Below are 57,671 nucleotides of genomic sequence, written 5' to 3' on the forward strand. Positions count from 1 at the left end.
GTCGGTTTATCTCCGACCAACGCCAAAACCCTACAGCTCTGCTATCAATAATTCGCTATCCTGCATTTTCAGTAATGAACAATCTCGTGGGTCAGTCGATAAACGCGGGGAAAATAAAAGCAAACAATCCCTCGCTTTTGATCAAGGGATTGTGTAACAAAATAGCTACTGAGCCGGGCTGAATCGTGTCGCCTCGAAGCTGTTCAGTAAACGGTGGATCAGGTATGTCACCAGTAAGGTGGCAACTATGGCGAAGAAGATACTGCTGACCCGGTAAAGCGCGCTGAACACCAGATCATTACCCGGAGTCAGGTATTGCCCGTATAAAATGCCAAGGGTTGTCAGTCCGCCAAAGCCGGCGCCTGAGCCGCTGGATTCCTTAACATGCATATAGCTGAACAACATAGCGCCTATCCACAGCAATGGAATGATCAATACCAGCATTCCGGACCAGTCGTACAATAACAACTGCCCTGCCATACCAAAGGCGACCCCCATGATAGTGCCCATCGCCCGTTTACGGGCATAACCCAAAGCGCCATTCCAGTGCATAGGAAAAAGCAGTAACAAGGTGGTCGCCTGCGCTGACATCGAGTCATTCAGATCAAAGATCTGAAAAACCAGAAACGACAGTGTTGCAATACTGGCGCCCATCAGTGCTTCATGGCGCATTCGGTGAGAAGCCTTCGGTTCACTGGGACGTGCTGGTGGCCGACGAGGTTCGGCATCAGGGATCAAAAACGTCATCAGGTAAGCAATCACCACCGACAGCACATTGGCCAGCAGGTTGCTGAAGATAAGATCATTCAAATCTGAACTCGGGTAACTGGCAAAGTGCAGCATAATGCTCAGGCTGAGCACGCTGTTCGCCCCGAACAGAAAGAGTGTTCCTTTGGACATACAGGCAAATTTGTACAGAAAAAGCACGAAAGCAATCAGGGTCATCATGCCCGGATGTCCGCCAAAGAATCCGCCTAGTATCCCCACTTCCAACCCGCACACTATCGCCGCAGCCAGCAGCTGACGCGCGGCATGCGCACTCATCACAGGCACCATTCCCAGCAACAGCATGGGGGTAACAGTAAAAAAAACGCCGTAGTTCCAGCCGAAAATTTTACTGATCGTAAAGCCGAGCGTGGCACCGGTTGCAATTCTCAGGCACTGGCGGACATCGTTTTCCGACATCGGATGATCCCATAACTTCATGGCACCTCCGGCTTAGTAGATGTAGTGCAGCGCACTAAGGAACTTAATCTGAGCATGAGCCATCCAGGCGAACAGGCCACCGTCCGGAACCAGCTGTACCGTGGCACGCGCACCTGCGGGTAACTGTTGCGGCGATTCCCCATCAATGTTCAGATGAAGACGCATTCGCTGGGCATCCCGCACCCATCGGTTAGACTCTGTAGGCGTGGCAAGACGGCCATTCGCATCAAACTGTCCGGCACTGACACCCGCATCCAAACTGCTGATATGTGCACTAAAGACCTGCCCTGGCTGACTGTCGAAAGCAACCAGCGCCTGACTGTCGTTACTGAAATGTCGCAGGCTCTTTTCCCGGAAATCGGCAATGATATCGACATCCGTTGATACCAGTGCCACCAGCGGATTACCGGCTGCCGCGTAAGCGCCTTGCTCCAGCTGGAGATTGGTAATTACGCCGTCACGTTTGGCTTCTACACGGGTATAAGACAGATTCAGTTCTGCCTGTTGTAGCTGATTTTTCGCCACACGAATGCTCAGGTTTTTATCGCTGATTTCGCCCCGGCTGACTTCCAGCTCTTTTAAGCGCGCTTTCGAGGCAGACAAATTCGCTTTGGCTGCGATGGCAGCACTCTGAGCATCATCACGCAGTTGTTGTGATGTCCCGTTGCGATGAAACAGTGTGCTCAGTCGCTGCGCTTCGCGTGTTTTTTGTTGCAAAATGGCTTCATTCGCCGCGACTTCTGCCTTTGCGGCCAGGATAGAGGCATCCAGCTGACTGTTATTCTGGATCACTTTTTCCAGATTCAGACGCGCTTGTTCGACGGCCAGCTTATACGGGGCCGGATCGATAACAAACAACACGTCGCCCTGATGGACGGCCTGATTATTATGCACATGTATTTCGGTGATCGGGCCATTCACTCTGGGAGCGACTTTGGTAACAACCCGTGTCGCCATCGCTTGTGGGGTCAAAGGCATAGCCAAGTCGGCCATCAAAAAATAGGCAAAGACCAACACAAATGCGAAACAGGCGTATTTAATCCAGCGGGCAAACTTTTGATCAGGTGTCATAGAAGTTTATGTCTCCTTAGAATCGTTATTGTGTTCTTTATTCAGAGAATCCAGCGCATTGTGGGCAATCTGCTCCAGAATTAAGCCCAGCTTCTGTAATTCCTGATCGTTAATATGCGATAGCAGCTGTTTGCGCACCTGCATGATGCGTGCTTCCATTTGGGTGAGCAGTTGTCGTCCTTCATCCGTCAGGCTGACAATTCGGGCGCGCTTATCACTGTCGCAGCAACGGCGTGTAATCAGCGACTGTTCTTCAAGCTGTTTCAGGGTGCGCATCAGCGAGGCCAGTTCGATCTCCAGCGCTTCTGCCAATGTTTTCTGACTGACGTGATCGCCCAACCGCTGCAGTTTCCACAAAGCCGTCCAGCGCGGATGAGTGAGGCCCAAAGGGGCCAGTTCGCGGTCTGCCACCATCTTCCACAAACGCGAAACACGGCTGAGCTGCTCAGCTAACGGCAGATCACGCAGTATATTGATATCTTGAATCATGGTGCTTCACCAAAAATACTTAGCCTGCTAAGCAATATAATATAGTTAGCAGGCTAAGTAAATGTTTCGTGATTTATCTCACACCATGCCTGTACAAGCATTTTGACGCAGCATGCGCTGTTCGAGGGGAAACTGGAGCGAAATCAGACAAGGTCGGGGGGCTCTGAAAACAATAACGCCAGAATGAGAGAGCTCACATTCTGGCGTTGTGGATCAATGATACTTACAGCAGGCGGTTAAATTCGACATCATATCTTTCATTGAGACTATCGGTTATATCGAGCGTCAGCTTCTTCCCATCTTCTGATACGGTCACAGAATGAATCATGGATTGAACTCCATTGTCATGCAGGAGAGATGGCCCTGAACCGTCAAAAATCAGGTCTAGAGTCAGATCAACGTTATTCATATGTGAATAAGTACCGTACTCAATCCCAATATCACCGTCCTCACCTTCTGGCACTTCGCTATCGGCCAGTTGAACCAAGAAAAACTTACCGTCATCACGGAAGTTGAAAATGACATGTCCTGAATTATTACCTTCTTCGGCTGGCTCTTCTTTAAGTTCCCAGCTTCCCACAATAGTATTGGAGGTTGCCACTCGAGGGAAAACTTCGTCACCGGAAGCGTCTTCATCATCAGACGGTGTTGGATCAGTCCAGGTCAGAGAAAGTGAAGCATCGCTGACGACAAAATTGGTGATGATGTCATCACTGGCCAGACCGCCATCAAAATGGTCATCTGCAATACCGTTGTTGTCGTTATCTTTAGACCAGCTGATCTTTTTCCCTACTAAATCAGTACCTTTCAGCTTAAAGCTGCCATATTGGAAACCTTGCCACAAATCTTCATCTTGGTCTTCAATTTCATATTCATATTCCACAACCAAAAAGTGGCCATTAGGGAAAATGTTCACAATACCTGCATATTCAGAATCCTCACCCACTTCCCAACCTAAGGTAAACATACCTTTTAAATCAGCCGTTGTTGTGCTCAGGCTTTCTTCAAAGTGGGCTTTTGCTTCAGTCTCATCTGGCAGATCGCTGGCAGATTTACCTGCCTGAGACAGAAGCGCTGTGACATTGGATTCATTACCAAAATCAGCGGGCGCAACATTGAAGTTAATTTGAGATGCGGTGTTTTTCACTGTTTCGTTAATAGCAATGCCATTTGAAGGATCGCCGTCAGTATCCAGAGTCATCAGCAGGCGGACAATGTTCACCACAGCGTTATTGTTGATATCATCAGTGCCAGCTAAGTCCAATGGGGTAATCACATTCCCGGCATCAACAGAGGTAAAACTGTGGCCCCCCATTTTGAAGGTGACTTTTTCACCCGGCTTATAGCTGAATTCGCCATTGGCATTGGTGGTTCCGCTCTGGGTGGCGGTAACATAGTCCATGCCTTGGACCGCAGCGTCAATCAAACGACCGGTTGATACATCACCGGATTGATTTTGATCACCACCGGATGAATTGTTGCTGGCTGTATCGTTACTAGAACTACTGCCACCGCCACAAGCACTGATCGCAAAACCCAGTGCTGCCACAATCGACAAGTTTAATAGTTTTCTTTTCATTGTTGTTGTCCCTCTGCATATGTGTTTTTTTGCTTTTATAGTATTTTGTTTTCGCGGATCCAAATACAGGCAGGAAAACTGAGACACTCAACGATTCGCTCTAATTAATATATTAAACATTCATTTCAAAAGCATTAATCCCCACAAACGCAAACTAAAATGAAGCATTCGACCATTCAGAGCTTCAACAAAGTAAATTAATATACATATCAATAATGACTCAAGATCTTTCACTATTGATATGTTAAAAATAAACCTGACAATTCTGATGACAAAAAATGTAAAAGAACGCTAATTAAGGATTGTTATCAACACAATTAAATTGACAACCCACTGACATAAAACAAAAAAAATCGAGCTACTTACTAATAGCGCCTGTTAATTGATATTATTGTGATTATTATCACACAAATTAATAATGCCAATTTGAGATAAACAAGAACTCCATGAATACCAAAATAAAAACAACAAACCACAATTATTCATAAAAGGAATACATTGGTGCTTTTACATGAATAAATAATAAGAAACTGAGTTATCTGGCAGTTAAACCCATTTATGAATAAATATTTCATCCAGCGTAATCATGTTCGTAGTCTGGTTAACCGTTAACTGAAAAGTGGCTTCGGTTAAAATAACCGGGAAGAATTACCAGCGTTGAAACACAGCTTCGAATGAATAGTTAAGATTGGATGGCTGATATATGTCGGGCGACAGAGCCAGAACAAGGTAGGGAGGGAGGTTTAAATCTCGTAACACAACTCTGAACCCAAAAGAAAAAGCCTCGTCATAACGAGGCTTTCAGAAAACAATGATTGGCAGGTTACTCAGAATGTCAGATTATTGATAATGTCATCGTCAACCTGATTCGCTAACGTCACTTTTAGCTTAGGCGTTCTTGCCATTTCACGCTGAATGGCAAAGTTCGCTTCTTTATTACGTGCCCAGCTGCGACGTGCAATACCGTTATTAACATCGAACAACAACATAGACTTCAGCCTGCGCTCGGCACTTTCACTGCCATCAAGCAACATGCCGAAACCGCCGTTGATCACTTCACCCCAGCCTACACCGCCACCGTTATGGATAGAGACCCAAGTCGCGCCGCGGAAGCCATCGCCGATCACGTTGTGAATGGCCATATCAGCTGTAAAGCGGCTGCCATCATAGATGTTCGACGTTTCACGGAATGGTGAATCCGTACCGCTGACGTCGTGGTGGTCGCGGCCCAGTACGACAGGACCGATTTCACCGCGATGGATCGCATCGTTAAACGCTTTGGCAATTTCCATACGACCTTGTGAATCAGCGTACAGAATACGCGCTTGTGAACCGACGACCAGCTTGTTTTGCTTCGCATCTTTGATCCAAGTGATGTTGTCTTGCATCTGCTGCTGAATTTCTTCTGGCGACTCGGCCATAATCTTGCTCAGCACCTCAGCGGCAATCGCATCGGTTCTGTCCAGATCTTCCGGCTTGCCTGAAGTACAGACCCAACGGAACGGGCCAAAACCGTAGTCAAAACACATAGGACCCAGAATGTCCTGTACGTATGACGGGTATTTAAAGTCGATGCCGTTTTCAGCCATCACATCGCCACCCGCACGCGACGCTTCAAGCAAGAAAGCATTACCGTAGTCAAAGAAGTAAGTGCCGCGGGCTGTATGTTTGTTTACCGCATCCGCATGACGCTTCAGTGTGTCTTGTACTTTTACCTTGAACAGCTCTGGCTCTTCACGGATAAGACGGTTCGATTCGTCATAGCTGATGTCAACCGGGTAGTAACCGCCAGACCAAGGGTTGTGCAGTGAGGTCTGATCCGAACCCAGGTGGATAAAAATGTCCTTCTCGTAGAAGGTTTCCCACACATCCACCACGTTGCCGATAAAGGCAATCGAGACGACTTCGTCGTTGGCTTGTGCTTCACGAACACGTTCGACTAACGCATCCATATTGTCGATCAGCTCATCCACCCAGCCTTGTTCGTGACGTTTAATCGCCGCTTTCGGGTTCACTTCGGCACATACCGTAATACAGTCAGCGATATTACCGGCTTTTGGTTGTGCACCGCTCATGCCGCCAAGACCCGCTGTCAGGAAGATCTTCCCTTTCGGGCTTTGACCTTTTTCAAGCACTTTGCGGAAGGCGTTCATGACAGTAATGGTGGTGCCATGTACGATGCCCTGCGGGCCGATATACATAAACGAACCCGCTGTCATCTGGCCGTATTGCGTCACACCTAATGCGTTGAACTTTTCCCAGTCATCTGGCTTTGAGTAGTTCGGGATCATCATACCGTTGGTCACCACAACGCGCGGTGCCTCTTCCGACGACGGGAACAGACCCATAGGATGACCAGAGTACAAATGGAGCGTCTGATCGCTTTCCATCTCACTTAGGTATTTCATGGTCAGCAGATATTGGGCCCAGTTCTGAAATACCGCACCGTTACCACCGTAAGTGATGAGCTCTTCAGGGTGCTGCGCTACAGCCGGATCCAGGTTGTTGTCGATCATCAGCATGATGGCGGCTGCCTGCTCGCATTTCGCCGGATAGTCTGAAATAGAGCGCGCTTTCAGATCATAGTTAGGCTTGAAGCGGTACATGTAAATGCGGCCAAAATCTTTCAGTTCCTGAGCAAACTCAGCAGCCAGTTCCTGATGCCATTCATTCGGGAAATAACGCAAGGCATTGCGAATGGCTAATTGCTTTTCTTCCGGCGTCAGGATGTCTTTGCGTTTAGGCGCACGGTTAACACCGGCCGGATACGGTTTAGCCTCCGGCAGTACGCTAGGGATCCCTTGTCGAATTTGTTCTTGAAAATTGAATACAGTGTCCATCCTTACAGGCTCCCTTCAGTTCACATTAAACGCTTGTGTTTTCACCAATGCGATCATGGCGTCAATGTCTGGCTTCAGCAGGCGGTCTTCTTCCAGCTTGGCCACTTTCTCACGAATAATTCGGTAGTTTTCTTCAATCACATCTGAACAGCGGTTCGGACGTCTGAATTCAATCGCTTGTGCCGCATACATCAGTTCGATAGCTAAGATCTTTTCCAGGTTGCCTAAAATCTGATTCAGCTTTCTGCCCGAGATACTGCCCATAGAAACATGATCTTCCTGACCCATAGAAGTCGGCACGCTGTCAGCAGACGGAGGAAAACAGAGTGATTTGTTTTCAGTGACCAGAGCCGCTGTCACGTATTGCGGGATCATCATGCCCGAGTTCAGGCCACCAGATGCCGTCAACAGACGCGGCAAACCGTGCAAGCCTTCAAGCAACAGGTAGCAGCGACGGTCTGCAATATTACCCAGTTCCGCGGCAGCAATAGAGGCATAATCCAGCACCATGGCCAGCGGTTGCCCATGGAAACTACCGCCGGAAATGGCTTCTTCGGAGCTGATAACAATCGGGTTATCAGTCACTGAGTTCATTTCAATTTCAGCCAGTTCTTTCAAGTGATTGTAGGCATTGCGCGAAGCACCATGCACCTGCGGAATACAGCGCAGGGAATAAGGGTCTTGCACGCGAACACAATCAGCATGCGAGGCCATGTTTTGTGAGCCTTTGAAGAAACGTCTCATCCGGGCGGCGACTTCAATATTGCCGGCAAAGGCACGCGTCAGGTGCAGCTCTTCTCTGAATGGCGAACCACTGCCCTGCATCCCTTCAATACTCATCGCACCGGAAAGATCTGCCAAGTCAAGCAGATAACGCATTTTCGTGAGTGCGGTAATAGCATGAGACAGAATAAACTGTGTGCCGTTGATCAGCGCCAGACCTTCTTTTGCATGCAGCTCAAGCGGCGCTAAGCCGTATTCACGCAGCGCTTGCGCGGCTGGCACTGTGTTGTCGCCTTGCCAGAATTCACCTTCGCCAATGAGGGGTAAAAACAGGTGAGAAAGCGGTGCTAGGTCACCCGACGCGCCAACAGAGCCTTGCTCCGGCACAACAGGGATCAGATCGTGTTCGAGAAACGCCAGCATACGCTGAACAACTTCCAGACGAATACCTGAGTAACCCTGACTTAAGGCATGTATCTTGGTGATCAGCATCAGTTTTGAGATGGATTTCGCAATCGGCTCACCCACACCGACCGCATGGGTGATCAGGAGGTTTTTTTGTAACAGATGCGTTTCTTCCGGTGAGATTTGGGTATCACACAGCGGGCCGAATCCGGTATTGATGCCGTACACCGCCTTGTCTGAGGCGGCAATGATGTCCACATTACGACGGCTTGCATTGATTTTATCGAACGCTTCTTCACAGAGTTCCGCTTTGATACTGCCATCCGCTATGCCGTTGACAATATCCAGATTGAGTTGATCAACACCATATCTAAACATCTTGTTTGTTCTCCTGACTGACTGATATCTCTGTATCAGATTGCTTCTATAAAATGATGTTAGCTTGCCCTGTATGTTTTATAAAAGCATAATGTTCGTAGTTCATTCCGGTTTTATCGAACAAAAAACACAAGCTGACAGAGAGCCCCTATGCAGATTCAAGATGTTGATTTACGTATGCTGAGAATATTCGTTGCTATCGTTGAGTGTGGCGGTCTGTCGGCGGCAGAATCGCGCTTAAACATTGGTCGATCCACCATCAGTTCTCACTTATCCGACCTGGAAGTGCGTCTTGGGATTACGCTTTGCAAACGCGGCCGAAGCGGCTTTGAGGTCACAGAGGCCGGCCGCGTGACCTATCAAGCCTCGCTGGAGTTACTCCAGCAGTGCGAAGCCTTTGCCGCCACAGTGGCGAGTTCTAAAAACGAACTGTCCGGCCGGGTCACGATTGCCATGATCGATACCTTAGTCAACGATCCGCGCTGCCATGTGGCACAGGTTATTTCGGGGTTAAAAAGCAGAAGTAATAACTTACAGTTCGACATCAATGTATGCGAAGCGCGCGAAGTTGAAACATCCGTTGTGAATGGGCGCTCGCTGGTGGGAATCGGCGTTAGTCGTCACCCGCTCAGAGGGCTCGACTATTACCCTCTGCATAATGAAACGAACTATCTGTATTGCGGCAAAGGCCATCCGCTATTCGATTGCCACCCATCGGAAATCGACACGCTGTTACAACAAGCAGAAGTGATCACCAGTAACTATATGCGGGATAAGGAAACTCGCAACGACGCACTGAATTATCAGAATACGGCCATCGCCTATCACGATGAGGGGATTGCGCATTTGATTTTATCCGGTGCCTTTATCGGCTACCTGCCCGAGCACTACGCCAGCAACTGGGTCAGCAAGGGACTGATTAAACCTATCTTGCCCGAGAAATATACTTACCAAATCCCGGTCATGCTGATCACGTTAAAAAACAACTCAGCGTCGCCACTGGCCAAGGCACTGATTAAAGAGATTAAGCGTTGTCATAGCCTTGCCCCATCATCCAATGCCAGTGTTGCCAAGGTTCAGACGAAAAAAAACCGCTGATAGTTCAGCGGTTTCTTCGAATGTGGTGGAGCCAGAACAAGGTATGGAGGGATTTATCACTCGCAAGCTCGTGCCCCTTCGGGCGTTGCCTGAAGGCAACGTGGTCTCGATTCGCTCGGCTGAGACTGGCCGTCCGTACCCTTCCAGGGTTCTTCACCCTATCTCATCTTGCCAAGGTTCAGGCGAAAAAAAACCGCTGAACTGGCAGCGGTTTCTTCAAATGTGGCGGAGAGATAGGGATTTGAACCCTAGATACGCTATTAACGTATGCCGGTTTTCAAGACCGGTGCTTTCAACCACTCAGCCATCTCTCCGTAAGTGGTGCGCATGATACCCAGCCGATCCCATGTTGTAAATACCCCAAAGAATCAAATGCACACTTGATCGCCAATCTGACACATTCATTTTCGCTTTGGCTGATTTTTCAGCCCTTTAGCTTTCCTGTTGCCCCTTTAGCTTTCCTGTTGCACAGAAGCCAATGACTTTTCCTGTGTTTGCACTGTCTTGGGTTTTCGCATCACCAGATAAACCGCCATCGCAGCCAGCATAAAACCGACGGCACTCATCGCATCGAAGGTTTCATTAAATGCCAGCCAGGCTTGCAGCGCTGTCACCGGCGGCACCAGATAAAACGTTGAGGCGACTTTCGAGGCTTCCCCGTGTCTCACCATATACAGCAACAGCCAGACAGCGGTCACAGACACCCCGAGTACCAGCCAGGCCAGAGTCAGGGTGAATGTCAGATTCCATTCCACCTGCATAGTTTCCATCGTCATCATCACAGGTGCGAACAAGAGCGCAGCCGTCAGGTATTGGTAAACCGAGCCACCGACCAGATCAACCTGCTGGCAGAAACGCTTTTGATACAGTGTACCGAGCGTAATACCGAGCAAAGCGGTCGCGGCACACAAATAGGCGGCTATTTTATGATCTTCCTGCTGCCAGCTCATATTGCCTTGCAGTACCAAAGTAATGCCCATCAGCCCCACCAGCAGCCCCAGCCACTGTGAGAATGCCAGACGCTCCTGCCCCATTGCGACTAACAAGAGTGCCGTCAGTACAGGTTGTAATCCAACCAATAAGGCGCACAGGCCCGCTGGCATACCAAGGTAAATACCGTAATAGGTGCCGCCCAGATAAAAACCATGAATCAGTACACCCGCGACCATGCTGTGCAGCCGTGCGCGACCTGTCGGGAGCTGCCCGTTAAGTAAGTACAACAACACCATAAAAATCAGAATATTGAATGCCATGCGTATAAAAAGAAACGTTGCAGGTTCCGCATACGGCAGACCAAAACGAGCGCCAATGAAACCCGTGCTCCACAGCATCACAAATATGAAAGGAATAAACCGAGCCACTGAGACGTCCTTCTGGTGATTATCACGATTTTCCACTACTGTAGATGGGTACAGAAAAAGTCGAAAGTGACAGTTTTATGATTTCTTTAGGGTACAGATGACACAAGCACAGCATGATCAGCCAAGTACAGAGGCCAAATACCGGCAAGTGATCCGGGAGCTGGCACTGCGTATGGAGCGCGGTGTGTATCAGGCTGGTGATAAACTCCCTTCGATTCGCCAGTTAAGTGAACAGCTCACGGTAAGCAAAAACACGGTTATACGTGCGTATCAGGAACTTGAAGCGGCTCAGAAAATTGAAGCGCATCCCCGCTCTGGCTACCGGGTTATCACTGCCGGACGGTCTGCCCCTCTGACGATGCAGGCCCCCGGCTTTGTCGATTTACTGACATTAAGCCGAACTATATTGCAACAGTCCCCGTCATCGTCTTTGCTGCCAACCGGCAGCGCGCACCCGAATACGCAATTTCCGGCCATTACCTCGCTGTATGCTGAAATTGGCCGCCATAGCCGTTACCAGACTCATCTGCCGAGCCATTATTTGCTCCCGCCAGGTGATGAGCAATTACGAAAGCAGCTGGTCACTGTTAACCAGTGGCTGGACATTTCGACCTCGCCCGATGACATTCTGATCACCCACGGCGCACAGCAAGGGATCAGCATGGCATTGCAGGTGCTGACCCAACCCGGCGATACCGTCATCGTTGATTCCCCCTGCTATTTCGGCAATCTGCTGCTGCTGGAATCACTTGGCCTGAAAGTGGTGGAGATCCCCTCTCACCCGCAGAGCGGGATGGATTTAACGCACCTGTCACTCGCTCTGGCGCAGTGGCCCGTCGCGGCGATTCTGATCAACCCGAGCTTCAATAATCCAACCGGCGCTGTGATGCCACGGGGTGAGCGCGAGCGCTTTCTCAGCATCACCGCAGGTATCCCCGTTATTGAAGATGATGTGTTTGGTGATCTGGGTTACGGCAAACGCCCGCCCGCACTTTACAGTCTGGATACCGATAACAGGGTGATCTATTGCAATTCGTTATCTAAAACGCTGGATTCTCGTTTGCGTATTGGCTGGATGCTGGCCGGACAGTATCAGCCGCTGATTGAGAAACGCCTGCTCGCAGACAACATGGGCAGCCTTAATCTGATGCAGTCGGCAGTGGCTGAGTTTTTAAAGACCGGCAAATACCGCACTCACCTCAATAAAGTCAGACGCTATTACCAGCGTAATCAACGTGCATTCAGTCAGCGTCTTTGCTCTGCGCTCGACAGCTATCCCTGGATGGCTGGCCAGTATCATTTACACCTGCCCGATGGCAGTTTTCTCTGCTGGCTGGCGCTGCCCGAGCAGGCCGACAGCTATCAGCTTTATCAGCAGGCACTGGCGGCCGGGATCAGCCTGTTACCCGGCAACATGTTTTGCACTCAGGATCAGTATCGCCATTGTCTCCGGCTCAGCTATGCGGCATTCGAAGATAATTCGCACTGGAACTCAGGCGTGAAAAAGCTGGCACAGCTCATTGCCGAACATATCAGACCACTGATTGATAACACAGAGTGAGCATCGACTAGGCTTACTGAAAAGATCATTTTATTAAGGAAGATACCATGAGATTCCGACACCTTGCCTTCATCGGTGCATTGTTAAACGCATTGTCTTTTTCAGTGACATCCGCGCCTGGCATTGTCAGTACCGGTTCCAGTGAAGGCATGGCTTATCAGCTTGAAAAAGTGGCTGACGGCCTGTCAGTACCGTGGGGAATGACCTTTGTTGACCCAACAACACTGCTCATTACGCTGCGTCAGGGAAAGGCGGTACTGGTCGATACCCGCTCAGGACAGCAAAGAACCCTGAATGGCCTGCCCGACATTTATGCCCGGGGCCAGGGAGGTTTGCTGGATGTCACTGTATCCCCCGACCCCTCGGCAAATGGCTGGATCTATTTTACCTACAGCAAACCGGTTAAAAACGGCAGCGCCACCACACTGGCAAGAGCCAAATTATCAGGCCAGACGCTCACCAACTGGCAGGATTTGCTGGTTTCCCGTTCACACAGTGAGGCCAGCAAACACTATGGCAGCCGGATAGCGTTTGATATGAAAGGCCATGTGTTTTTCTCTGTCGGTGACAGAGGAAATCGCCCGAACGGGCAGGATCTGAGCAATCACGCCGCCTCAATATTACGTTTAAATCTCGATGGCACAGTGCCGGAAGACAACCCCTTTTATGGTCAGTCTGGTGCATCGGCAGAGATCTGGAGCTATGGTCACCGCAACCCGCAAGGCATCGCATTTGATACAAAGACAGACAGGTTATGGGAAATTGAACATGGCCCGCGCGGTGGGGATGAAATCAACCTGATCCTGCCGGGGCGCAATTACGGCTGGCCAGTTACCTCACACGGTAAAGAGTACTGGGGGCCGCTGGATGTCGGTGAATCCAAAGAAAAAGCCGGTATTGAGTCACCGAAAAAAGTCTATGTCCCCTCCATTGCCCCCGGCAGCCTGATGATGTATCAGGGCAGCGCTTTTCCGGCCTGGCAGGGTAATCTGTTTGCCGGCGCACTGGTGTTACAGCACCTGAATCGTGTCGCCCTTAATGCGCAGGGAAATCCTGTCAAAGAAGAAAGGCTGTTTGAAGACTTGAATGAAAGAGTGCGCTCACTGGCGCAAAGTGCAGAAGGGATTATCTATTTCGGTACTGACAACGGCAACCTGTACCGCATTGTGCCCATCTGAAACAGCCCCCGCATGGTGCGGGGGCTGTCGTTAGTCTGAGTGGATTACAGGTGCTCACCACGACGCAACGCATCAATACGTTTTTCCAGCGGTGGGTGTGTCATGAAGAGTTCAGACAAGGTTTTCTTGCCGTTGATGCCGAACGCCATCATTGAACCTTCAAGGTGAGATTCCTGACTGACCTTCAGGCGCTCCAGCGCAGCAATCATCTTCTCTTTACCAACCAGATGTGCAGAGCCTGCATCGGCTTTGAATTCACGGTGACGGCTGTACCACATGGTAATAATACTGGCCAGGAAACCGAACAGTAATTCCATAATGGTGGAAACAATGAAGTAGGTCATAAAACTGCCGCCCTCGCCTTCTTCGTTGTTGTTACTGACACCACTGACAGCACCCGCAATAATACGGGAGACAAAAATCACAAAGGTGTTCACCACCCCTTGTAGCAAGGTCATAGTCACCATATCACCATTGGCAATATGGCTGACTTCGTGTGCCAGCACGGCCTCCGCTTCATCGCGGGTCATGCTGTGTAACAACCCGGTAGACACTGCCACCAAAGATTCATCACGCTTGGCACCTGTTGCAAATGCATTGATATCCGGTGAATCATAAACAGCCACAGTCGGCATACCGATACCAGATTGCTTCGCCTGACGTGCAACCGTTTCCATCAGCCAGTGTTCTGTTTCATTACGCGGATGTTCAATCACCATACCACCCACAGACCTGAGCGCCATGGACTTAGACATGAAGAGGGAAATCAAAGAGCCGCCAAAACCAAACAGCACTGCCATAACCAACAGGCCATTTAAACTGCCTGGCTGTAAATCAGTAACGGCATAGATAATATTGAGCACAATGCTGAATACCAGCATTACGGCAAGGTTGGTTGCCAGGAACAAGCCAATTCGCTTCATACCTTTCTTTTCTCCAACAAAGGTCTGGGTGTCAAATGCTTCTGCGCCTTCCTAATGGCTGGCGCATCAATAAGATGGTACTTATAGTATGGTCGTTCAATCTAAAAACAAGCGGAAGCAGGAAATTGTTACTTTTGGTAAGAGATATCCGCTTCTGAGACAGAAATCATGGTTTGCCCGATCAGCAGGGTCTTAGACTTTGGTCGTATTGTATAAGATGCCGCCATTCTCTATTGTCGTTGCGTATTCGAATTCACAGTATCTAACAAGGAGGCAAGATGGCTGACCAAGAAAACTACCAAGTCGCAATTGATATCCTGCGCTGCCATCTTGGCATGACGGCTGAAGAAGCCTGCGCAGAGCTGGGGATTGACCCAATCACGACTCAGCCAACTGAAGCCATTGAGCAGATGCCTTTACTCAGCGATAACTGATTTCCTTGTACCAAATGCTGGACTCAAAGCCTCCTTTTCGGAGGCTTTGTCATTTTTGCGTCATAATGTCCTTACGCAAGTTCTCATTCAGAATGTTTATGTGATACTAGTCCCAAAAATCATTCTGAACACTGTACAGGTAAATTATGAAAAAGCTCTATTCACACACTATGGATAGCGCCACTTCGCGCGAAGACGTGCGCACTCTGCTCATTCCCGTTGCTATGTTTATGGCTGTTGCCGTTATCGCGGCAATTGCAGCACTCATCATAAAAATCGAAGTGCTGCAACTGAGTGGCAATCTCGGCGAAAACTCTCTCGTGGAATATACTCAGGAACTTTATCTGTTTTTGACCAGCGCACTCTTTTTTGGCCTGGCCATGAAGCAGCCAGCACAAAAAGGCTTTGCTGTTCTGGTTTCCACGTTTTTTATGGTGCTGCTGATCCGGGAGCTGGATGGGCTGCTGGACCTTATCCGGCACGGTTTCTGGAAATTCCCGGCTGCCGTGGTTGCGGTGCTGGGGATGGCATATGCCCGTAAACATCTGCCGACAACACAACAGCCACTCAGTCGATACAGCAAACACGCCAGTTTCGGTCTGATGCTGGGCGGTCTGGCTACCCTGCTGGTGTTCTCACGCCTGTTTGGCATGGGAGAGATCTGGCAAACCGCGATGCAGGATAACTATATGCGAGAAGTAAAAAACCTGGCTGAAGAAGGGGTCGAGCTGCTGGGTTACAGTTTAATCCTGGCTGCGGCTATCTGGTATTGTTTGCCGGGCCTGGTCAACAAAAAACAACGCTATTAACAGCATGAAATGCAACAGCGCCGCCTTACTGGCGGCGTTGTCGTGTTATGTACCGTGCGATAAAATGGAAAAAACGGTTTAAACCAAAAGATCCATATTCAGGTAGGCCGTTAAGTCCCGCTTGGCAATACCGGGCAAATAGGGGATTTCACCTAACTTTGGGGCGGGCAGGTAAGATTCAAGATACTTCAGGTTATCCTCATAACAATGGGTATCCGGATCAACAAGGTTTGCCACCCAACCGGCCAGCGTCAGGCCATCATTTTGAATCGCTTCTGCGGTCAGCATCGCATGATTCAGGCAACCCAGTTTCACCCCCACCACTAATATGACTGCCATTTCTTCCTGCTTTACCCAGTCAGACAGTTTCATTGTGTCGGAAAGAGGAACACGCCACCCGCCGGCACCTTCAACAAACACCACATCACTTTTTTGCTTCAGCTTTGATAAACCTTCAGACAATCTGGCAGGATCTATGCTAATACCTGCCTGCTTTGCTGCAATATGAGGCGCGATGGGCGGCTCAAACGTATAAGGGTTAACTTCTTCATACTGCAATTCTGGCTGGGAAGCGGCTTGTAAAAACAGTGCATCAGAATTGCGCATACCATAAGCGGTCAGCGTACTGCCTGATGCAATCGGTTTAAACCCTGCTGTTCTTTGCCCAGAGCGAACACAGGATTCAATTAAAGTACGGGTAACTACCGTTTTTCCTGCATCGGTATCCGTTCCTGTAACAAAAAATGCGTTAGACATTCGTGAACACTCCAAAACAAACTTGATACGTTGCGGGTAATTGACCCGTACTGTCGCGAAAACACGCATAGGCATTTTCGATCCGGTTCAGCGCCGTCCGGCCGAACATCCCTTGCCGACGCTGCTCCGACAGGTGAGTGGCACCTATCCCCTTAAGATCCTTCATTAAATCCAGTGCACGCTCATAATGCATAATCACTGGCTTGACCGATAACTCTGCCGCATTCAGCCCCGCCTCTGCCACGGCCTGTGAAAGCTGAGTGACAGAGTCAAACTGATTGACATGCCGCTGCGTATCAACCGATTGCCACGCGCGCTCAAGCTCAAACAATGTGCCTTCTGCCAGCGTGGTGATTCCAATCACCCCGCCCGGTTTGACAACCCGCTGCAACTCCCGCAGCGGAACGGCAAGATCTGAGCACCATTGCAGAGCAAGACTGGAAAAGGCCGCATCAAAGTGGTTGTCCGGAAATGGCAGCGATTCGGCATCAGCGACACAAAACACGCCTGCGCCATCACAGCGAGCTTTGGCCTGCGCCAGCATTTGTTCTGACAGATCAATGGCTGTGGTCTGGTAGTGCATGGCCTGCAGCTGGCGGGTGAAATACCCGGTTCCGCATCCGGTATCCAGCCAGTGGCTGCCTTCCGGCAGGCTGGGTAATGTATCCAGCAATTGGTGCCCCACCTGTCGCTGAAAAGCCGCCGATTGATCATATTGTTTTGCAGCTTTACCAAAACTGGCGGCAATCGCCTGCTTGTCTGAACCAGACAAGTTCTGATTCCGTGGCCTAACCGCCACTGTCGGACTGATTTCCTGCATCCTGTACCTCTTCAAAAGACGCATTCAACGATGTTGCCAACGCTTTGACTTGTTTCTCTGTATGGCTGGCAGACAGGGTAATACGTAATCTGGCCTGATTGACCGGCACTGTGGGCGGTCGGATAGCCGACACCCAAATGCCTTTTTCAGCCAGAGCTGCAGACAGGTTTATTGCCAGTTCACTGCTGCCCAGCAATACAGGTTTGATCGGCGTTTCTGTCGCAACCAGACCCACTTCCGGCAATAGTTCGTCTGCCAGAATATGTCCTAATGCTGCCAGCTTCTCCCTGCGCCAGTCTCCACTCTGGACCAGATCGCAAGCGGTACACAGTGCATGTGCCTGTGCCGGCGGCATCGCCGTCGAGTAGATATAATGCCGCGCAAACTGAATCAGATATTCTGCGACCTCATCGCTGCACAACACCGCCGCGCCCTGCATGCCGAAGGCTTTGCCAAATGTGACAATGCTGATCTCAGGTTTAATGCCTGCCAGCGCCGCACTGCCCCGACCGCCTTCCCCCAGCACCCCGCAACCATGGGCATCATCAACCATCAGCCAGCTTTGTGAAGCACTGCACAGGGCTGAGATCGCCGCCAGCGGCGCCTGATCACCATCCATGCTGAACACGCCTTCCGTTACCACCAGAGTAGCGGCACAATCGCCTGACCCGGCTTTTAATAATGCATCCAAGGCATTGAGATCGTTGTGAGCAAAGCGGCGCATGAGCGCCGGTGATAAAAGGCCCGCTTCCATCAAAGAGGCATGATTCAGCTTGTCCTGGATCAGCCGGTCTGATTTGCCGAGTAAGGCAAACAGCACCGCCTGATTGGCACTGAATCCGGTACTGAATAACAAGGCTCTGTCGTACCCCAGCCAATCCGCCAGCCGCTGCTCAAGCTCTGCATGCGGTACCTGATGCCCGGTCACCAAAGGTGAACCGCTACTGCCTGCGCCATAAACAGACAACCCCTGCTGCCAGGCCGCGATCAATTCCGGGCACTGAGCCAGTCCCAGATAATCGTTGCTGGAAAAGTTAATATGCGCTTGTTGTTTACCGGCAAACTGCACGCAGGATGGCTGCCTGCTGAGTGGCTTTCTCTGACGATACAGTCCCTGAGTCTGTCGCTGACTCAGGGACTGTGATATCCGGGAATTAAAGAGAGGCATCGTAGAACAAGTCATCCTCTGCCGGGCGGGCAGCCACACGCTGTGCTACCTGACCAAGCAGTTCATGTTCCTGATACTCATCCGGCTTAGCGGCTTTTTCCTGCCGGTTAATACCCAGCTTGTTAAACAACTGCATGTCTTTGTCTTCTTCCGGGTTAGGTGTGGTCAGCAGCTTGCATCCGTAGAACACAGAGTTAGCGCCCGCCATAAAGCACAGTGTCTGAGTTTCTTCACTCATTCCCTCACGGCCAGCCGACAAGCGAACAGCGGAAGCCGGCATCATAATGCGGGCAACCGCGATGATGCGGACAAAGTCCAGCGGATCGACATCATCCACGCTATCAAGCGGCGTCCCTTTAACTTTCACCAGCATATTGATAGGTACGCTTTCCGGGTGCACCGGCAGGTTCGCCAGCTCAACCAGCAGGCCTGCCCTGTCACGCGCACTTTCGCCCATTCCTATAATCCCGCCGGAGCAAATCTTCATACCGGCATCACGCACATGTGACAGCGTATCCAGACGATCCTGATAAGTACGGGTGGTAATGATATTGCCGTAATACTCAGGCGAGGTATCCAGATTGTGGTTATAGTAATCCAGACCGGCATCGGCCAGCGTGCTGGCCTGATCGCCGGTAATCATGCCCAGCGTCATACAGGTTTCCAGCCCCATAGACTTCACACCGCGTACCATTTCCAGCAGGTACGGCATGTCGCGCTCTTTGGGGTTTTTCCAGGCTGCGCCCATACAGAAACGTGTCGCACCCGAGCTTTTGGCTTTTTCTGCCGCATCCAGCACCCGCTCAACTTCCATCAGGCGTTCACGGTCAACGTCGGTGCGGTAGTGGGCACTCTGCGGGCAGTATTTACAGTCTTCCGGGCAGGCGCCGGTTTTGATCGACAGCAGGGTGCTGACCTGAACCTTGTTGGGTTCATGATACTGACGGTGAACTTGCTGCGCTTCAAACACCAGATCCATGAAGGGTTTTTCAAACAGCGCCTGCACTTCTGCAACGCTCCAATCGTGTCTCACTTCCACGTGTAAACCTCTTTATTTGTTCTTATTACCCGCAGATTGATCACGATAACCGTAACAATTCCACGGGTTTGAATACTTGCAAGTCTACTTTCAGTAAGTACACTGTCAACCACAAAGAAAATATAGGGTTTACATCTGTGCAAAACATCACCAGCAAAAAGAACTCCTCCAACCACTTCACGGCTTCACAGGTGGATTTGGACTACGATCGTCAGCATGTCTGGCACCCGTACACCTCCACCATTAACCCCCTACCCTGCTACCCTGTGACTCATGCTGATGGCGTGACCCTGTATCTGGAAGATGGCCGGGAACTGATTGATGGTATGTCTTCCTGGTGGTCGGCGATTCACGGTTACAATCACCCGGTACTGAATCAGGCCGCACACGATCAGCTGGGCAAGATGTCGCATGTCATGTTCGGCGGCCTTACCCACCAGCCTGCGGTTGAATTGTGCCGCAAACTGATTGCCATGACGCCTGAGCCTCTGCAGCAGGTATTCCTGGCAGATTCCGGTTCAGTGTCGGTGGAAGTGGCTTTGAAGATGGCGCTTCAGTACTGGCACGCAAAAGGTGAACCACGGGCGAAATTCCTGACACTGCGGCATGGTTATCACGGTGATACCTTTGCCGCTATGTCGGTCACTGATCCCGATAACTCAATGCACAGCCTGTATAAAGGATTTCTGCCAGAGCATCTTTTTGCAGATTCGCCCACGCTCGGATTTCATGACGAGTGGGATGAGAGTGATATTACAGACTTCGCTGCCAAACTCGATGATCATCATCAGGACATTGCCGCTGTCATCCTGGAACCTGTCGTTCAGGGCGCAGGAGGAATGCGTATCTACCACCCTACCTTTCTTCGTCGTGTGCGAGAATTGTGCGATGTCTATGGTGTGCTGCTGATTGTCGATGAGATTGCGACCGGGTTTGGCCGGACAGGCAAACTCTTCGCCTGTGAACATGCCGGCATCAGCCCGGATATCATGTGTGTCGGTAAAGCATTGACCGGCGGCTATATGACCCTGGCTGCAACCCTGACCACCAAGCACCTTGCCGACACAGTGTGCAGCGGTGCTGCAGGCTGCTTTATGCACGGCCCAACTTTCATGGGCAATCCGCTGGCCTGCGCCGTGGCCAATGCCAGTCTGTCTTTGCTGGAAACAGGTGAATGGCAGCAGCAGGTCAGCCAGATTGAAGCGCAACTGGCCGAATTACTGCCCGTGGTCGCTCAGTCTGACAAAGTGAAAGCCATTCGCTGGCTCGGTGCAATTGGTGTGGTGGAGTTGTATGAACCTGTGGACATGGTCACGATACAGCAAAGTTTTGTAGACAATGGTGTCTGGATTCGTCCATTCGGTAAACTTATCTACATCATGCCGCCATTTATCATTAATAATCATCAGCTTAACAAACTGATTTTCGCCATTTTACAATCATTGCACTAATATCGAAAAACAGACAGATCCTCATGTTTGACCAGATATACTCTATGTAAGAGTCATTGTAAGGCCGTCATATACACCGCACCATTTAGCGGCCTTTTACAAACATGCTGTCAGAAGGCCAAGTATGATGCAGTTACCCCTTTTCCCGCTCAGACTCTATGTGTTGCCGGGAGGCGTTAGTAAACTGAGAATTTTTGAGCCCCGCTATACCCGCTTAGTGACATTGGCGATGTCATCAGGCGATGGTTTTGGCTTGTGCATGAAAGATGGTGATTCTCTGTGTCATTTCGGCACCCGGGTCGAAATCACAGATTTTGAACAATTACCTGACGGATTACTGGGCATCACTATACGGGGTATAGAAAAATTCGTTATCAACAATCACTGGCAGGAAAAAGACGGCCTGAGATTTGGCGAGGTCAGTGCGATAAAAAACTGGACACCCAGTTCCACCCGCTTCATCGACAAACCCATTGCCAATAGCCTGGAAGCCTTGTTTGATGAATATCCCGATTACGCCGCGAATTACCCGGATCCCGACTTTACTGACATGGCCTGGGTCTGCCAGCGATGGCTTGAAATCTTGCCATTAGAAACTAATCAAAAACAATGGTTTATGAGCCGGAATGACCATCGTGCAGCGCTGTCTTTCCTGCACAATGTGATAGATGAAGAGCTCAGGCACGACGATATATAGCGCCGCCGTTTAACCTCGCCCCTCGCGGGCTAACCGCTGATCAACCATACGGTGATAAACGGCAGATAACACCTGCCGGATGCCGGAAAGCCCCATCAGCCAGGCCACAGGCCGCATCCACCAGATTTGTTTAAGCAGCAGTATATAGGCATCCATTTCCTTGTGAACCGCCCCGTTGTTGTCCTGAACGTGCAGCTCTCTCAGCGCTTCGTCGGGCACAATGCCCATCGCGGCCAACTCTTCATCTTTACCGGTAATGTCGTACCATTCCACCAGATGCGGATGCTTACCCAGCCAGGATTCATACCATTTCCGGTCGCGGACACAGGTCGGGCAGGCTCCGTCATAAAACACAGTGATTTTGCTTGTTTTCATGAAGGTTCTCCTGATTGCCGGACGCTTACTTTAAGTCTGGCTGATAACGGGTAATAGGCATAAAAAACGCAGCGAACGGGTAGTTTGCTGCGTTTTACCAAAGTTGCATCTGAAAGCGGCTAGCCTTCTTCAATCAGCTTCACCAGCAGATGGCCGTCATACATGGCCTGCTTCACCAGCGCGGCGGCAGGCATGGTCGCCTGGGTATAAAAACTGGTTTCTTCAATACGCAGATCCTGATTGTACACAGGCAAAGACTGGCTCTTTACACACTCAATAATGGCGGGATACAACACCGATTTGGCCTGATTGAATTCGCCGCCGATCAGCACCTTCTCAGGGTTGAACAGATTGACCATAATGGCAATGGCCCGGCCTAAGTGGAAGCCCAGCTCAGTGATCACCTGATATGCCAGCGGATCGCCCTGCACGGCAGCCTCACAAATGGTCTCGATAGTCAGTTCTTTACCGTACAAAGATGACCCTTCCCCCAAGGCCAGGCGGGATTTCACCTGCTGCCTGACGGCCTGTAAACTGGCTACCGTTTCCAGGCATCCTTTATTGCCGCAATAACAGGGAAGACCATCAGGTTGGATCTGAATATGGCCCAGCTCGCCGATGTTGCCAATCCGGCCCTGTAACACTTTGTTATCCAGAATGATGCCTGCACCCACCCCATGATGAATGGAGATCAGGATAGAATTCGCCACATCTTTGGCATTGCCGAACAGTTGCTCGGCCAACGCCCAGGAACGGGTATCGTTGCCGATAAAAACCGGCAGGCCCGTTGCTTCATGAATTGCCGGCCCTAAAGGTAAATCTTTCACTTCATAGTGTGGCATTTGCAGCACCATGCCTTTATCGGAATTCACCAAGCCCGGTAAGGAAACGGCAATAGCGGTAATGCGATCCAGCTGCTTGGCGTGGCGGGCAAAAAAGCTTTCAATTTCACCGAGCAGCTTTTGCAACACATCATTTTGCGCCAGTTCTTCGATATCCTGACGCTCCTCGAACAGTATGTCGCCACCCTGCTCATGCAAGGCAATGGTCAGGTAACCCCGGCCAAGACGAATACCTAAAAATTGCCAGCCATCATTATCGGGTACTAAGCCAATGGCCGGACGGCCGCGATTGCCTGATTCCTGAATTTCAGCTTCTTTGATCAGATGCCCGTCAAACAGCTCACGGGTGATTTTGGTAATACTGGCTGGCGCTAACTGGCTCTTTTTCGACAGCTCGATACGGGAAATAGGCCCATACTGATCGATAAGTTTGTAGACGCTTCCGGCATTGTTTCTTTTGATATGATCGATATGACCGGGTTGAGCGACATACATGCTCTGGATCCTCAAAGGTTAACGAATACGCAAGAAATTGAATTTTTTTACTTTGCGAAGTAATTGTGAAGCCCCTTGTGCCAAGGACGTGAACCCAGTCACGACCAGCCTGTCCCTTTTGGTCTTCGCATTACCGGGCCGGACAAACAAGCAGCATGATTGAAAGATATGTGGCTCTAGAGACAATGACGCAGGGTTCTGACATAATACGCGCCCTTTGAGGTTCAGGGTACCAAAACACCCTTTTTCACGTTAACTTGATTGATTGTTTTGAGGTCAGCCGTGTACAAAATCAATGAAATCTTTGAAACCATCCAGGGTGAAGGTGTTTTCACAGGCGTGCCGGCTATTTTTGTCCGTCTGCAAGTCTGCCCTGTCGGCTGTGCCTGGTGCGACACAAAACAAACCTGGAGTGCCGAGCCTCAGGACGAAGTTAACGTCAGCGCTATGCTTACCAAACAGGGCGACTCGCCAAGCTGGACGTCTCTGGATGCCGGCGGCATTGTCAACCTACTGATTGAGCAGGGATACACAGCTCGTCATGTCGTAATTACCGGTGGCGAACCTTGTCTGTATGACTTACGCCCGCTGACTGAACAGCTGGAAGCCAACGGCTTTGGCTGCCAGATTGAAACCAGTGGCACTTACGAGGTGCTGGCCACAGACAAGACCTGGGTGACTGTCTCGCCGAAAATTAACATGAAAGGCAAGCTGCCGGTTCTGCCCGGCGCACTGTCACGCGCTAATGAAATCAAGCACCCTGTCGGGACGCAAAAGGATATCGACCAGTTAGATGCGCTGTTAGCCGGCGTGCCGCTGCAGGACAAGGTTACCATCGCCCTGCAGCCCATCAGCCAGAAAACCAGAGCTACCGAACTTTGCATTCAAACCTGTATTGCCCGGAACTGGCGTCTGTCTATCCAGACACATAAATACCTGTCGATTGCCTGATTAAGCTGACACCTCAGCCCCACCTGTTTTCGGTCGTCTCAATTCTTAGATGCTGTCTCAACAGATGAGACGACCCATAGGGTTTTACATTCCCCTGCCCACCGTTTACCTATACTCAGCCCAAACACCGAAACCAATCCAGCCGCCTATGATCGGCCATGAGATTGGTATAACACGTGCTGCATTGAGTATTCAGGGGAAATGTTATGCGCACCTATCTGAGACTTGGTCTGAGCCTGTTTCTGGCTGGACTGCTTTCTGCGTGCGGTGGCGGCGGAGATGATGCAGGCATTCAACCTGCTGAGCTGCCACCCGTCAAAACCAAATTTACCGTCACTGTCGACTTGCCTGCCGGGTTAATGACAGCACAGCAAAGGCTGAGCTGGAGTCCTGTCAGCCAGGCTTACGCGGCCACACCGGATCTGTATCAGGACAACTTTGCTGTACTGTTTATCAATCAGCAGGGCAAAGTGATGGGTCAGGGTGACATCACCAGTTTTGCGATGACAGACGGTAACTACAGTATTGAAGCTCAGGTGCCACTGCTGCTGCATGGCGTGCTGGTGCTGGATCTCAATGGCGTGCCGCAATTTGCCATCGGCGACGACTTACCGACCAATCTCTTCATGACACCGTTAACGGACACCGAGATCGCCCTGTCCCTGAAAACCACACTCGCCTACCGTGCGTTGATAAAACGCGTCGCCACAGACGGCCATTGGGGCATATTTGGTGAAACTGTCAGTGACCCCAGTAATATCGATGTCCGGGATGCCGGCGATTTCGTTAATGAGCTGGCTGATGAACTGAGTGTCACCCTGATCCCCAAACTGGGGCTCAATGGTGTCAGCCTGAGCAATCTGATGTCGCTCAGCATAGTCAACGACATCCTTGAAGGCATCATGACCCGCAAATACACCGAGCTGACGGCACAAAAAGACGAGATAGCCACCATCTTCAACTCGGGTTTCTGGCGACTGGCCAGCCACAGCTCAAACACCGGCAGCACGCTAGAAGCCGATATGATGGACTACAGCAGCCCGGATACCGCTGACAATGAAACCCGTCAGATCGACTGGCGCTGGACCAAAAATGGCGACAGTGATATCACATTGACGGAAGATTTCACCTACCTCAGCGAACAAGGGTTGGTTCAGTTCGACAGCAAAGAAGACGCGATTAAAGGCCAGATCCTGACCTCCAGCGGATGGAAGGATCTGTACGAGTATTTCAAGGTGCTGATTTCGTCCAGCAGCACCGCCAGCATGACAGATGCCGGACTCGAAGAAGCCGATGGCCGCAACATCACCATGCGGGTCAACAGCTATTCACTGGCGGGCCTGAAAATGCATGATTTTCTCACCACCAAAGAAAACCACTTCATGACCCGCTACGTACCTGCCGACACCACCTTTGGCGAGGCTGCCAAAGGCTACTATTTCACCTGGAATCCGGTGGCTACCCGTATGCTGCTGTGTAACACACAGGTCGGTGGCGACGAGTGTACTGTAGCGCCCAGAGACAACCCGACCGTCCCCTACACAGCCCTTGAGGATATGGTATCGGTAGAACGCGCTGGCAGTATTGAGCAGGTCAACGGTTACCATCTGACCGATAACGTCGTGGTGGAGTTGGTACTTAACGGCACGCATCAGGCCAACTACTGGGTCAATGTCGGCGGTGATGACTGGATTGTAGTTGAAACCGGTATCTGGGGTGCGGTGTCGACCCTGGGCAAAGAGATGTTCCAGTTCGCCGTACCTGATGTTGTCAAACAACTTGCCAACCATTACCCCTTTGATACGCCCTACTTATTTTTGGTCGTCGAACAAGGGGCGGTCCATCAGGGCGAGGCCATTCTGAAAGACACCGACTACCACTTTGCCGGCTTTAATAACGCCGCCAAAGACGAGATCTATGCGGTGACTTCCCGTGACAATCTGCCTGCTTTTGGCGACTGCAGCTTTGGCAATACCTCCCCTGCCACTGAAGATCAGTTCCTCAATTCTGTGACAGAATGTGGCGGCGATGAGCGTTTCGTCACAGACAGTGTCAACAGCCTGGTTGATCAGCATCTGGTACAAATCTCCACTGACCCGAGCTCGCTGGGCGAGCTGGAAACCCTGATCCTGAAAAGCGACAACACCTGGGAGTATTACCTCAACACCGTTTTGCAACCGGGCAGCAGCAATCGCAGCTGGCAGTTGAATGACAAGGGTTTCCTGCGCCTGACTGAAAACAGCAATGATACCTTCAGCGATTACCAGTTATGGGCGCTCACCCACAAGAAATACCAGGATCGTCCGATTCTGGCCGTCAAATATTACAGTCAGAGTGACTTAGGCGGGGCCAATAACAGCGTCATTGATAACCTGATGACCAAGCAATATACCCCCGACACTCTGGTTGCCTGCACCGCCAACGATTCTGGCTGGAACAGCGGCAGCCAGATGCCTGCAACAGCAAAAACCAAGGCTGCCTTCACCAGCCAGGCAGCCAGCTGTACCGTCAGCTGGGAAGGGAGAACCCCCCGCTTCACCCAGAACATGCTGGCAGGTAAAGCCCTGACGTTCAGCGATACCTCCCGTCATTTGGTATTAAATGCGCAGGCAGACAGCCAGAGCGGCTTTAATACCGGTCGCTACAAAGACAGCGACGGCTGTGGCTTTGACATCCCGATCCGCTGGAAACTCGAAGCGGATGGCACTCTGTATTACGAAAATGCCATGTCTCAGGCGCAGATTGATGAAACCTTCAGCAATGGCGCGAAAAAATTCCCGACCGGCAACTTCAAAGAGTGGATAAAAGTCTCAGATACCGATGGTCTGGCATTCACGGTCAAAGGCTTCAATCATTTCACCCGCTGGCAGAGTGCGACACCGGCTCTGGGTGCAGACGACGGCGAGATGTGGAGCGATATGGTTGCGCTGATCCCGGCAGCGAATGTGCCGGCCTTTACGGTGCAGACCCCCACAGAAGCCCCGCTTCCTGACAGCCCGTACCCCGGCACCATATTAAGGGACGGACAAACATGCGACTTAACACCGCCGGCGACACCCGCGCCTTAGGTTAAAAATCACTCTGGCGGTCTTAAACCGGCCGCCAGAGTTGCCTCAGCGATTATTTAATCAACACAAAACACGACACAATGTGATTATTTCCCATCAGGTAACGCATCAAGGCTTGATGCTTGTGTCAAGACAGGTAATATTGCTGTTTTGGACAGTAAATTAAGCACAGCACTCAGTCGTGCCTAAACGGAGAATAATGACATCATGACTTACGCGCCTGTTTCAGACGTACTGAGCGGTAAGATTGCGGTAGACAGTGAAATCACTGTACGCGGTTGGATCCGTTCACGTCGGGATTCCAAAGCCGGAATCTCTTTCCTTGCCATCTATGACGGCTCTTGTTTCGACCCGATTCAGGCCGTGGTCCCGAATGCACTGAATAATTACCAGGAAGAAGTCCTGAAGCTGACAACTGGCTGTTCGGTGGAAGTAACGGGTAAAGTGGTTGAATCTCCGGCTCAGGGTCAGGACTTCGAACTGGCAGCGACTGACGTCAAAGTGGTTGGTTGGGTAGATGACCCAGACACCTACCCAATGGCGAAAACACGTCACTCTATTGAATACCTGCGCGAAGTGGCACACCTGCGTCCGCGTACCAACGTGATTGGTGCGGTAGCCCGTGTGCGTAACTGTCTGTCTCAGGCCATTCACCGCTTCTATCACGAGCAGGGTTACTTTTGGGTATCTGCACCGCTGATCACAGCAGCCGATGCCGAAGGTGCCGGTGAAATGTTCCGTGTGTCCACGCTGGATCTGGAAAACCTGCCACGTACCGAGCAAGGCCAGGTTGATTTCAACGAAGACTTCTTCGGAAAAGAAACCTTCCTGACCGTTTCCGGCCAGCTGAACGCCGAAGCCTACGCCTGCGCCCTGAGCAAAGTGTACACCTTTGGCCCGACCTTCCGTGCTGAAAACTCCAACACCAGCCGCCACCTGGCTGAATTCTGGATGGTTGAACCAGAAGTGGCATTCGCGGATCTGAATGATGTCGCCAAACTGGCGGAAGACATGCTGAAGTATGTGTTCAAAGCTGTACTGGCAGAGCGCCGCGATGATCTGGAATTCTTCGCACAGCGTATCAACAAAGAAGCAATCACCCGTCTGGAGAAATTTGTAGATTCTGATTTCGCTCAGGTTGACTACACAGATGCCATTGAGATCCTGAGAGCGTCCGGCCGTCAGTTCGAGTTCGACGTTGAGTGGGGTATCGACCTGTCTTCTGAGCACGAGCGTTATCTGGCGGAAGAGCACTTTAACGCGCCTGTTATCGTGAAGAACTACCCGAAAGACATCAAAGCCTTCTACATGCGTATGAACGATGATGGCAAAACAGTAGCGGCCATGGATGTTCTGGCACCTGGCATTGGTGAAATCATCGGTGGTGCACAGCGTGAAGAGCGCCTGGACATTCTCGATCAGCGCATGCGTGCAATGAACATCGACCCGGAAGATATGAACTGGTACCGCGATCTGCGCCGTTACGGCACTGTACCACATGCCGGTTTCGGCCTGGGCTTTGAGCGTCTGGTTTCTTACGTAACCGGTGTGGCTAACGTTCGTGACGTAATTCCATTCCCACGTACACCGCGTTCCGCGAACTTCTAATCAGTCATTAATTCGGCTGATATCAAACCCTGCCAGCTTTCGCTCGCAGGGTTTTTTCTTGCCTGATCGACCACATCTTCGCCACTTAAGACAATATTCAGACAAATACTGGCTGTTATCGCGTGATGGCAGACTATCCATTAAATGTTCACCCAGAATTGACGCACTCTTTATATGGAATTATGTCACCCAATCCATCTGACTTACCAAGCGTAAAATATACGCTGTGGGCATAAATAATAATCGCTGATTTCAGCTTTGCTTACTTTTTCTGCCACTAAATTTGCATTCTTTGAGGAATTTCAAATCCCCGGTATTTGCCTTGTGCGGTTAAATACCCCTCATCTAGAGTTGAGTCAGACGTGTCACATAATTAAAAGAACTGCTAACAGTTCAACAATGCTGCCATCTATTGCGTTACGAAGAGGGACAACTCATGCGTAAAAATCGCCAGGTTAATGACCGGGAAGTGGTGCTTGATCCTAATGCTCAATTAGTGACAACAACAGATCTGCAAGGTGTCATTACCTATGCCAATGACGAATTTGTAGAAGTCAGTGGCTACAGTTTTGACGAGCTCGTCGGGCAACACCACAATATTATTCGCCACCCGGACATGCCCAGGGCGGCCTTTGGTGACCTGTGGAGCCACCTGAAAGCAGAGAAACCCTGGCGGGGCATTGTTAAAAACCGCTGCAAAGACGGCAGTCATTACTGGGTGGATGCTTACGTCACCCCGCTATACCAAAACAATCGGGTTTCTGGCTATCAGTCCGTACGCCGCAAGCCTACTCAGGACATGGTCAACACAGCTACGCATGTCTATCAGCAACTGAACAATGACAAAAATCCTTATGGATTCCGTCTGTCCAGCTGGGCCAAGCTGGGGTTGTCTGCCCTGCTCACCGTGCTGTGCGTGGCATTTACACACTTTTATATCCCTCAGTTCGAATTCCTATCCGCTGCTGTTCCATTGATCTTCATTGCGATCCTTTGTCGGGGTGAACTATTTGCTGTACCCCGTTTTTTTCAGCAGTTGTCGAATAACTATGATGCCCTCACCCGGATTGTCTACAGCGGTGATGACATGACATCCATTGCCGATTTCCATCTGAAATTAAACGATGCCCGGCTGAAAACCGTGCTGGGCCGGGTGGATGATGCGGCGCTGACCATTCGCGAAGTCACAGATGAACTCACCAGTGTCACTCTATCCACCCGAGACTCGATCTCCAATCAGGACAAAGATACCCAGCATATCGCCACATCCATTACCCAAATGTCGGCTGTTGCCACGGAAATTGCGCAGAATACTCAGCTGACGACAGACAAAGTGCTCACCGCGCAGCAAAAATGCGCCAACACTACCAAAGTGTTGCAACTCACGCAGAACAATATCAATGATTTGGCCAAAGACACCGAAAATGCGGCGCAAACGGCCCAGTCACTGGTGAAGGTGTCGGAACAGATTGAAACCATGATGATGGAAATTCAGGGCATTGCAGAGCAAACCAATCTGCTGGCACTGAACGCTGCTATCGAAGCGGCACGGGCTGGCGAACAAGGGCGGGGGTTTGCGGTAGTGGCAGACGAAGTGCGCGCTTTGTCTCAGCGTACCCACGGCGCGACAGAAAATATTCAAACCAGCATTGTCAACATCAACGCTACCCTGAACCAGTGGCAGGCAACCTCTTCCGAGAGTATTGAGAAAACTCAGCAATGTGTCGCCCATACCAATGATACGGCAGCCAGTATTCTGGAAGTGGTGTCCATGGTGGATGAAATTGCTGATATTTCAACGCAAATTGCCGCAGCGGCGGAGGAACAAGGCACTGTGGCCCAGGAGATCAGTAACAACGTCCATCAGATTTCCACCTCTTCGTCTGAAAACCTTGTGATGATGTCGCGCATGGAACAGGCCGCAAACCAAATGCGCGAGAAAGTGACGTTTCTGGAAGGCTTGAGTAAATCCTTCGGTTAACCCTTTCCCCCTGAAAAAGCGGTGCTATACCCGACCACTGCCCGTAACCCCCCAAGGCCGCGATGCGGCCTTTTTTTATGGATTTCTGTTGATATGAGCAATATTGTCCAAGCAATTAGTACACGTTTTGTTTAACCTGCCTTTATGCCATGATTCAGGAGGACAGGAATGAAACCGGACAATAGCTTTCAATTTATCACCAGCCCTCATCTGGCTGGCGTTACCCTGCTTCATGCCACTATGAGTGACTTTTCCTATGACAAACACGCCCACGAAGAGTATGCCATCGGTGTGACTCTCAAAGGGCGGCAAGATTTCTTTTGTCAGCGGGCTTTTCATCGCAGTCCGCCTGGCGGGGTGCTGATATTTAACCCGGAAGACGTCCATGACGGCTGTTCCGGCGATACTCAGGAGCTTGAGTACCGGATGTTATACATACATCCAGAGGTATTTATTCCCCAGTTCAGAGCCTTAGGTGTACGTCAGGGGCAACTTCCCAGAATCAGCGGTACCTTACTTGACGATATGATTTTGCGTCAGCAGACGCTGAAGCTCTCTGCGCTGATGGAAAATCCGGCCACCACAAACATAGAACTGGAATCGGGACTGTTTCAGCTTTCACATTCGCTGGTACGCCGAGGCGGACAGCTGAATGAACAGCCACCCACGAATCGTATCGACACACTGTTACTGCGGGCGAAAGAGTATATACATGCGCATCTGAACCAGAACATTTCCATCGATGATATTGCCAGCGCGGCCACTATGTCGAAGTACCATTTTATACGGCTGTTTCGCTCCCAGTTTGGGATTACACCCCATCAATACGTAATTAATTGCCGGATTAACAATGCACGAAAAGCGCTGGAGACGGGCGAGTCCGTGATTGAAGTCGCAACAGATTGCGGATTTTCTGATATCAGCCATTTAAACCGCCGATTCAAACGCAGTTACGGCATGACACCCAAACAATATCAATTACAAATAACACGCTAACAACTTTCAACTGGATAAAAATATGCTTGAGATCTGGCTATATGCATTTTCAATAATGTATTCACCTGGTCCTGTAAATCTGCTCAGCTTTAATACAGGACTGAATAATAAAACAAATAAGAATACAGGTTTTTTCATGGGCGTGAGTTTCGCCATGTTAATTCTTTTCCTTTCTTTGAGCTTTCTCAGTCACTCGGTTGTTCATGAAACCATCATTCCATATATCAGTATTCTGGGCTGTACTTATATGCTTTTTCTCTCCTGGAAGTTGTTCACATCAGGACGAGAACCGGATAATACATCCGTTGCCTTGTCTGATCTGACATTCCGGGATGGGCTGATGCTTCAGTTACTGAACCCGAAAGGTTTTATTGCCTGTCTGCCCATTGTGACCATTCAGTTTCCGGCACTGAATATAGTCGGATTACAAGCGTTGATTTTGTCCATCGCATTATCTGTGTTCGCTTTCGGTGCGCCCTTAAGTTATTCCCTCACCGGCAAGCTAATAGGTCAACGAGTGAACAGATCTGTGTTTTTCAAAAAGTTCCAACTCTTCATGGCACTCTTATTAGCTTATGTAGCGATGAAAATTGCCTACACCCATATTTACATTAATTTATTCAAACACCTTTAAATTCATTCATCCTTTAAATGCGAGAAATGCGAGCTGAAAAATTAATGAAATTCGATACTAAACTAGCCATTGTTGTTGCCGAAGACTTAGCCATCTGGCAAAAATTAAATGTCGTTTCTTATATGTCTTCAGGCATTGTCGCTCAGCACCCTGATATAATTGGTGCAAGCTATGAGGATGCAAATGGCGAAATCTATCTCCCCATTTGCATCCAACCCACCATTATTTTATCTGCGTCAAGAGCCAAGTTTTCAGCTTTTATCAGCAGAGCAAAAATGCATTGTATTCAGCCAGCCATTTATATCGAAGACATGTTCAGCACAGGCCATGATGCAGCCAACCGTGAAGTCGTGAAACGACACAACACGCATCACCTGCCACTGGTTGGTATGGCGATAAGATCTGAGATTAATACTGTAGACAAAGTGTTTAAAGGTGCGAAACTGCATCAATGAAAACACAGCATTCCTGTAGCGCCTACTATCACGACCTTACGCTACGCTTTAGTGTTATTCATTTGATTAGGCAATACAGCATCATCAAGCCACTAAGAGCTGTTCTCACAAGACGAGTAAGTGTGGCGCGGTGCCACTAAAGTCCCCGTCTATCGATACTTGTACACCTCCCCCTGATTAATTACACACATAATTAGAGTTTCCAGCCGAAGGATGTAGTAACAGAGATTGCTTCCATCAATAGAAAATGATGTATTACTGCGGGAACATGGTAAAATCGTACGTTTTTTATATCTGCCCCAAATGCCCTACATTGAGCGAGCAACAGTAAACGCATGAATTTAAAGAAGATTAACGAGTATCCGAAATACTGGGCCGAGTGCTATGGAACAGCGCCGTTTCTGCCGACAACGCGTGAAGAAATGGACGCGTTAGGCTGGGATAGCTGTGACATTATCATTGTGACCGGTGATGCGTATGTCGATCACCCGAGCTTTGGCATGGCGGTGATCGGTCGGGTACTGGAAGCTCAGGGGTTCCGTGTCGGGATTATCGCTCAGCCCGAGTGGAACAATAAAGATGCCTTCATGGCGCTGGGTCAGCCGAACCTGTATTTCGGGATTACGGCCGGCAACATGGACTCGATGATCAACCGTTATACGGCGGATCGCAAGCTGCGCCATGATGACGCCTATACCCCGGACAATGTTGGCGGCAAGCGTCCTGATCGCGCGGTGCTGGTGTATTCGCAGCGTTGCCGTGAAGCCTATAAAGACACCCCGATTGTGCTGGGTGGCATTGAAGCCAGCCTGCGCCGTCTGGCGCATTATGATTACTGGTCTGATAAAGTGCGCCGTTCTGTGCTGTTTGATGCCAAAGCAGACATCCTGCTGTTCGGTAATGCCGAGCGGGCACTGGTTGAAGTGTCACACCGCATTGCCAGCGGCGAAGACATCAGCACCATGACAGACATCGCCGGTACGGCGGTGATCCTGAAAGAAGCCCCTGCCCATTATAAAATTATCGATTCCACCCGCATCGATAAGCCGGGCAAATCTATGGTGATGCCTAATCCGTACGCCACCGAAGAAGTCTGCGAGACCAATAAATCCAAAGCCGATGCTGAGCCGGTTAAAGCTCAGACGGTGCAGATTCAGCCTTCCCGCCACGACGCTTTTACCAGCGCCGTGCGTTTGCCTTCTTTCGAGAAACTGCGCAACGACCGCATTTTGTACGCCCATGCCAGCCGTGTGATGCACCTGGAAGCGAACCCTTATTCTGCCCGCGCACTGATTCAGCTGCACGGTGACCGTGAATTATGGGTCAATAAGCCGCCTATCCCGCTCACCACTGAAGAAATGGATTTTGTGTTTGGCCTGTCGTACGCACGGGTGCCGCACCCTTCCTACGGAAAAGCCAAGATCCCGGCTTATGACATGATCAAGACCAGTGTCAACATCATGCGAGGCTGTTTTGGTGGCTGCTCTTTCTGCTCGATTACCGAGCACGAAGGCCGGATTATTCAAAACCGCTCTCACGAGTCGATTTTGCAGGAACTGGAAGACATCCGCGACAAAGTGCCCGGCTTTACCGGCACCATTTCCGATTTGGGTGGCCCGACGGCGAACATGTACCGTTTGGGTTGTTCCGATCCCCGCGCCGAGAAAAACTGCCGTCGTCCGTCGTGCATTTTCCCGAAAATCTGTGAGAAGCTGGATACTGACCACAAACACACCATAGATCTGTACCGCAAAGCCCGGGAAGTGAAAGGGATCAAGAAAGTGATGATCGCCTCGGGTGTGCGTTACGATCTGGCTATCGAATCACCGGAATACATCAAAGAGCTGGTGACACACCATGTGGGTGGTTATCTGAAAATCGCGCCTGAGCATACTGAAAAAGGCACGCTGGATCTGATGATGAAACCGGGCATGGGCACCTATGACCGCTTCAAGGAGCTGTTTGAAAAATACAGCGCCGAAGCCGGCAAGAAGCAGTATCTGATCCCGTACTTTATTTCGGCCCATCCGGGTTCAACCGATGACGACATGCTGCATCTGGCATTGTGGCTCAAGAAAAATGATTACCAGTGCGATCAGGTACAGAACTTCTACCCGTCGCCTATGTGTAATGCCACGGCCATGTATCACTCGGAAACGAACCCGCTGAAACGCGTTAAGTACAAACAACGGGAAGATCTGTTTGTAGCCAAAGGCGAGCGTCAGCGTCGTCTGCATAAAGCCTTGCTGCGTTACCATGATCCGGCTAACTGGCCGCTGATCCGTGAAGCCTTGATCAGCATGGGTAAAAAACACCTGATCGGCGACCGCGCCGACTGTCTGGTGCCCGCTGAAGGCAGCGACGCAGCCCTGACACCGGCAACCCGTCGCGGTTCAAGCCGGCACGGTGCCAAGCGCTTTGCCACTAAGCACCCGAATCAGCCGGATATCCGTAAAGACGGAACGGCAAAGCGTCAGGGTCCGGGTAAACCGAAAACCCAGGCTGGCAGCAACGCTCAGGGCAACGGCAAACCACAAAGCGCAGGCAAACGTCCGTCATCGCCGGGTAAGCCTCAGACTCGCGGTAAACCGTCAGCAAAACGTGGCGCACGGGCCTGATACTGAACCCAGCCGCTTTAAATAATGATCAAAAAGGCAAGAGCGATGCTCTTGCCTTTTTCATTTCAGGGGGAACTAACAGTGACTGACTGTTAAGCGACGACTTTCTCTGTCGAGACTGCTGCCGAGCCTTCGCTCATGAAGCTCTCATGCAGCGCACAAATTGCGCCGTGATAATCACTGTCTTTCACCACAAACTGCACATCAACGTTACGCAGAGAAGCGTGAGCAGCTTTAGGACTGATATCTTTATCCAGCAGGGACAATACACCCTGACTCATGGTTTTATTGGTATCGATAGCCGAACCAATAACCGAAATCAGCGCCACCATTTTTCCGGTAATCTTCGCCTTCGGATAACGCTTCTCTGCTTTGGACAGCACCTTGTTCTGGCTCGATGTACTGCCGTCCAGATAGTAAGTCACAGAGTTGGCGTTCATCTCTTTACTGATCAGCTGAACGTTCTCTTCGCGGATGATTTCCATCAGCTCATAGCTGACGTCTTCCACCTGGCCGACCATAGCCTGATCAAATAAATGCAGCGCAAAGACCTTATCCCGGCCGGCAATAATCTCGGCTTTACCCGTATTAGGCTGGTAATGCTGAGAAATTAGGGTGCCCGGATGTTCTGGTTCAAAGGTATTTTTTACCGCCAGCTCAATACCGGCACGACGAAGTCCTGAAGCGGCGTTAGGGTGAATCGCTTCCATACCCAGGTTAGCCAGCTGGTCAGCAACGTCATAGTTACTTTTTCCAATCGGGCGAACATGCTCAGGACCAACGATACGGGGGTCAGCGCTGCTCAGGTGATACTCTTTATGGATCACTGCGCGGCTGGCCTTGCTCAATACCGCCAGACGACTGAATGTCATCTCACTGTAACCGCGATCATAAGTCTTCATCAAACCTTCATCACAGTAGACATAGCCGGTGACGATTGGCAGTTCTTTGCTCAGATCGATATCTTTGATCGCATCCAGAATCACCGCATCCAGATCGCCCTGGACATTGTTCTCAGCGCCCCAGCCCGACAAATCAACAAAGCGAGAGTTAATACCCAGGTTATTCAGCATCAGCGTGGTATTAAAGGCAGAATGCGCTTCACCAATAGAAGACAGAAACTCGCGGATTTGAGGCAGATAACTGGTCAGAGAAAACTGTCCGTACTGACAGGTTTCCAGAATATTTTCGATACAGGTAATAGCGTTAGCAATACGCTCTTTGACAAAATTATCGGCACGGTTACGACAGAACAACTCAGGAAACATAGTGTCGTTAATCAGCAGCATACGCTGCTCCAGTGCTTTCAATTTCTCACGCCACACATCATTGCGTTCTGCAATGTAGCGGAAGATACCCGGCTCACCGGTTCGCTTGCATTCCAACAGTGCGTCAGTGATACCGCCATAGGCCGAAACAACAAACATACGTTGATAAGGATTGTCTGGATAGAGCAGGATATTGTCCATTACCGCATCGAACGCAGACATGGAAGTACCGCCAATCTTTTCAACGGTATGAGTCATGGTAACTCCTTTTATTTTCATCAGCTAAGCGAGAGCGCTTAGCCTGATGGTTTTGAAAGGCGGTTTGCACCGCCTTCCGGTAACCCTCAGGTTGATATCGCAAGGAGGGTTAATCACTTGCGTCAATACAGCTGCGATTATTCGGCTGCTGGGTAAACACCGTCTTTGTCGTGGACTTCCATGCCCGTCAGTGGCGGGTTAAACACACAAGCCATCACCATATCGACACCTTTATTGGCACGCAGTTGGTGTTCATCATGCTTGTCCAGCACATACAGGGTGCCAGGCTTGATCTCGTAAGTCTTGCCATCGGCTGTGGTCTGGATTTCCCCTTCACCCGATACGCAATACACAGATTCCAGATGGTTCTTGTAATGAATATGGGTATCGGTATTGGCAAAGATAGTGGTGATGTGGAACGAAAAGCCCATGTTGTCATCACGCAGCAGCATGCGGACACTTTCCCAGTTACCGTTTTCAGCCACTACCCGGCGTTCGCTGTTCTGGCACTCTTCAAGGGTGCGTACAATCATTCTTATTCTCCTTAAGACGCTTTCTTCATGCTGGATTTTGCATACTCAGCCACCGCTTTTTCAAAGATGTGCAGGCCTTTTTCCAGTTCCGCTTCACTGATAGTCAGCGGGCAGAAGAACTTCAGCACTTCATCATCCGGACCAGCGGTTTCGATAATCATGCCGTTTGCAAAACACAGCTTACCGATTGCACCCGCAAATTCACCATCGTGACAGGCAATACCCTGCATCAGACCGCGGCCTTTGATTTTTTCAAATACTGCCGGGTACTGCTTGAGTACTTTTTGCAATGTTACGTTCAGCTGGGCAGCGCGTGCATTGATGTGCTGCTCAAACTCGTCGTTGTGCCAGTAGGCTTCAATAGCGACTGCGGCTGTCACGAACGCGTGGTTGTTACCACGGAACGTACCGTTGTGCTCGCCCGGCAACCACTTATCCAGCTCCGGTTTCAGCAGTACCACCGCCATTGGCAAACCGTAACCACCGATAGATTTAGACAGGGTCACCATATCCGGTTTGATACCGGACGGCTCAAAGCTGAAGAAAGTACCGGTACGGCCACAACCTGCCTGAATGTCGTCGACAATCAGCAGAATGTCGTGACGTTTACAGATAGCGCTCAGGCGCTGTAACCACTCGTCGGAAGCCACGTTCAGACCACCCTCACCTTGTACGGTTTCGAGGATGACAGCAGCCGGTTTATCCAGGCCGCTGGAGTTATCAGTCAGCATAACTTCAAACAGTGCCAGACCGTCCAGGTCGGCGTAACCTTCATATGGCAGGCGGGTTACACCGCTCAATGCCATACCCGCACCACCACGGTGATGCTGGTTACCGGTAGCCGCCAGTGCACCGTAAGACACACCGTGGAAGCCGTTCGTGAAGGCAACAATGTTCTGGCGTCCTTTGACTTTACGCGCCAGTTTCAGTGCCGCTTCAACGGCGTTAGTACCGGTTGGACCAGTGAACTGTACTTTGTAGTCCAGACCACGAGGGGTCAGGATGTAATTCTTCAGGTTTTCAAGAAATGTCGCTTTTGCTTCGGAATGCATATCCAAACCGTGCGTCAGGCCATCTTGATCGATGTAATCCATCAGTGCTTTTTTCAGCACCGGGTTATTATGGCCATAGTTCAACGCACCAGCGCCTGCCAGGAAATCCAGGTAACGCTCGCCTTCGCTGGTGTTCAACCAGCAGCCCTTTGCGGATGAGAACACCACCGGGAAGTTTTTGGCGTAACATTGAACATTTGATTCCTGCGCATTAAAGATATTCATGACTTATCCTGTTTTGTCGTGATTTATTGTTTAAGTGGAATGCGATAGAGATATTCCGAGTCGTGTTCACCGTCGAAATGCTTCTCTTCATCGAGGAACAGCGAGACTTCACCTAAGTTACCGTTCGCCTGATCCACCTTCTTAAACAACGCCCAAGAGGCTTTATTGAGGCGGGTGATGGTCGTTTCGATACAGCGAATATCGCTGAGATCATCACGCGCCAGCAGTTGTTGAATCATCTTGAAAGCGAGCCCTTTACCACGCGCCTTCTCGCCGACAGCAACCTGCCATATAAACAGAGTGTTTTCCTTCTCAGGGACTCTGTAAGCCGAGACAAACCCTGCCATCTCACCGTCTGATTCAGCAACAATACATGTGTCTTTGAAGTGAGTGGTCTGCAGGAAATTGCAGTAAGAGGAGTTGGTGTCTAATGGGGGACAAGATTCGATCAGTGAATGCACTCGATTACCATCTGTTCGTTCCGGTTTTCGAAAAACAAACTCTTCCTGAGTCTTAGTCGATGTTTCTGGGTCTATTGCCCATGGTGCCATTGTAATCATTGGTCGCCACATTGTTTAGTGCTCTAATGAATTCAAAAACAATTATAGGGACTCGAATGATAAGATCAACCCCAATATTTATAACAAATCACTGATTATACCCATAAGTTATTGATATACATCCAGTTAATACCAGAAAATGATTACAAAGCTAATAATTACAGAACTAATCATATTGCTGTCATTAAAGCGACATCAAGCCACGATAAGTGAGATCTGCTGACCAGAAATGTTCAATTCAGTGGTGGGAAAAGAAGATAAGGACGTTTCAAGCCGCTGCCGTCAGACTCAGCGACTTGACGTTGAGAAGGAAAAAAATAAAGAATCCGTTAATTACCAGACATTACCTGGCAAGTTCCGTTGCCATAAAAACCGCAATAGCAATGACGGCACAGATCAGCATACCAATATACAGTTTTTTCTGATTTCGCTCGTCCAAAAATCGAGCCATGGCTACCGCCGCTGCAATCAGCAGAATTATCACTCCAAGTTTAAGCATGCCTCCCCCTGTTGATGTCTGTTAATCGCCTGATTGTTATATCAAGGATATGTCCGTCTGTGAAATTCACTGCCAACTCTTCAACTTAGCACCAATTACAGAATCAGGCTGTTGCCGCTTCCGTTTCTGTACCGATTGAACACATTTCTGCGCTGAGCACCTGGTTCTTACCCTGCGATTTCGCCTGATACAGCGCCCTGTCTGCAGACGAGATAGTCGATTCCATTCCCTTGTGTAAAGGAGCAACACCAATGCTGACGGTAATGGCGCAAGATGTGTCTTCATCAATATCAATACGGCTGGCCTCTACTTTTGCACGGAAATCATCCAATGTCTTCAGGGCTGTCTCTGTGTCTGGTGCTTCCATTAACACCGCAAACTCTTCCCCACCGTATCGACACAGGACTGCTTGTGCCGGAAAACTGTATTTCATCAGACTCGCTATGTTCAGAATGACTTCGTCGCCAAGCAAATGACCGTAGGTATCATTGACCGACTTAAAGTCATCTACATCAATCATGGCCAGAAAGTAGCCGGCGGCACTGTCCATCAGTTTCTGATCCATATGCTGACGAAGACTGTTCTTATTTTTCAGCCCCGACATCTGATCTTCACTGCGAATGTGCTGAGTCAATAGTATCTGATTCAATGCGCTGAGCGTGTAGTTGGCAATCATTTTGGCGAAAAATGGGTAAGCCGCACCGGGCTGGCATATATACAGCACACCGATCAGCTGACTTGCCGGGCGCTGGTAATCATTCTGTCTTGCGCTGTTGACTAAAGGCAGCCGTATACAGGGCTCGCTTGGCGCAATAAGGCGGACAATATCATCCTGCTCGGGCTTGCAGAATCGGCCAAGCTGCTGACAGCCAGCAATACGGCAAAGTAAATCTGCCGGCACATTTACCCGTAAGTTGTGATAGGCCTCTTCCAGCACCCCTTCATTGGCATTCATTACGAAAAGATACACTCGGCTACTGCCCATAGTATCGTTTAATAACGCAGACAGTTGCTCGTGCAGTTCATCGAATTCCTGCGCTTCAATTAACTGACCACCCACCTGATGAACGCGAGTATGCAGGTAGCCTGCCAGTAAAATAAAAAATACGACGACCAGAAAAGTGCCGCCCACAGCGCCCACTTTCAAAGCATTGGACGCAATTTCACTGTTGCTGGTGCCGGATAATAACACCCAGTTAAAATTATTGTTGGCATCGTAAACACTGAATTTATATTGATTATCATATTCGTAAGAAGGGATATTACCGTTACCATTGCCAGCCATGATTGTTGTCAGTAATTCGGGGTTTATACTGACAGAGTCTACGCCTAATCGTGCTTTATCGGGGTGAATAACAACTCTTCTCGTCTGCGGCTCAATCGCATAAACATAACCCTTCGTCATCGTTTTCAGATCGGAAAGATCATCGGACATCGCACCGGCATCAAGCTCAATAATGATCCTGACGTTTTTTTTCCCGGGTATCGCCAGTTTTTTCACCAGGGCAACGCACCACTTTTTGGTGCTGTTACTGTGATAAAAGTCAGACAGAAAAAGATCACCGATTTTCTGGCTTTCAGAATACCAGGGCCGGCGCTTTACCCGCTCATCAATCCCCGACAAACGAAATCCGTCTGTCCCGTAATAGTCTGAATCTACTAGTAATCCGACTTCCAGAAATTTATTCTGGTTGTTAACCACATAGTTAGCCGCATCAAGAAATGCCGGGATATTACCTGACCCTTTCAGGATCTCTGATAATAAAAATAACTGATTCGTTACCGCAATGTAATTCAGGTCTAAATACCCTTTCGCCACGTTCAAATTAGCCCGCGCCTGTGAGTATGCACTTTCCCGAATAGAACGATAATCTGAATAGCCTAAATACACCAGTGCTGACACCAGTAGAACAAGCAATGGAAGAACCATTTTAATCAAATACTTAGGCTTAAAGTTCATCTAAAATATCTATTGAATAAAACATCGGTCAAAATCTGAAAGTTGATGATTATATCTTAATCGCCGGATGCCTGTCGCAACCTAATTGACAAATAGCCACTGGTAGTAACACTTTACAACCGTTCCATTGCAATGAAGGAGTCACTGATACGACACCCGAATGTCATATAAAAAAATTAGTCTTATTTCTGACACTGATACCTTGATATAAGGGTTGAATCGACTATGGGAAACCACACCTACCGTACACTCTGGTTATCAGACATACACTTAGGGAACAGGGATTGTAAAGTCGACTATCTGTTGGATTTTTTATCCCGCTATCAGGCCGACACCCTGATACTGGTTGGTGACATCGTTGACCTCTGGTCGCTGAAATCGCGGTTTCACTGGCCGGAAAGCCACACCAAAGCTGTCCGCCTGTTACTGGAGCGAGCGGATCAGGGATGCCGGATCATCTATATTCCGGGCAACCACGACGAAGCCGTCCGCAAGTTTATTCAGTTTAATCTTGGCAATGTTGAACTGGCACACCGCTACATCCACACCAGCGCAAACGGCAACCGCATTCTGGCTCTTCATGGCGATGAATTCGACAGCATGGTTTGCCACAGCAAACTGACCTCCTTACTGGGCGATGCCGGTTACGATTTCCTTCTATTCTTAAATCGCTGGTTAAACAGCTACCGCCGCTTAACCCGGCAACCATACTGGTCTCTGGCCAGTTACCTGAAAAGCAAAGTCGAAAAGGCCAACCTGGCGATTGCCAGATTTCGCCATGCCGCTGTCACTATGGCCAAACACAAAGACGTCGATGCCATTGTCTGCGGCCACATACATCATCCGGAAATTACCGAGCAGGATGGCATCGTATACCTGAATGACGGGGATTGGATTGAAAACTGCACGTTTCTGGCCGAGCACCATGACGGCGTGATCGAACTGATTCAGTGGACGGAACAGGCAAAATGCCTCGACAGCACGGAACGGTTTAAGGTCAACCCTCAGATCACCAGCCTGTTTGACAAAGACACAGAGAAACAAAAAGAGAAGCAGAAAGAAAAAGTGGCCTGAAAAACGGCGGAGGCCTGAGCACTCCGCCGTAACAGTGTTTGTTACAGACAGCCTGCTATCAGGCTGTACTCACCAAACGTAATAACACCTGAACCGGGTGCTTCATCTTAATATGCTCAAAACGCTTTACCTGAGTTCGGCACGAATAACCGGTTGCCATGCAACGGTCGCCATCCAACTGTGCCAGATTCGGCTGCCAGCTGAGATTAAACACCCCTTTGGACGTCTCCAGCTTATCTTTCTCGTGACCAAAAGTGCCCGCCATGCCGCAACAGCCGACAGATACAGCTTTCATGCTGGCACCGAAGTGACGGAAAATGACCGCCCACTCTTTCTCAGCGTTTGGCATCTTGGTTTTCTCGGTACAGTGGGCGAATAAATACCACTCACTGTCAGTACGGGGCGCCAACGAGGTTATTTCACTCAGCAATGGCGTCAGCCATTCATGGGCTGTCATTACTTTGAAATCACCGCGCTTATCACCCAGCATTTCATTGTATTCATCGCGATAACAGAGCACCAAAGCCGGGTCGACACCAACCATAGGCATACCCAGCTCATCAAGCTGATTGAGGAAGTCGGCGGTGTTTTTCGCTGTTTTGGCAAACTGACGCAGGAAACCTTTGACATGCTGCGCCTTGCCGTTGGGCTTAAACGGCACCAGCATAGGTTTCTTACCGAGCTTTTCAATCAGATGGACAAAGTCGCGCACCACTTCCGCATCGTAGTAGCTGGTGAACGGGTCCTGCACAATCAGCACATACTGCTGCCGCTCTTCTTGAGACAAAGCCTGCAGCCACTGCAGATCAAACCGGGTTGCATGGCTGCCCGCCAGTCCCTGCATCAGCGTCGGCACCGACAGTTCAGGCATATCCACATAGCCGAGCACTTTCGCCGTCAAAGATTTTGACCAGCCGGGCCGCATTACGGCATTGACCAGTGACGGGGCTTTGGCCATAACCGGCAGATAACTTTCTACATAGCCAACCAGATAGTCTTTGGCGGGACGCTGGTAACGGCTGTAGTACATGTTAATGAAACGCGAGCGGAAACTCGGCACATCCACCTTGATCGGGCACTGACTGGCACAGGCTTTACACGCCAGACAGCCGTTCATGGCTTCCATCACTTCGTGCGAATAATCGTACGCTTTACGCTGAGATCCGAAGGTATTGCGGAAGCGATCGATGATTTGCTTCACCGTCGGCGACTTTTCCATCAGATCCTGTTCCAGCCGGACCGGGTCCACACCCTGATCGGCCAGTAAACGCAGCCATTCGCGAACTAGTCCGGCCCGCCCTTTCGGCGAATGACGGCGATCGGCACTGACTTTCATCGACGGGCACATGGGTGAGCTGGTGTCGTAGTTAAAACACAAGCCGTTGCCGTTACATTCCATCGCCTGCTTGAAGCTGTCTCTGACTTTCACCGGGATCTGGCGGTCAAAATAACCACGCTTTAAGCCATCCACTTTCACCAGTTCAGCATCGCTGTCTAGTGGGGTGCAGATCTTGCCCGGGTTCAGCCTGTTGTGTGGATCAAAAGCTGCTTTTATACGGCGCAGTTCGGTAAACAGCTCTTCACCGAAAAACTCAGGTCCGTATTCCGAACGGTAGCCTTTACCGTGCTCACCCCACATCAGACCGCCGTATTTGGCGACCAGCGCCACCACCTGATCGGAGATTTCCTTCATCATTTTTTCTTGCGCCGGATCGCACATGTCCAGCGCCGGACGCACATGCAGTACACCGGCATCGACATGACCGAACATGCCGTAATGCAGCTGTTTCTCATCCAGTAACTGGCGGAACTCAACAATGAAGTCAGCCAGATTTTCCGGTGGGACACAGGTATCTTCGGCAAAGGGAATCGGTTTCTGCCAGCCTTTGGCAGCCCCTAACAGACCCACGGCTTTTTTGCGCATGTTGTAGATCTTGTTGATGCTGTCCAGGTCGTCACAGACCTGAAAACCAATAATCCCCTGCTGACCAATTAAACTGTCCAGGCGCTCACCCAGTTGCTGTACCTGGCGCTTGACCAAATCAACATCATTACCGGCAAATTCAACAATATTGATGCCCTGCATGTCCTTACCCGGCACATCGGTGATCAAATCGCTGACGGTGTGCCAGACAATATCCTGCCGGGCCAGATTGAGGACTTTTGAATCCACGGTTTCGACGGACAGTGCCTGGGCTTCCACCATCACAGGCGCATTACGCAGCGCCGCATCAAAGCTGTCGTACTTAATATTTACCAGTGCCCGGGCTTTAGGGATGGGGGTAATATTGAGTTTGGCTTCGGCAATAAAGGCCAGCGAACCCTCGGCGCCACACAGCAGACGCGCCGGGTCGAAATGAGTCAGCGCGTCGTTGAACACATTTTTCAGATCATAACCGGTCAGAAAACGGTTAAGCGGCGGGAATTTATCCAGAATTTGCTGACGTTTTTCACGGCACACTTTCGCCGCCACACTGATGGCGTCAGCGACCTGGTCTTTTTGCTGCGCGATCCGGGCCAGCCCGTCTTGCGTCAAAGGTTCGGTATCCAGCACTGAGCCATCCACCAGTACCGCTTTCAGTGCCAGTACGTGATCTGAGGTTTTACCGTACTGCAGCGATCCCTGACCGGACGCATCCGTATTGACCATGCCGCCAATGGTCGCCCGGTTACTGGTGGACAAATCGGGGGAGAAAAAGAAACCATGAGGACGAAGCGCGTCATTGAGCTGGTCTTTGATCACCCCGGTCTGCACTCTGACCCAGCCTTCCTGCGGATTGATCTCAAGAATCTGGTTCATGTGGCGTGAAAGGTCGACGACGATACCCGGTGTCAGCGACTGACCGTTAGTCCCGGTGCCGCCTCCGCGTGGAGAAAAACTGACCTGCTGAAAAGCGGGCTGCTGGCCCACTTTTCCGACCAGCACCAAATCATCCACAGATTTAGGAAAGACGACAGCCTGAGGTAATTGCTGATAAATACTATTATCGGTTGCGACAGCCAGACGGCTGGCATAGGTACGTTCAACATCGCCAGAAAATCCTGCGTTTTCCAGCGCATCCAGATACGACAGTACGATGTCATCGATACTGTTCTCAAACGTCAGTGCGGGTAACATTGCTCTCCTTGTCCAGTTTTAGGCTATCCTGCTTTCACTGGCTCCATATTAATCCAGACAATTATGCCTGTTTGATATAATCGTTTGCGCTCACTTTACCGCACTCAAGTCATGAAACAAAGTGCCAGACACAGCTTACTGACAGGTTTCTGTTTGCTTTATCCGTAAGCTTGCCGGGACAGCGTCTTTAAGCCGTTTCCGGCTCAGCCAATAACTTCAGCATCACTGACGAACCCGCCACCAGCCAGACCGCCAGCAAAAATGCGCCGGCTGCACGCAGCCCCAGAATAATAAGGCTGACAGTACAGGCATTGACCATCACAGCAGAGAAGTAAGCGAACGCGCCAGACCCTGCCAACAGCACCAAAGCCACCGCAATATGCCGGTGCACAGACAGTGTCAGGCTTCTTTTAGGTAACACATCCAGACTGAGAAACACCCCCAGTGAGATGGCAAACAGATAGGTGTGCGCCGGCTGCAAGGTTAAGCCGGCCGCCACACCGGTAAGGACAGTAATCCCCAGCCACACCGACTTTCCCCGTATGGCGGTCGGGGTGATCAGCCGGGAGAACAGGATCAGCAGCAGAATGCCGATGACTATTGCCGCTACCGTATCGGAAATAAAGTGCACGCCAAACCAAACACGGGCCAGCGCCTGACCCAGGATCAGAGCGCTAACCACCAACAAGCCCGCCCCGGCGCGGAACCGTGATTTTCCTGCGCACAGTTTCAACCAGAACATTCCCCAGATAACAGTGGCTAACAGGGTATGCCCGCTCGGAAAACTGAACCCGTAGGCATTGCCGTTTTGCAGTGCCGGCACCAGATAAAACGGACGCGGCAGATTGAAAACTTGTTTCAGGCAGGTTGAGACCAGGATGGTAATCACGGTGGCGGCAAGCAACTGCAACATTGCAGTAGGTCCGAATAAGGAAGCAATAACAGCAATTAGCAAGAACACAAACCAGTATTCGCCGGAAAGATTCAGCAGCCACATCAGGCTGTCCAGCACAGATTTTGCGACATCCGGCAGGGCGTTACCCCAGTCCTTAAAGGCCTTGATCACAATCAGTTCAGCCTGATGAAATGCGCTTGCCCGGTCACTGATATCGGTATAAAAAACCACCTCGCTCTCTGGCGTTTCCATCATCCACTGATATAAGTAGGCAGTATCTTCGGGGTAGCGATATTCAGCGGATGCTAAAGACAGCGGTGACATCAGGTATACAGCTTTCACTTCCCGGCTGAAGTCCACCGCTTGCCAGGCTGCAATCTGCTGGCGCTGGTCGCTTTCCTCTTGTTCAGCAACCAGAATCGGTTGTGTCGTTACGCAAGCAAATATCGCCGCTCTGCCCCTGAACTGCAAAAGCTTTATCACGTCGACATCTAATCCGGTTTCTTCCAGCGCCTCTCTTCTGGCCGCCTCACTGGCAGTATCCTGACTGTCAATATAGCCGCCCGGAATGGATAACTTCTGAGTAATGACCTCAGACACCATGACCATCTGCTTACCATGCCGGATAACACAGGCTGCCCCAACAAGACTGGCAGGCTGTTCGTCATGCGGTTCAACGGAAACAACGCGCTGGTTGTTCACTTCTTCGGCATGCACATTCCACGAAAGAACAGCAAACAGAGAAGCGAACACGGTAAAAGCGAGCATGATAAAAGCAGACGGAAAAAGGGCACGCTGTCTGATCACTGAAAACCTTTCATTTTTAAACTATTACCTGTGGCAAGTTTATCAATACGGAGTATATGCGACCATTAAAATGCCATAAATGATCATGTTATGTTAATTTCATTTTATTGTTTCTGGTATCAGAGCTTTACCGCAACGTGAGAAATTCCCACAATACAGCGCATCCAATAAGCCGTTAAGACAATGATGACTCAAAATACGCCAACAGTGCTGGCGCCGGATTATTACCGCCACAACTTTGATTTCCTGCTGCGCAGTGTCCGGCAGCAATATCATGATCTATTGAGCCATAGCGAGCACTGGTGGCTGAATACTTACTCCCGGCTTACGCCCGATGCCAAACAGTTGTACATCCGAATGTTGTCCCGCAAGGGCAGATACTTTCGCGTCAGCAAACTCAGCTACCCTGAAATCCGGCATACAGAAAACGCCATTGAGGAGCTTCTGAGCAACAAATTTCTTACCTGCAATGAAGCAAACTGGCCGGTGGATGAGATCTTGGATTTATTCACCAAACCAGAACTGCTTAAGATCTATAGAGAGAAACACTCCCCTGATGCGCGCACAAATGACCAAGCGTTAAAGCAGGCCAGAAAAGCGGATCTCACCGCAGCCATACTCGCCACGTCACCGGCCATATCGGCATTCAACGAACCCATCATACATGTTGAACATCAGGCGCACCTGACAATCTTCTTACTGTTGTTTTTCGGCAACCAGTATCAGGATTTAAGCCAGTTTGTGCTGACTGATTTAGGCCTGCATATCTTTGAAAATTATCAGGTCGACCCGACAACCCGCCTGTTTCAGCAGCGACAGCACATACTGGAATGGCTGTCCCTTGAAGCCTTAGCGGCCGAATACGAACAGCTTTCACTCAGCAAAAGGGCCCAGGCAACGAGGCAATTTGCCGGTCGCCTGCCCGGCCCCTGCACATGGCCGCCGCTGGAACGGCGACGGCAACGATTGTTCAACCGGGTTGCCCGGGATCTTGAGCGCCTGGGCGAATATGATCTGGCGTTGTTTCTGTTTAATCACAGTGCGCTACCGCCCAGCCGCGAACGCCGGGTGCGGATACTGGAAAAACTGCAGCGCCACTCAACCGCTTTGGCCATCTGCCGGCAGATGTTGTCAGCGCCCTTTAATGAAGAAGAAGCCGAAGTCGGACAACGCCTGGCGCATAAACTCAGCCGTACACTAAACCTGCCGGTAACACAGGCGATCAAAGACACTTTTACGCTGGAGACACTCACACTGCCTGCCAGTGGAGAACGTGTCGAGTTAGCCGTTGCTAACCATTACCGGCAAGCGGGATGGCGTGTTCACTACACCGAAAATGCCCTGATATGCGGGTTATTTGGCCTGGCATTCTGGGACATTATTTTTGCCTCTGTTTCCGGGGCCTTTCTTAACCCCTTCCAGCGGGCGCCCCGCGATATGTACCACAGTGAATTTTCAGAGCGCCGGCGTGACATGCTCACAGCCCGCCTCAATGCTATCCGCACAGAAAGCTGGAACCACTGGCTGGCTGTTTATCAGCAAAAACAAGGAATCACTAACGACTGGGTAAACTGGGCTATTCTGACGCCAGCGCTGGTTGAGGAGACGGTATCTTGCTTAAACGGCGAGCAACTGTATGCCATGCTGTCACGCCTGTTGTTCGATCCACGCCATAATCGCAGCGGCCAGCCTGACTTGGTAATGTTCAAAAGCGGGCATATTCAGTGGGTCGAAGTGAAAGGGCCGGGTGATACCCTGCAGGCCAATCAGAAGCGCTGGCTGCGGCTGTTTCAGCAACTGGGACTGGATGCCAGAGTGAACCATGTTGTCTGGCAAATGTGAACTGAATCAAGGATGGTAAAAATGACGTCAATTTTTAGAAAACAAAAGGGTTCAAATAGTCGTTTACTGAGAGTATAAGCTAAGCTCTAATCACAAGAAGTACAGAAAAGTGGGTGGCGATCATGCAAGCGACGAGAACAATCAATAAAGTCCGCTACGGTCGGAAATCCGGGCCCATGACTGCTTACATTTACCGCGATAATCTTGCTGAACTTAACCCTTTCGTGCTCTGGGATCATTTTGACGCCAATGGCATCAAGCAGGAAACCGGGCTCGACTATCACGGCCATTCCGGCATTGAAGCGTTCAGTTACCCGGTAACGGGCACCCTGCATCATATCGATTCCTGCGGCTGCACTGTGACAATGCAAACAGGCGATCTTCAAATCATGACATCCGGCAACGGTGTCGTTCACAAAGATACCATGCAGCCTCTCGGCGGCCGTGCTGAATCCTTCGCACTCTGGACTGCCTTACCAGCCGGGGAGCAGGAAATGGCCGATGCCTCCAGCCAGTATGCTTGCACCCAGAATCTGCCACTGGTAGAAGAAACGGATGCAACAACCAAGGTGCTGATCGGCCAGTACAAAGAGGCCATCAGCCCCATAGCGTCCAGCATACCTGTGACTTACCTGGATATTATGATTTCGCCTTACGGTGGCTGGTACTGGGAGCCGGATGAAAAGTTGGTCGCCGGTTTTGTCTATCTGCGCTCAGGATCGGTATACATAGGGGCAAACCAGCTTTATCCGCAGCAAATGGGAATCCTGAAACCGTCCGCTTTACCCATACATATCAAAACCAGCCAGAAAGGAGCCCGCTTATTTCTGGTGTTAGGCCAGCCGCTCAAACAACCTTTGCTCAGCTCCGGGGCTTCGGTGCATTCCAACCAGGAAAATATGCATCTGGCCTGTGACAAGATCGCCAAACTGATGGGCGGTAAAGTCGGCTCTGAAATCAGTTCCTGAGCAGGCCGAAAGTGTTTACTGCCTGCTCCGCTGATACAGCCCGCCCCTTCTTCGATTATGTGTGACTCATCGTCAGGTGTTGCTAACTGTGCGTTGTTATTTAAGCGCTTCTGTGACCTATCTTGCAGGTGCCGTTTGAATGGAACCACACTGCCTGGGTTTTCTTTCTGGCGATCAGTAAGGGGCCATCATCAAAAAACAGGAAGTTTTTCCAGTTACGCTTAAACACCCCCCAGCTTGTCTCAATCAGGTTATATTTTTCATAACAAAAATAGACGGGGGTGTTGTCTTCCCAATCAAGGAAGTCTGCTAATACCTCAGGTAATGCCGGTTCATCGTCATCCCACGCTGCCTGCCACTCGACAGTCTCTGTCCAGTTTTTATCCTCGCCGACCCAGTCACCCTTGCCGAAGTGATCCGAGTCCGGGCTCTGGCTGCTGATATGCTCGCGCCATAATGTGGCCGATCTGGCCTGGGACAAAGGCTTAATCTGTACCAGATCCTCAGCCGGAACTGGCATAGAAGCATGAGTGAAAATCCATTTACGGGAATAAGTGTTAATGTCGATGTAATGCATTATCTGATTCAGAATAAAGTGAGACCGGGAAATGTACCGCAGATAAGGCTTTGATGCCAGAACCAGGCTATCAATGAGAAATATTATAGGTAGTTACCTCCGGGTCGATCCCGGAGCCGACAAGGGTCAGATCCCAGCAGGCCTGACCCGGTCACGTCACTCATTCATTCCGGTTACTTGGCGTTCCAGAAATTACTGACCCAGCCACCCGCCTGATCATCATAATGATTACCACTGAACAAGTGCGTCTCTTCGCTATGAGGATCCGCCGACCTGGATTCCAGTAACTGGTGGATATGGTTTGCCATTGGATCACTGCTGCCTTCAAGCTGCTTTCTTATCGCGACCTCCTTTATTATTTGCAGCCGATAGACACCATTTGCCTTTTTCATCCTGTCCTCCTGCTCATGGGTTGAACCTTAATAATGCTCACTTTTTACAAGCTATGTACCTCAAGGGCCCATAAAACATAGGTTCCCATCCTAAAAGCGTCAAATTTCCGACACCAGGATGTCACATTGCTTTGCTAAGGCAGGCGACATGACTCACCAGAGATCAACCAATTATGCAGCCATACCGGTTGTTATCTTGCCAGCTACACTTAACATTTACGCTAAGCCACTGAATTTACTGACTGAGAAATGACATAAAAACTTCATAAATCAGATATGCTGCGAAGACACTTTATCAGGCATGCTTTACCGGAAAACCAGCCACATATCGCACACCGGTAGCAGTCACCGGCGCAACGGCTAAAAATAAGTGTCTCATCTGTGGATTGCTTGCACAGTTCAATTAACATAACCAGACATATTGGTTACGCTTAAATAGGCCTTATTATTGGGCTAGGTACCACTGGGGAGGTTTCGTGAAAAGACTTACTCTGTCTGCATTGCTGCCGCTTTGCCTGGCATCTTCTAACCTTATGGCTTCCCCGCCCGTTGAGTGGCATCAGTGCGTGAAAACGCTGACCTACGATCTCTTCTACGGTAGCCATAAAATCGGTTATTTCGAGCGCAAGTTAAGCTGGCAGGACAATCAACGCGTTGAAATCCAGTCCACCAGCCGTCTGTCAGCCATAGTGGCGAAAACCCATTACCAGCAGCAAACCCGTGTAGTCTGGTCCGACGTTAAAAACTCGTTTCTCACACAATCTTTTCATAGGAATATCACAGGATTACTTGATGGCGAGACACGCGGCAGCTTCAATCAGGATGGCACCCGCTCAGACATTATCACTGATGGTGAGAAACTCAGCTTTAACAGTAATGACCTGCCGTTGCTGGATATAGAAGCCGTTGCCAGCCAGATGCGGCTGAACCTGATTCAGGGCAAACAGACTTTTGATTTCAAGATGCAGGAGTCAGACGAGGTGAATCACTACTTTTTCAGAGTCGCAGGTAAAGAAAAACTACAAACCAATTACGGCAGTGTCGAGACCATACGGGTTGAGCAAATCAAAAAGCCCGACCGGGAAGTCAAATTCTGGTTCTCACCCGAGCTGGACTATCAACTGGTTCGCGGCACTTATAAGCGCAAAATTCTCGATTTAAAAGCCGTACTGCGCACGAAACGGGAAGTCTGCCCGCAAAGTTATTTCAGCAACAATCTTGATGAGATGACAGTCAACACAGTCACTGATCAGAAATAGCCGGCGTGCCGCGGCTATTTCTGGAACGCTTTACCGCCAATCATTTTAAAGGCAGGCGTGCCTCGTATCAGGGTATCGCGGGCAAACACTTGCTCACAATTCGGGCACTGGCAGGGTAAAAGCGTATAATCTTTCACGATTCTTTCTTTGAAACACTTCACCAGTGCCCCCTTTCCCCCTTTGCGGTACTTAAACAGACGCGTACGGCACTGGCTGCAGAAAATCTCAACTGTGGTGTCCGGCCCTTTCTTACTGGGCTTAGCCATGAATCCGCGCCGGAGAGATCAAACGGTCAATCACGGGAATATGCACATCTTCCACCCCGGCCAGATTGCCGTATTTCGGCGATTCACGGTCGTTTTCCAGCGGATGATGCCAGCCGAACGTGGTTTCAATAAACGTCTTTGCGAACGCATCGGAAATGCTCAGGCACCCCGCCAGCACTGTGTCGACGTAGGTCTGCATAATAGGTTGATTCGCGCAGGGAGGCGCTGGATTGGCTTTCACATACACCCAGACAGGCGCATCAAATTGCAGAATGCCATTGTGAGTGATCAGTGACGGATCCACTTCCACACGAGAATAACCCCGCTCCCGGCGGTCGAAATGCGCCAGTGTGTTATCTTCCACTTTCAGCAGCACGCCGTTACATCGGCCTTCGCCCAGCGACGCGACCAAAGGCGAGATGGCATAACTGCCATCGACTTTGCCCCAATGGCGCTGCAAGCCCTCTACCACAGCCGGGACAGCCTGTCCTGTCTGCCCGGTCAGCTGGCGAGACGCGCGATTGATTAAGCTACCGTAGCCGAAGATAAACATGGTTTCCTCCCTCGAAATTCACCGGATTAACGACCTGGCCAGTCTGGGTTGCCTAATATGGCAACCCGAAAAAGTGTGAGAAGCGCTGCCAGGCTTTTCGCAATGATACCAAATCGCCACGAATAAATCGGATGTCTTTTCCGGGACGCGCCTGTGCCAGACGAGAAAGATCGATCCTGGCAACACAGCCGAGCTTAGGGTAACCGCCTAACGTCTGCCGGTCGTTGAGCAGCACAATCGGCTGACCATTGGGCGGGATCTGCACCGCCCCCAGCGCAATGCCTTCCGAAACAATACCCGGCGGGCCACCGAGTATGGCATTGCCTTCCAGACGGCATCCCATCCGGTCGCTCTCGGGTTTCACGTGGTAATGGTTATCGAAAAACTGGTTCCGGGCCTCGGGTGAGAAATAATCCCACTGAGACGAAGCCAGCAGATGAAGTTCAATCCGCTTGTCATAATCGGGAATGAAACGAGGCGGTACATAGCGCGGACTGTGGCGCACTAAGCTGGCCTGAATCGGTAGCTTGTCACCTTTTTGTAGCGGACGCCCTTCCACGCCGCCTATCTGATTACGCACAACAGTTGAGCGGCTGCCGAGCACGCTTGGCGTGTGAATGCCTCCTTGAACAGCCAGATACGCACGCAGCCCTGATCGGGCATAACCAAGCTGCAGCGTCTGCCCTTTTCGCATCATAAAAGTCTTCCAGGTATAAACCGGTTCACCATCCAGACTGGCCTGCATGTCCGCCCCCGTCAGGGCGCATTCAATATCGGCATGGGCCTTAAAGCTGGCCTGACCCAAAGTGATCTCCAGCTGCGCACAATCCATCGGATTACCCAGCAAGTAATTGGCCCAGCAGTAGGCATGCATATCGGCGGCACCTCCCTGGCTCAGGCCATGACTGGCAACGCCCAGACGTCCCGTATCCTGAACCAGTGTCAGCGTACCTGGCCGTATTACTTCCAGTGTGGCCATATTTCACCTCCCAGCGACTTAAAGGTTGAGCGATCGACGGGCTGAAAGCGTACCTGATCCCCGACAGAGAAAGGCGTCATCGGCTCCCGTTCAGGGTTGAATAATGACTTGGGGCAGTTACCAATGATTTGCCAGCCGCCGGGTGACTGCGCCGGATAAACGGCCGTCTGACGATCGGCTATCCCGACACTGCCCGGCGCAAGGCTTAATCTGGGTTCGGCATGACGCGGCATGGCAATGGCTTCATCAACACTGGCCAGAAACGCAAATCCCGGCGCAAAACCGATAGCACACACGGTGTAGATTTGCTGGCTGTGCAGCGCAATCACCTGCTCCACACTCAGCCCCTTAGCTTCTGCCAGAGGAATGAGATCCGGCCCGACATCGGGATGATAATAAACCGGCAGTTCGATCACCTTCCCCACAGCCGACACAGGTTTATCCTGCCACTGGCTGTGGCAGAGGCTGATACGCTCTCTGAGCAACCGCTCGGTAATCTGATCCGGGTGAAAATGAATCAGGATAGAGGTGTAAGAAGGCACAATTTCAATCAGCTGGTGCGGAAAATCAGCCTGGATCTGGCTGACCAGCCTTCCTATCAAAGGGGTAAGGCTCAGATCTATCTCATCTGCCAGATGGACCATGAGGCAGGTTTCGGACACTGAATCAAAACGAATCATAACGCCATCGCCTTTCTGATATCAGCGATGGTAGCAATTGATTCCGGGTTATCCCCGTGTACGCACAGGGTATCGGCATGCAGAGCAAGAATCGTCCCGCTGTGTGTGGTCACTGTGCCTGAAGCCAGCTCCATGGCCTGCTGCTGAATTCTGGCCGGGTCATGATGCACGGCCCCCGGCTGGCTGCGCGCGACCAGACTGCCTGCTTCATCGTATGCCCGGTCGGCAAAGGCTTCGAACAGCAAGGGCACACCGAATGCCTGCGCGGCGGTTTTCGTCTCGCTGTTATCAGCCCTGGCCAGCACCATAAGGCTCAGCGGTGATGACCGCAGGCGGTTCATGGCAGCGAGCGCCTGCAAAATGGCGTTCAGCACCTCAGGTTTGGCCATCATGTCGTGATAAAGCGCGCCATGCGGTTTGACATAAGACACGCTGCTGCCATGCAACTGGCAAACAGCGTCAAGGGCGCCGGTCTGGTAGGCCACCAGGTGAGTGATGGCCGCCGGGCTGTGCGGAATACTGCGCCGGCCAAAACCCGGTTTATCGTCGTAACCGGGGTGCGCACCTACCGTCACCTGATGTTCCACCGCACAGGCCACGGTGTCAGACATAATATCCGGATCAGAAGCGTGGAAGCCGCAGGCAATGTTTGCCATATCCACCCAGGGCATGACCGCCTTGTCATCGCCCATTTGCCAGCTTCCGTAACTTTCACCCATATCACAGTTCAGTTTCATGCGAATCCTTAGCACTCGTTCATGTCATCATCCTACCTGATTAAATTATAACGAGTTTGTCAAAGATTCACCGCCATTCACCCATTTGTTCTGTGACCCGGCAACCGATCAGGCACATGACTGACATCAGAGCCTGAACTGACTTCGAACCTGTCCGCCATCTGGTGCAACCGGGAAATGGCATTCTGAACCAGCACAGTGCGGCGACTGAGCTGTTGTGATGAGCGGGTCAGCAGCTCAGTGGAATGCTGAGCGGCCTGCGCTGTGTCGTGATGGCGCTCGCTGTTGCCTGCCAGCTGATTGATCACCTCAAACATGGCTTCAACCGCCTGCCGCATCTGCTGGTTACGCTCTCCGGCATCAATCACGACTGTGCTCTGCTCCACATCCCGGATACCCTGCTCCATCGATTGCACGGCCACAGCCGATTCAAGACGCAGTTTCTCCATTAACGAACCGATATGGTTGGCCGCCTCTGACGTGCGGCTTGCCAACTGGCGCACTTCATCCGCCACCACAGAGAAGCCGCGGCCATGATCGCCGGCCCTTGCCGCTTCAATCGCCGCATTCAGAGCCAGCAGATTGGTCTGCGCCGTGATGTCGGTGATCAGCTTTACGATATCGCCAATCTGACTCATTTCGTTGTTTACCCCATTCACACTCTGTGCTGAACGCTCGACAACACCTTTGATATTGTTGGTATTGGCTAACGCCTGCTGGTACTCCTGCTCTGCTTCCACCACCACCAGGTGCATGACATCCTGCATCTGATGCGCCGACACAGATGCAGAGCTGATATCGCTCTGCTGGCTACCGGCAAGATTCAGCATCGCTGCAATCGCGCTTGAGGTGTCATTCGCTGCGCCGTCCATCCGCTCACAACGGCGAAGCATGGACTCACTGACTTCCCGGACTTCGTTTGCCGCGTGTATCATTTCACTGATCACCCCATCCAGATTGTCGATGAAACTGTTGATCCAGCGCCCCATCTCACCGGTTTCATCGGGTTTAAAGCGTTCGGCATTCAATCGCTGCTGCAGATTCCCGTCGCCTTCCGCAAGCGCCTGAATCACTGAGGTCATTTCCTGCATTTGCTTCACCAGCGGGCCAGAAGCCGTCAGGCGAAATACCAGTAAGCTCAGCAAGGCGGTCAGTGCGCC

50 protein-coding genes and 1 tRNA gene (1 of these 51 running past the window's edge) are annotated in these 57,671 nt (G+C 50.6%); 20 read left to right on the forward strand and 31 right to left on the reverse strand.

Going from position 1 to position 57,671, the window contains the following annotated elements:
* On the forward strand, positions 1-182 hold a 182-nt coding region (locus KCG43_RS06275), incomplete at its 5' end, for a hypothetical protein (protein ID WP_218383902.1).
* Here KCG43_RS06275 and KCG43_RS06280 read toward each other — a convergent pair.
* From KCG43_RS06280 to hutH, 6 genes are all read right to left on the reverse strand, one after another.
* Complete coding sequence (locus KCG43_RS06280) at positions 166-1,206, reverse strand: DUF2955 domain-containing protein (RefSeq protein WP_218383904.1); 1,041 nt, start codon at positions 1,204-1,206, stop codon at positions 166-168. The two genes, KCG43_RS06275 and KCG43_RS06280, sit on opposite strands and share 17 nt — an antisense overlap.
* Before the next feature lie 12 nt (positions 1,207-1,218).
* A complete protein-coding gene (locus KCG43_RS06285; protein ID WP_218383906.1) occupies positions 1,219-2,277 on the reverse strand; it encodes an HlyD family secretion protein in 1,059 nt (352 codons plus the stop codon).
* 6 nt (positions 2,278-2,283) lie between these two features.
* Positions 2,284-2,766, reverse strand: a complete 483-nt coding sequence (gene slyA / locus KCG43_RS06290) for a transcriptional regulator SlyA (protein ID WP_218383907.1) — start codon at positions 2,764-2,766, stop codon at positions 2,284-2,286.
* Between the two features lie 223 nt (positions 2,767-2,989).
* Entirely contained in the window at positions 2,990-4,345 is a 1,356-nt protein-coding gene (locus KCG43_RS06295; RefSeq protein WP_218383908.1) for a hypothetical protein, read from the reverse strand.
* A gap of 827 nt (positions 4,346-5,172) precedes the next feature.
* On the reverse strand, positions 5,173-7,185 hold the full coding sequence (locus KCG43_RS06300; protein WP_192014991.1) for a urocanate hydratase: 2,013 nt from the start codon (positions 7,183-7,185) through the stop codon (positions 5,173-5,175).
* 15 nt (positions 7,186-7,200) lie between these two features.
* Positions 7,201-8,691 carry a histidine ammonia-lyase gene (hutH, locus tag KCG43_RS06305; protein WP_218383909.1) on the reverse strand — a complete coding sequence of 497 codons (1,491 nt, stop codon included), beginning with the start codon at positions 8,689-8,691 and terminating at the stop codon, positions 7,201-7,203.
* Positions 8,692-8,841: 150 nt separating this feature from the next.
* Here hutH and KCG43_RS06310 point away from each other — a divergent pair, with 150 nt between their 5' ends.
* Complete coding sequence (locus KCG43_RS06310) at positions 8,842-9,789, forward strand: LysR family transcriptional regulator (protein ID WP_192014989.1); 948 nt, start codon at positions 8,842-8,844, stop codon at positions 9,787-9,789.
* A 223-nt stretch (positions 9,790-10,012) separates the two neighbouring features.
* Here the strand turns inward: KCG43_RS06310 and KCG43_RS06315 are convergent.
* Together KCG43_RS06315 and KCG43_RS06320 are read right to left on the reverse strand one after the other, a co-directional pair.
* A tRNA-Ser gene (locus tag KCG43_RS06315) sits at positions 10,013-10,103 on the reverse strand.
* A 138-nt stretch (positions 10,104-10,241) separates the two neighbouring features.
* Positions 10,242-11,120, reverse strand: a complete 879-nt coding sequence (locus KCG43_RS06320; protein WP_218384182.1) for a DMT family transporter — start codon at positions 11,118-11,120, stop codon at positions 10,242-10,244.
* A gap of 127 nt (positions 11,121-11,247) precedes the next feature.
* Here KCG43_RS06320 and KCG43_RS06325 point away from each other — a divergent pair, with 127 nt between their 5' ends.
* Complete coding sequence (locus tag KCG43_RS06325) at positions 11,248-12,711, forward strand: PLP-dependent aminotransferase family protein (RefSeq protein ID WP_218383910.1); 1,464 nt, start codon at positions 11,248-11,250, stop codon at positions 12,709-12,711.
* A gap of 47 nt (positions 12,712-12,758) precedes the next feature.
* Positions 12,759-13,889, forward strand: a complete 1,131-nt coding sequence (locus tag KCG43_RS06330; protein ID WP_218383911.1) for a PQQ-dependent sugar dehydrogenase — start codon at positions 12,759-12,761, stop codon at positions 13,887-13,889.
* A 44-nt stretch (positions 13,890-13,933) separates the two neighbouring features.
* Here KCG43_RS06330 and htpX read toward each other — a convergent pair whose 3' ends face one another.
* Positions 13,934-14,812: a protease HtpX gene (gene htpX / locus KCG43_RS06335; protein ID WP_192014986.1), complete on the reverse strand. Its 879-nt coding sequence runs from the start codon at positions 14,810-14,812 to the stop codon at positions 13,934-13,936.
* A 278-nt stretch (positions 14,813-15,090) separates the two neighbouring features.
* On the opposite strand from htpX, the gene KCG43_RS06340 reads away from it, so the two are divergent.
* The gene (locus tag KCG43_RS06340; RefSeq protein ID WP_192014985.1) at positions 15,091-15,246 is read left to right on the forward strand and encodes a hypothetical protein; all 156 of its coding nucleotides are present in this window, start codon (positions 15,091-15,093) and stop codon (positions 15,244-15,246) included.
* A gap of 146 nt (positions 15,247-15,392) precedes the next feature.
* A complete protein-coding gene (locus KCG43_RS06345; protein WP_218383912.1) occupies positions 15,393-16,055 on the forward strand; it encodes a hypothetical protein in 663 nt (220 codons plus the stop codon).
* A gap of 78 nt (positions 16,056-16,133) precedes the next feature.
* Here KCG43_RS06345 and bioD read toward each other — a convergent pair whose 3' ends face one another.
* Genes bioD through bioB form a run of 4 tightly spaced genes read right to left on the reverse strand, consistent with a single transcriptional unit; the run spans position 16,134 to position 19,838 of the window.
* Complete coding sequence (bioD, locus tag KCG43_RS06350) at positions 16,134-16,811, reverse strand: dethiobiotin synthase (protein ID WP_192014983.1); 678 nt, start codon at positions 16,809-16,811, stop codon at positions 16,134-16,136.
* Positions 16,804-17,583: a malonyl-ACP O-methyltransferase BioC gene (gene bioC, locus KCG43_RS06355; RefSeq protein ID WP_255557884.1), complete on the reverse strand. Its 780-nt coding sequence runs from the start codon at positions 17,581-17,583 to the stop codon at positions 16,804-16,806. Before bioC ends, bioD begins: the two co-directional genes overlap by 8 nt.
* A gap of 16 nt (positions 17,584-17,599) precedes the next feature.
* The gene (gene bioF, locus KCG43_RS06360; protein WP_218383916.1) at positions 17,600-18,799 is read right to left on the reverse strand and encodes an 8-amino-7-oxononanoate synthase; all 1,200 of its coding nucleotides are present in this window, start codon (positions 18,797-18,799) and stop codon (positions 17,600-17,602) included.
* The gene (bioB, locus tag KCG43_RS06365) at positions 18,786-19,838 is read right to left on the reverse strand and encodes a biotin synthase BioB (protein ID WP_218383918.1); all 1,053 of its coding nucleotides are present in this window, start codon (positions 19,836-19,838) and stop codon (positions 18,786-18,788) included. The genes bioF and bioB overlap by 14 nt, the downstream gene beginning before the upstream one ends.
* 191 nt (positions 19,839-20,029) lie before the next feature.
* Between bioB and bioA the strand changes: the two genes are divergently transcribed.
* Entirely contained in the window at positions 20,030-21,289 is a 1,260-nt protein-coding gene (gene bioA / locus KCG43_RS06370) for an adenosylmethionine--8-amino-7-oxononanoate transaminase (protein ID WP_218384183.1), read from the forward strand.
* A 127-nt stretch (positions 21,290-21,416) separates the two neighbouring features.
* Positions 21,417-21,986: an LON peptidase substrate-binding domain-containing protein gene (locus tag KCG43_RS06375; RefSeq protein WP_192015062.1), complete on the forward strand. Its 570-nt coding sequence runs from the start codon at positions 21,417-21,419 to the stop codon at positions 21,984-21,986.
* Positions 21,987-21,995: 9 nt separating this feature from the next.
* On the opposite strand, the gene KCG43_RS06380 is transcribed toward KCG43_RS06375, so the two are convergent.
* Together KCG43_RS06380 and KCG43_RS06385 are read right to left on the reverse strand one after the other, a co-directional pair.
* The gene (locus KCG43_RS06380; protein ID WP_218383920.1) at positions 21,996-22,361 is read right to left on the reverse strand and encodes a thiol-disulfide oxidoreductase DCC family protein; all 366 of its coding nucleotides are present in this window, start codon (positions 22,359-22,361) and stop codon (positions 21,996-21,998) included.
* 119 nt (positions 22,362-22,480) lie between these two features.
* A complete protein-coding gene (locus KCG43_RS06385) occupies positions 22,481-23,698 on the reverse strand; it encodes an ROK family protein (RefSeq protein WP_192014978.1) in 1,218 nt (405 codons plus the stop codon).
* A 282-nt stretch (positions 23,699-23,980) separates the two neighbouring features.
* Between KCG43_RS06385 and queE the strand changes: the two genes are divergently transcribed.
* The 8 genes from queE (at position 23,981) to KCG43_RS06425 (ending at position 36,009) form a co-directional block, all read left to right on the forward strand.
* Positions 23,981-24,649 carry a 7-carboxy-7-deazaguanine synthase QueE gene (gene queE, locus KCG43_RS06390; RefSeq protein WP_218383922.1) on the forward strand — a complete coding sequence of 223 codons (669 nt, stop codon included), beginning with the start codon at positions 23,981-23,983 and terminating at the stop codon, positions 24,647-24,649.
* 206 nt (positions 24,650-24,855) lie between these two features.
* The gene (locus KCG43_RS06395; protein WP_218383923.1) at positions 24,856-27,717 is read left to right on the forward strand and encodes a hypothetical protein; all 2,862 of its coding nucleotides are present in this window, start codon (positions 24,856-24,858) and stop codon (positions 27,715-27,717) included.
* Between the two features lie 207 nt (positions 27,718-27,924).
* Entirely contained in the window at positions 27,925-29,325 is a 1,401-nt protein-coding gene (gene asnS / locus KCG43_RS06400; RefSeq protein WP_218383924.1) for an asparagine--tRNA ligase, read from the forward strand.
* Between the two features lie 436 nt (positions 29,326-29,761).
* Positions 29,762-31,306, forward strand: coding sequence for a PAS domain-containing methyl-accepting chemotaxis protein (locus KCG43_RS06405; protein ID WP_218383925.1), 1,545 nt, complete (start codon positions 29,762-29,764; stop codon positions 31,304-31,306).
* Between the two features lie 168 nt (positions 31,307-31,474).
* On the forward strand, positions 31,475-32,302 hold the full coding sequence (locus tag KCG43_RS06410; RefSeq protein ID WP_218383926.1) for an AraC family transcriptional regulator: 828 nt from the start codon (positions 31,475-31,477) through the stop codon (positions 32,300-32,302).
* Between the two features lie 22 nt (positions 32,303-32,324).
* Positions 32,325-32,936, forward strand: a complete 612-nt coding sequence (locus tag KCG43_RS06415; RefSeq protein WP_218383927.1) for a LysE family translocator — start codon at positions 32,325-32,327, stop codon at positions 32,934-32,936.
* A 44-nt stretch (positions 32,937-32,980) separates the two neighbouring features.
* The gene (locus tag KCG43_RS06420; protein WP_218383928.1) at positions 32,981-33,391 is read left to right on the forward strand and encodes a DUF2000 family protein; all 411 of its coding nucleotides are present in this window, start codon (positions 32,981-32,983) and stop codon (positions 33,389-33,391) included.
* 335 nt (positions 33,392-33,726) lie between these two features.
* Positions 33,727-36,009: a YgiQ family radical SAM protein gene (locus KCG43_RS06425; RefSeq protein WP_218383929.1), complete on the forward strand. Its 2,283-nt coding sequence runs from the start codon at positions 33,727-33,729 to the stop codon at positions 36,007-36,009.
* A gap of 92 nt (positions 36,010-36,101) precedes the next feature.
* Here KCG43_RS06425 and KCG43_RS06430 read toward each other — a convergent pair whose 3' ends face one another.
* The 6 genes from KCG43_RS06430 to KCG43_RS06455 form a co-directional block, all read right to left on the reverse strand.
* Positions 36,102-37,535, reverse strand: coding sequence for an aspartate kinase (locus KCG43_RS06430; protein WP_192014969.1), 1,434 nt, complete (start codon positions 37,533-37,535; stop codon positions 36,102-36,104).
* 137 nt (positions 37,536-37,672) lie between these two features.
* Positions 37,673-38,068, reverse strand: a complete 396-nt coding sequence (locus KCG43_RS06435) for an ectoine synthase (protein WP_027252509.1) — start codon at positions 38,066-38,068, stop codon at positions 37,673-37,675.
* 11 nt (positions 38,069-38,079) lie between these two features.
* Positions 38,080-39,345 (reverse strand): diaminobutyrate--2-oxoglutarate transaminase, encoded by a 1,266-nt coding sequence (ectB, locus tag KCG43_RS06440; RefSeq protein WP_218383931.1) that lies wholly within the window; start codon positions 39,343-39,345, stop codon positions 38,080-38,082.
* A gap of 23 nt (positions 39,346-39,368) precedes the next feature.
* Entirely contained in the window at positions 39,369-39,905 is a 537-nt protein-coding gene (gene ectA, locus KCG43_RS06445) for a diaminobutyrate acetyltransferase (protein ID WP_192014967.1), read from the reverse strand.
* Between the two features lie 343 nt (positions 39,906-40,248).
* Positions 40,249-40,404, reverse strand: a complete 156-nt coding sequence (locus KCG43_RS06450; RefSeq protein WP_218383937.1) for a hypothetical protein — start codon at positions 40,402-40,404, stop codon at positions 40,249-40,251.
* Between the two features lie 103 nt (positions 40,405-40,507).
* Positions 40,508-42,334 (reverse strand): diguanylate cyclase, encoded by a 1,827-nt coding sequence (locus KCG43_RS06455; RefSeq protein ID WP_218383938.1) that lies wholly within the window; start codon positions 42,332-42,334, stop codon positions 40,508-40,510.
* Between the two features lie 255 nt (positions 42,335-42,589).
* On the opposite strand from KCG43_RS06455, the gene KCG43_RS06460 reads away from it, so the two are divergent.
* The gene (locus KCG43_RS06460; RefSeq protein ID WP_192014964.1) at positions 42,590-43,438 is read left to right on the forward strand and encodes a UDP-2,3-diacylglucosamine diphosphatase; all 849 of its coding nucleotides are present in this window, start codon (positions 42,590-42,592) and stop codon (positions 43,436-43,438) included.
* A gap of 58 nt (positions 43,439-43,496) precedes the next feature.
* On the opposite strand, the gene KCG43_RS06465 is transcribed toward KCG43_RS06460, so the two are convergent.
* Positions 43,497-46,556 carry an FAD-binding and (Fe-S)-binding domain-containing protein gene (locus KCG43_RS06465; protein WP_218383939.1) on the reverse strand — a complete coding sequence of 1,020 codons (3,060 nt, stop codon included), beginning with the start codon at positions 46,554-46,556 and terminating at the stop codon, positions 43,497-43,499.
* 187 nt (positions 46,557-46,743) lie between these two features.
* Positions 46,744-48,258: a phosphatase PAP2 family protein gene (locus KCG43_RS06470; protein ID WP_218383940.1), complete on the reverse strand. Its 1,515-nt coding sequence runs from the start codon at positions 48,256-48,258 to the stop codon at positions 46,744-46,746.
* Between the two features lie 183 nt (positions 48,259-48,441).
* On the opposite strand from KCG43_RS06470, the gene KCG43_RS06475 reads away from it, so the two are divergent.
* A complete protein-coding gene (locus KCG43_RS06475) occupies positions 48,442-50,100 on the forward strand; it encodes a VRR-NUC domain-containing protein (RefSeq protein ID WP_218383950.1) in 1,659 nt (552 codons plus the stop codon).
* A gap of 176 nt (positions 50,101-50,276) precedes the next feature.
* A complete protein-coding gene (locus KCG43_RS06480) occupies positions 50,277-51,068 on the forward strand; it encodes a pirin family protein (protein WP_218383951.1) in 792 nt (263 codons plus the stop codon).
* Positions 51,069-51,168: 100 nt separating this feature from the next.
* Here the strand turns inward: KCG43_RS06480 and KCG43_RS06485 are convergent, their stop codons facing one another.
* Positions 51,169-51,645 carry a DUF2947 domain-containing protein gene (locus KCG43_RS06485; RefSeq protein ID WP_218383952.1) on the reverse strand — a complete coding sequence of 159 codons (477 nt, stop codon included), beginning with the start codon at positions 51,643-51,645 and terminating at the stop codon, positions 51,169-51,171.
* Positions 51,646-51,818: 173 nt separating this feature from the next.
* Entirely contained in the window at positions 51,819-52,037 is a 219-nt protein-coding gene (locus tag KCG43_RS06490; RefSeq protein WP_218383953.1) for a hypothetical protein, read from the reverse strand.
* 476 nt (positions 52,038-52,513) lie between these two features.
* Here KCG43_RS06490 and KCG43_RS06495 point away from each other — a divergent pair, with 476 nt between their 5' ends.
* Positions 52,514-53,296: a DUF3108 domain-containing protein gene (locus KCG43_RS06495; RefSeq protein ID WP_218383954.1), complete on the forward strand. Its 783-nt coding sequence runs from the start codon at positions 52,514-52,516 to the stop codon at positions 53,294-53,296.
* A gap of 14 nt (positions 53,297-53,310) precedes the next feature.
* Here KCG43_RS06495 and KCG43_RS06500 read toward each other — a convergent pair whose 3' ends face one another.
* The 6 genes from KCG43_RS06500 to KCG43_RS06525 all read right to left on the reverse strand — a co-directional run.
* On the reverse strand, positions 53,311-53,562 hold the full coding sequence (locus KCG43_RS06500; RefSeq protein WP_192014957.1) for a hypothetical protein: 252 nt from the start codon (positions 53,560-53,562) through the stop codon (positions 53,311-53,313).
* Complete coding sequence (locus KCG43_RS06505; protein WP_192014956.1) at positions 53,555-54,115, reverse strand: gamma-glutamylcyclotransferase family protein; 561 nt, start codon at positions 54,113-54,115, stop codon at positions 53,555-53,557. Before KCG43_RS06505 ends, KCG43_RS06500 begins: the two co-directional genes overlap by 8 nt.
* Positions 54,116-54,167: 52 nt before the next feature.
* The gene (locus KCG43_RS06510; protein ID WP_218383955.1) at positions 54,168-55,094 is read right to left on the reverse strand and encodes a biotin-dependent carboxyltransferase family protein; all 927 of its coding nucleotides are present in this window, start codon (positions 55,092-55,094) and stop codon (positions 54,168-54,170) included.
* Complete coding sequence (pxpB, locus tag KCG43_RS06515; protein ID WP_218383956.1) at positions 55,076-55,774, reverse strand: 5-oxoprolinase subunit PxpB; 699 nt, start codon at positions 55,772-55,774, stop codon at positions 55,076-55,078. Before pxpB ends, KCG43_RS06510 begins: the two co-directional genes overlap by 19 nt.
* On the reverse strand, positions 55,771-56,511 hold the full coding sequence (locus tag KCG43_RS06520; protein ID WP_218383957.1) for a 5-oxoprolinase subunit PxpA: 741 nt from the start codon (positions 56,509-56,511) through the stop codon (positions 55,771-55,773). Before KCG43_RS06520 ends, pxpB begins: the two co-directional genes overlap by 4 nt.
* A gap of 77 nt (positions 56,512-56,588) precedes the next feature.
* Positions 56,589-57,671, reverse strand: partial view of a methyl-accepting chemotaxis protein gene (locus tag KCG43_RS06525; protein ID WP_218383959.1) — the 3' portion only. The gene runs 1,104 nt beyond the window's last position; the window shows 1,083 of its 2,187 coding nt (coding positions 1,105-2,187); its start codon lies off the right edge, out of view; its stop codon occupies positions 56,589-56,591.

The organism is Photobacterium sp. WH24 (assembly GCF_019204055.1).
Classification (GTDB): domain Bacteria; phylum Pseudomonadota; class Gammaproteobacteria; order Enterobacterales; family Vibrionaceae; genus Photobacterium; species Photobacterium arenosum.

Bases quoted from the DNA above. Each gene is read 5' to 3' on its own strand.
- KCG43_RS06280 (WP_218383904.1), bottom strand. From the start codon at position 1,206: ATGAAGTTATGGGATCATCCGATGTCGGAAAACGATGTCCGCCAGTGC.
- KCG43_RS06285 (WP_218383906.1), bottom strand. From the start codon at position 2,277: ATGACACCTGATCAAAAGTTTGCCCGCTGGATTAAATACGCCTGTTTC.
- slyA (WP_218383907.1), bottom strand. From the start codon at position 2,766: ATGATTCAAGATATCAATATACTGCGTGATCTGCCGTTAGCTGAGCAG.
- KCG43_RS06295 (WP_218383908.1), bottom strand. From the start codon at position 4,345: ATGAAAAGAAAACTATTAAACTTGTCGATTGTGGCAGCACTGGGTTTT.
- KCG43_RS06300 (WP_192014991.1), bottom strand. From the start codon at position 7,185: ATGGACACTGTATTCAATTTTCAAGAACAAATTCGACAAGGGATCCCT.
- hutH (WP_218383909.1), bottom strand. From the start codon at position 8,691: ATGTTTAGATATGGTGTTGATCAACTCAATCTGGATATTGTCAACGGC.
- KCG43_RS06310 (WP_192014989.1), top strand. From the start codon at position 8,842: ATGCAGATTCAAGATGTTGATTTACGTATGCTGAGAATATTCGTTGCT.
- KCG43_RS06320 (WP_218384182.1), bottom strand. From the start codon at position 11,120: ATGCTGTGGAGCACGGGTTTCATTGGCGCTCGTTTTGGTCTGCCGTAT.
- KCG43_RS06325 (WP_218383910.1), top strand. From the start codon at position 11,248: ATGACACAAGCACAGCATGATCAGCCAAGTACAGAGGCCAAATACCGG.
- KCG43_RS06330 (WP_218383911.1), top strand. From the start codon at position 12,759: ATGAGATTCCGACACCTTGCCTTCATCGGTGCATTGTTAAACGCATTG.
- htpX (WP_192014986.1), bottom strand. From the start codon at position 14,812: ATGAAGCGAATTGGCTTGTTCCTGGCAACCAACCTTGCCGTAATGCTG.
- KCG43_RS06340 (WP_192014985.1), top strand. From the start codon at position 15,091: ATGGCTGACCAAGAAAACTACCAAGTCGCAATTGATATCCTGCGCTGC.
- KCG43_RS06345 (WP_218383912.1), top strand. From the start codon at position 15,393: ATGAAAAAGCTCTATTCACACACTATGGATAGCGCCACTTCGCGCGAA.
- bioD (WP_192014983.1), bottom strand. From the start codon at position 16,811: ATGTCTAACGCATTTTTTGTTACAGGAACGGATACCGATGCAGGAAAA.
- bioF (WP_218383916.1), bottom strand. From the start codon at position 18,799: ATGCCTCTCTTTAATTCCCGGATATCACAGTCCCTGAGTCAGCGACAG.
- KCG43_RS06375 (WP_192015062.1), top strand. From the start codon at position 21,417: ATGCAGTTACCCCTTTTCCCGCTCAGACTCTATGTGTTGCCGGGAGGC.
- KCG43_RS06380 (WP_218383920.1), bottom strand. From the start codon at position 22,361: ATGAAAACAAGCAAAATCACTGTGTTTTATGACGGAGCCTGCCCGACC.
- KCG43_RS06385 (WP_192014978.1), bottom strand. From the start codon at position 23,698: ATGTATGTCGCTCAACCCGGTCATATCGATCATATCAAAAGAAACAAT.
- KCG43_RS06395 (WP_218383923.1), top strand. From the start codon at position 24,856: ATGCGCACCTATCTGAGACTTGGTCTGAGCCTGTTTCTGGCTGGACTG.
- asnS (WP_218383924.1), top strand. From the start codon at position 27,925: ATGACTTACGCGCCTGTTTCAGACGTACTGAGCGGTAAGATTGCGGTA.
- KCG43_RS06405 (WP_218383925.1), top strand. From the start codon at position 29,762: ATGCGTAAAAATCGCCAGGTTAATGACCGGGAAGTGGTGCTTGATCCT.
- KCG43_RS06410 (WP_218383926.1), top strand. From the start codon at position 31,475: ATGAAACCGGACAATAGCTTTCAATTTATCACCAGCCCTCATCTGGCT.
- KCG43_RS06415 (WP_218383927.1), top strand. From the start codon at position 32,325: ATGCTTGAGATCTGGCTATATGCATTTTCAATAATGTATTCACCTGGT.
- KCG43_RS06420 (WP_218383928.1), top strand. From the start codon at position 32,981: ATGAAATTCGATACTAAACTAGCCATTGTTGTTGCCGAAGACTTAGCC.
- KCG43_RS06425 (WP_218383929.1), top strand. From the start codon at position 33,727: ATGAATTTAAAGAAGATTAACGAGTATCCGAAATACTGGGCCGAGTGC.
- KCG43_RS06430 (WP_192014969.1), bottom strand. From the start codon at position 37,535: ATGACTCATACCGTTGAAAAGATTGGCGGTACTTCCATGTCTGCGTTC.
- KCG43_RS06435 (WP_027252509.1), bottom strand. From the start codon at position 38,068: ATGATTGTACGCACCCTTGAAGAGTGCCAGAACAGCGAACGCCGGGTA.
- ectB (WP_218383931.1), bottom strand. From the start codon at position 39,345: ATGAATATCTTTAATGCGCAGGAATCAAATGTTCAATGTTACGCCAAA.
- ectA (WP_192014967.1), bottom strand. From the start codon at position 39,905: ATGATTACAATGGCACCATGGGCAATAGACCCAGAAACATCGACTAAG.
- KCG43_RS06450 (WP_218383937.1), bottom strand. From the start codon at position 40,404: ATGCTTAAACTTGGAGTGATAATTCTGCTGATTGCAGCGGCGGTAGCC.
- KCG43_RS06455 (WP_218383938.1), bottom strand. From the start codon at position 42,334: ATGGTTCTTCCATTGCTTGTTCTACTGGTGTCAGCACTGGTGTATTTA.
- KCG43_RS06460 (WP_192014964.1), top strand. From the start codon at position 42,590: ATGGGAAACCACACCTACCGTACACTCTGGTTATCAGACATACACTTA.
- KCG43_RS06465 (WP_218383939.1), bottom strand. From the start codon at position 46,556: ATGTTACCCGCACTGACGTTTGAGAACAGTATCGATGACATCGTACTG.
- KCG43_RS06475 (WP_218383950.1), top strand. From the start codon at position 48,442: ATGATGACTCAAAATACGCCAACAGTGCTGGCGCCGGATTATTACCGC.
- KCG43_RS06480 (WP_218383951.1), top strand. From the start codon at position 50,277: ATGACTGCTTACATTTACCGCGATAATCTTGCTGAACTTAACCCTTTC.
- KCG43_RS06485 (WP_218383952.1), bottom strand. From the start codon at position 51,645: ATGCATTACATCGACATTAACACTTATTCCCGTAAATGGATTTTCACT.
- KCG43_RS06490 (WP_218383953.1), bottom strand. From the start codon at position 52,037: ATGAAAAAGGCAAATGGTGTCTATCGGCTGCAAATAATAAAGGAGGTC.
- KCG43_RS06500 (WP_192014957.1), bottom strand. From the start codon at position 53,562: ATGGCTAAGCCCAGTAAGAAAGGGCCGGACACCACAGTTGAGATTTTC.
- KCG43_RS06505 (WP_192014956.1), bottom strand. From the start codon at position 54,115: ATGTTTATCTTCGGCTACGGTAGCTTAATCAATCGCGCGTCTCGCCAG.
- KCG43_RS06510 (WP_218383955.1), bottom strand. From the start codon at position 55,094: ATGGCCACACTGGAAGTAATACGGCCAGGTACGCTGACACTGGTTCAG.
- pxpB (WP_218383956.1), bottom strand. From the start codon at position 55,774: ATGATTCGTTTTGATTCAGTGTCCGAAACCTGCCTCATGGTCCATCTG.
- KCG43_RS06520 (WP_218383957.1), bottom strand. From the start codon at position 56,511: ATGAAACTGAACTGTGATATGGGTGAAAGTTACGGAAGCTGGCAAATG.